36 protein-coding genes are annotated in these 41,550 nt (G+C 64.0%); 15 read left to right on the top strand and 21 right to left on the bottom strand.

The annotated features are described in order from the left end of the window. Both BV95_RS18580 and BV95_RS18575 read right to left on the bottom strand, forming a co-directional pair. Nucleotides 1-1,415: AMP-binding protein (locus tag BV95_RS18580; protein ID WP_234703244.1), on the bottom strand; the 1,415-nt coding region annotated here is incomplete at its 3' end. A 67-nt stretch (nucleotides 1,416-1,482) separates the two neighbouring features. Continuing rightward, nucleotides 1,483-2,382, bottom strand: coding sequence for a crotonase/enoyl-CoA hydratase family protein (locus BV95_RS18575; RefSeq protein ID WP_037455596.1), 900 nt, complete (start codon nucleotides 2,380-2,382; stop codon nucleotides 1,483-1,485). Nucleotides 2,383-2,513: 131 nt separating this feature from the next. Between BV95_RS18575 and BV95_RS18570 the strand changes: the two genes are divergently transcribed. From BV95_RS18570 to BV95_RS18555, 4 genes are all read left to right on the top strand, one after another. Continuing rightward, on the top strand, nucleotides 2,514-3,425 hold the full coding sequence (locus BV95_RS18570; protein WP_081873451.1) for an SDR family NAD(P)-dependent oxidoreductase: 912 nt from the start codon (nucleotides 2,514-2,516) through the stop codon (nucleotides 3,423-3,425). 81 nt (nucleotides 3,426-3,506) lie between these two features. Continuing rightward, nucleotides 3,507-4,262: an SDR family NAD(P)-dependent oxidoreductase gene (locus BV95_RS18565; protein WP_037455593.1), complete on the top strand. Its 756-nt coding sequence runs from the start codon at nucleotides 3,507-3,509 to the stop codon at nucleotides 4,260-4,262. Nucleotides 4,263-4,275: 13 nt separating this feature from the next. Then, the gene (locus BV95_RS18560; protein WP_037455590.1) at nucleotides 4,276-5,439 is read left to right on the top strand and encodes an acyl-CoA dehydrogenase family protein; all 1,164 of its coding nucleotides are present in this window, start codon (nucleotides 4,276-4,278) and stop codon (nucleotides 5,437-5,439) included. Next, complete coding sequence (locus BV95_RS18555; protein WP_037455587.1) at nucleotides 5,436-6,497, top strand: phosphotransferase; 1,062 nt, start codon at nucleotides 5,436-5,438, stop codon at nucleotides 6,495-6,497. Before BV95_RS18560 ends, BV95_RS18555 begins: the two co-directional genes overlap by 4 nt. 5 nt (nucleotides 6,498-6,502) lie before the next feature. Here the strand turns inward: BV95_RS18555 and BV95_RS22815 are convergent, their stop codons facing one another. Beyond that, nucleotides 6,503-7,087: a TetR/AcrR family transcriptional regulator gene (locus tag BV95_RS22815; protein ID WP_051749884.1), complete on the bottom strand. Its 585-nt coding sequence runs from the start codon at nucleotides 7,085-7,087 to the stop codon at nucleotides 6,503-6,505. Between the two features lie 71 nt (nucleotides 7,088-7,158). On the opposite strand from BV95_RS22815, the gene BV95_RS22810 reads away from it, so the two are divergent. Next, nucleotides 7,159-8,301, top strand: a complete 1,143-nt coding sequence (locus BV95_RS22810; protein WP_051749883.1) for an oxygenase MpaB family protein — start codon at nucleotides 7,159-7,161, stop codon at nucleotides 8,299-8,301. Between the two features lie 161 nt (nucleotides 8,302-8,462). On the opposite strand, the gene BV95_RS18540 is transcribed toward BV95_RS22810, so the two are convergent. The 3 genes from BV95_RS18540 to BV95_RS22805 all read right to left on the bottom strand — a co-directional run bounded on the left by BV95_RS18540 (nucleotide 8,463) and on the right by BV95_RS22805 (nucleotide 11,848). Further along, the gene (locus tag BV95_RS18540; RefSeq protein WP_037455584.1) at nucleotides 8,463-10,601 is read right to left on the bottom strand and encodes a TonB-dependent siderophore receptor; all 2,139 of its coding nucleotides are present in this window, start codon (nucleotides 10,599-10,601) and stop codon (nucleotides 8,463-8,465) included. 101 nt (nucleotides 10,602-10,702) lie between these two features. Beyond that, the gene (locus tag BV95_RS18535; RefSeq protein ID WP_234703243.1) at nucleotides 10,703-11,101 is read right to left on the bottom strand and encodes a hypothetical protein; all 399 of its coding nucleotides are present in this window, start codon (nucleotides 11,099-11,101) and stop codon (nucleotides 10,703-10,705) included. 57 nt (nucleotides 11,102-11,158) lie between these two features. Then, nucleotides 11,159-11,848 carry a TetR/AcrR family transcriptional regulator gene (locus BV95_RS22805; RefSeq protein ID WP_214442616.1) on the bottom strand — a complete coding sequence of 230 codons (690 nt, stop codon included), beginning with the start codon at nucleotides 11,846-11,848 and terminating at the stop codon, nucleotides 11,159-11,161. On the opposite strand from BV95_RS22805, the gene BV95_RS18525 reads away from it, so the two are divergent. After that, complete coding sequence (locus tag BV95_RS18525; RefSeq protein WP_037455582.1) at nucleotides 11,832-14,021, top strand: TonB-dependent receptor; 2,190 nt, start codon at nucleotides 11,832-11,834, stop codon at nucleotides 14,019-14,021. The two genes, BV95_RS22805 and BV95_RS18525, sit on opposite strands and share 17 nt — an antisense overlap. A gap of 24 nt (nucleotides 14,022-14,045) precedes the next feature. After that, nucleotides 14,046-15,329 carry a metallophosphoesterase family protein gene (locus tag BV95_RS18520; protein ID WP_037455579.1) on the top strand — a complete coding sequence of 428 codons (1,284 nt, stop codon included), beginning with the start codon at nucleotides 14,046-14,048 and terminating at the stop codon, nucleotides 15,327-15,329. Nucleotides 15,330-15,480: 151 nt separating this feature from the next. On the opposite strand, the gene BV95_RS18515 is transcribed toward BV95_RS18520, so the two are convergent. Further along, nucleotides 15,481-16,311, bottom strand: a complete 831-nt coding sequence (locus tag BV95_RS18515) for a LytTR family DNA-binding domain-containing protein (RefSeq protein ID WP_037455576.1) — start codon at nucleotides 16,309-16,311, stop codon at nucleotides 15,481-15,483. 143 nt (nucleotides 16,312-16,454) lie between these two features. On the opposite strand from BV95_RS18515, the gene BV95_RS18510 reads away from it, so the two are divergent. From BV95_RS18510 to BV95_RS18485, 6 genes are all read left to right on the top strand, one after another. Further along, entirely contained in the window at nucleotides 16,455-17,267 is an 813-nt protein-coding gene (locus tag BV95_RS18510) for a MipA/OmpV family protein (RefSeq protein WP_037455573.1), read from the top strand. A gap of 106 nt (nucleotides 17,268-17,373) precedes the next feature. Then, entirely contained in the window at nucleotides 17,374-18,378 is a 1,005-nt protein-coding gene (locus BV95_RS18505; RefSeq protein WP_234703242.1) for an efflux RND transporter periplasmic adaptor subunit, read from the top strand. A 3-nt stretch (nucleotides 18,379-18,381) separates the two neighbouring features. After that, nucleotides 18,382-21,432 carry an efflux RND transporter permease subunit gene (locus BV95_RS18500; protein ID WP_037455567.1) on the top strand — a complete coding sequence of 1,017 codons (3,051 nt, stop codon included), beginning with the start codon at nucleotides 18,382-18,384 and terminating at the stop codon, nucleotides 21,430-21,432. Then, entirely contained in the window at nucleotides 21,429-22,817 is a 1,389-nt protein-coding gene (locus BV95_RS18495; protein ID WP_234703241.1) for an efflux transporter outer membrane subunit, read from the top strand. The genes BV95_RS18500 and BV95_RS18495 overlap by 4 nt, the downstream gene beginning before the upstream one ends. Before the next feature lie 119 nt (nucleotides 22,818-22,936). After that, nucleotides 22,937-24,133 (top strand): cation:proton antiporter, encoded by a 1,197-nt coding sequence (locus BV95_RS18490; RefSeq protein WP_037455557.1) that lies wholly within the window; start codon nucleotides 22,937-22,939, stop codon nucleotides 24,131-24,133. Nucleotides 24,134-24,251: 118 nt separating this feature from the next. Next, nucleotides 24,252-24,944: an EthD domain-containing protein gene (locus tag BV95_RS18485; RefSeq protein ID WP_037455553.1), complete on the top strand. Its 693-nt coding sequence runs from the start codon at nucleotides 24,252-24,254 to the stop codon at nucleotides 24,942-24,944. 3 nt (nucleotides 24,945-24,947) lie between these two features. Here the strand turns inward: BV95_RS18485 and BV95_RS18480 are convergent, their stop codons facing one another. From BV95_RS18480 to BV95_RS18420, 13 genes are all read right to left on the bottom strand, one after another. After that, nucleotides 24,948-25,577: a TetR/AcrR family transcriptional regulator gene (locus tag BV95_RS18480; RefSeq protein WP_013849614.1), complete on the bottom strand. Its 630-nt coding sequence runs from the start codon at nucleotides 25,575-25,577 to the stop codon at nucleotides 24,948-24,950. Nucleotides 25,578-25,582: 5 nt separating this feature from the next. After that, a complete protein-coding gene (locus BV95_RS18475; protein ID WP_037455548.1) occupies nucleotides 25,583-26,575 on the bottom strand; it encodes an NAD(P)H-dependent flavin oxidoreductase in 993 nt (330 codons plus the stop codon). 273 nt (nucleotides 26,576-26,848) lie between these two features. After that, the gene (locus tag BV95_RS18470; protein ID WP_037455541.1) at nucleotides 26,849-29,143 is read right to left on the bottom strand and encodes a TonB-dependent receptor; all 2,295 of its coding nucleotides are present in this window, start codon (nucleotides 29,141-29,143) and stop codon (nucleotides 26,849-26,851) included. Between the two features lie 82 nt (nucleotides 29,144-29,225). Next, nucleotides 29,226-30,389, bottom strand: coding sequence for a thiolase C-terminal domain-containing protein (locus BV95_RS18465; protein ID WP_037455536.1), 1,164 nt, complete (start codon nucleotides 30,387-30,389; stop codon nucleotides 29,226-29,228). Between the two features lie 2 nt (nucleotides 30,390-30,391). Then, nucleotides 30,392-30,802, bottom strand: coding sequence for a Zn-ribbon domain-containing OB-fold protein (locus BV95_RS18460; RefSeq protein WP_174544495.1), 411 nt, complete (start codon nucleotides 30,800-30,802; stop codon nucleotides 30,392-30,394). Between the two features lie 25 nt (nucleotides 30,803-30,827). Continuing rightward, nucleotides 30,828-31,742, bottom strand: coding sequence for an SDR family NAD(P)-dependent oxidoreductase (locus BV95_RS18455; RefSeq protein WP_037455531.1), 915 nt, complete (start codon nucleotides 31,740-31,742; stop codon nucleotides 30,828-30,830). A 45-nt stretch (nucleotides 31,743-31,787) separates the two neighbouring features. Beyond that, nucleotides 31,788-33,209, bottom strand: a complete 1,422-nt coding sequence (locus BV95_RS18450; protein ID WP_037455528.1) for an aldehyde dehydrogenase family protein — start codon at nucleotides 33,207-33,209, stop codon at nucleotides 31,788-31,790. 33 nt (nucleotides 33,210-33,242) lie between these two features. Then, on the bottom strand, nucleotides 33,243-35,549 hold the full coding sequence (locus BV95_RS18445; RefSeq protein ID WP_037455526.1) for a CaiB/BaiF CoA-transferase family protein: 2,307 nt from the start codon (nucleotides 35,547-35,549) through the stop codon (nucleotides 33,243-33,245). A gap of 44 nt (nucleotides 35,550-35,593) precedes the next feature. Then, entirely contained in the window at nucleotides 35,594-36,022 is a 429-nt protein-coding gene (locus BV95_RS18440; RefSeq protein WP_037455523.1) for a hotdog family protein, read from the bottom strand. Nucleotides 36,023-36,032: 10 nt separating this feature from the next. Further along, nucleotides 36,033-36,539, bottom strand: a complete 507-nt coding sequence (locus tag BV95_RS18435) for an FAS1-like dehydratase domain-containing protein (RefSeq protein WP_037455520.1) — start codon at nucleotides 36,537-36,539, stop codon at nucleotides 36,033-36,035. Nucleotides 36,540-36,560: 21 nt separating this feature from the next. Continuing rightward, the gene (locus BV95_RS18430) at nucleotides 36,561-37,793 is read right to left on the bottom strand and encodes a cytochrome P450 (RefSeq protein ID WP_037455517.1); all 1,233 of its coding nucleotides are present in this window, start codon (nucleotides 37,791-37,793) and stop codon (nucleotides 36,561-36,563) included. A 43-nt stretch (nucleotides 37,794-37,836) separates the two neighbouring features. Next, nucleotides 37,837-38,937, bottom strand: coding sequence for an NAD(P)-dependent alcohol dehydrogenase (locus BV95_RS18425; protein WP_037455513.1), 1,101 nt, complete (start codon nucleotides 38,935-38,937; stop codon nucleotides 37,837-37,839). A gap of 42 nt (nucleotides 38,938-38,979) precedes the next feature. Then, on the bottom strand, nucleotides 38,980-39,204 hold the full coding sequence (locus BV95_RS18420) for a ferredoxin (RefSeq protein ID WP_037455509.1): 225 nt from the start codon (nucleotides 39,202-39,204) through the stop codon (nucleotides 38,980-38,982). Nucleotides 39,205-39,611: 407 nt separating this feature from the next. Here BV95_RS18420 and BV95_RS18415 point away from each other — a divergent pair, with 407 nt between their 5' ends. After that, a complete protein-coding gene (locus BV95_RS18415) occupies nucleotides 39,612-40,292 on the top strand; it encodes a TetR/AcrR family transcriptional regulator (protein ID WP_174544496.1) in 681 nt (226 codons plus the stop codon). A gap of 343 nt (nucleotides 40,293-40,635) precedes the next feature. Next, the gene (locus BV95_RS18410) at nucleotides 40,636-41,124 is read left to right on the top strand and encodes a MarR family winged helix-turn-helix transcriptional regulator (RefSeq protein ID WP_037455599.1); all 489 of its coding nucleotides are present in this window, start codon (nucleotides 40,636-40,638) and stop codon (nucleotides 41,122-41,124) included. A gap of 84 nt (nucleotides 41,125-41,208) precedes the next feature. On the opposite strand, the gene BV95_RS18405 is transcribed toward BV95_RS18410, so the two are convergent. Further along, the coding region (locus tag BV95_RS18405) for a nuclear transport factor 2 family protein (protein WP_037455506.1) at nucleotides 41,209-41,550 on the bottom strand (342 nt) is incomplete at its 5' end.

Raw genomic sequence — 41,550 nt, 5'->3', positions numbered from 1 at the left:
AAGATTTTGCCGCTATCGTCGCGCGGGAGGGCGTCGACGGCGATGATGCTGCGGGGCACCTTATAGCCAGCGATGGACTGGCGCAGGAAGGTCTGGATGTCGGCTTCGGGCAGGCTGTCCTTCAGGGTCGGGGCCTGGATGACGGCGACGACCTCCTCCCCGAACTCCGCGTTGGGCAGGCCGATGACCGCGCAATCCTCTATGCCCGGAAAGCCGATCAGCGCCGCCTCTATCTCCGCCGGGTAGATGTTGACGCCGCCCGAAATGATCATGTCGGTGCGCCGGTCGCAGATGAACAGGCGGCCTGCCTCGTCCAGATAGCCCATGTCGCCCGTGACCAGCCCGTGACCGGTCGCCAGCGCCTGCCGCTTGGCGTCGTCGCCATGATAGGTGAAGTCGGGCTGGCCGCTCTCCACCAATATGACGTCGCCCGGAACGCCGGTGGGGCAGGGCTGCCCCGCCTCGTCGCGTATCTCGATCGTGACGCCGGGCAGCGGCTTGCCGACGCTGCCGGGATTTTCCAGCCACTCCTGCGCGGTGCAGAAGGTCAGCGGACCCATCTCCGTCGATCCGTAATATTCGGATATGACAGGGCCCCACCAGTCGATCATCGCCTTCTTGACGTCGGGCGGGCAGGGCGCGCCGGCATGCAGCACCCAGCGCAGGGAGGAGAGATCGTAGCGGCTGCGCACTTCGTCGGGCAGGGCGAGCAGGCGCACGAACATGGTCGGCACCGCATAGAGATGCGTGATGCGATGCTGCTCGATAAGCTGGAGGGTGCGTTCAGCGTCGAACCGGGTCTCCAGCACCAGCAGCCCGTCGCGGCGCGAGGTGAAGGAGGCGAAGAGGACGGGCGCTGTGTGGTAGAGGGGCGCTGTGATCAGCGTGCGCATGCCCGCCATCGGGGCGTAGAGCCGGTCCCTGATCCGGGCGACGGTCTCGGCCTGTTCCGGCGTGGCGGGGGCGCGGCGGACGCCCTTGGGCCGACCCGACGTGCCGGAGGTGTAGATCATGCTCGCGACCACCGGATGCGGGTCGCCGGGCATCGGTTCGCTTGCCGTGACTGAGTTGTCCCAATCTGGCTGAGGCGTTGCCTGTCCCACCGTGAAGACCGCCATGCCCTCCGGCAGCGGATCGGTCAGCTTCTCCAGCAGGTCGGCATGGGTGACCAGCACGCGGGCGCCGCAATCCTGGAGGACATAGGCGATCTCCTGGGCGGTGAAGTGCCAGTTCACCGGGACCGGATAGGCGCCGATATGCTGGGCGGCCAGCGTCGCCTCGATCGCGGTCACGCTGTTGCGCAGCAGCAGGGCCACCGTGTCTCCCGGCTGTACGCCGGACGCGGTCAGCAACCCAGCCGCACGACGCACACGCACCCCCAGCGAACCATGGTCCAGATAGGCACCTTCACTCAATATTCCGCTCTGCATTCGCACCCTCGATTTCGCATTGTCTCTGGTGGCCGGACGATCCGCGTGGGGATCAACTATAGCTTCGCTCGTCCCACCACGGGAAAAAGTCCGGCATGTCGCTGGAGACCCGGTCGGAAAAAGCCGCCGGCCGTTTCTCCAGAAAGGCGGTGACGCCTTCCTTCGTGTCCTGCATGCGTCCACGCGCATAGACGCCGCGGCTGTCGATGCGGTGCGCGTCCATCGGTTCGGCCATGGTCAGCCCGCGCCAAAGCATCTGGCGCGTCAATGTGACTGACACCGGCGCCGCCTTCGCGATATCCGCGGCGAGCGCCCTGGCCGCTGGCAGCAAATCCTCCGGCGCGTGAATCGACCGCAACAGGCCCGCCTCCAGCGCTTCGTCGGCGGTCAGTATCTTGCCGGTCATGCACCATTCCAGCGCCGTGCCGATCCCCACGATGCGGGGCAGGAACCAGGAGGAAGCCGCTTCGGGAACGATGCCGCGCAGCGTGAAGGGAAAGCCTATCTTCGCGTTGGTCGACGCCAGGCGCATGTCCATGGGAAGCGCCATGGTGATGCCGATCCCGACCGCCGACCCGTTGATGGCGGCGATCACCGGCTTCAGGCAGTTGAAGACGCGCAGCGACACCTTGCCCCCATTGTCCCGGACCGCGGCGTGGCTGTAGTCGATGGAGCCATCCTCCCGCACGGGCGATCCCAGCGCGGTCTTGTCCGCCCGCTTGTCGAAGTTGAAAGTCTCCGAACCGCCGGAAATGTCCGCGCCCGCGCAAAAGGCGCGACCCGCGCCCGTCACGATCACCACCTTCACATCGTCGTCGGCATCGGCCGCGTCGAACGCCTGGATCAGTTCCGTCATCATCAGGTGATTATAGGCGTTGAGCTTTTCCGGACGGTTCAGCGTCACGGTCAGAACGCCGTCCGCCTTCTCGTAGAGGATCGTGCTGAAATTCATATCCGGACCTCTCCATTCCCATCTGAGAATCATGTGGCATCATTCTATATGATGAATGATTTTCTTCTCTATATTGAATATTCGCGCCATCGGCAATATTCAGGAGGAAATTTGACGGGAGTTTCGATTCGATGGGCATGCTGGAAGGAAAAGTGGTCGCCGTGACCGGAGCGGGACGCGGGATCGGGCGTGAAATCGCCTTGCTGGCGGCGGCTGAGGGCGCGTCGGTCGTGGTCAACGATCTGGGCGCATCCGAAAGCGGCGAAGGCGCCGATGCCGGGCCTGCTGGCGAGGTCGTCGAAATCATCAAGTCGAAGGGCGGCAAGGCCATCGTGAACGGCGCGGATATCTCCGATCCGCTCGGCGCGGAATCGATCATCGAGGATGCCCTTCGCGCCTTCGGGAAGATCGACAGCGTCGTCAACAATGCGGGCGTGCTGCGCGACCGCATCTTCCACAAGATGAGCCGGTCGGATTGGGAAGACAGCATCCGCGTCAACCTCAACGGCTATTATTATGTGTCGAAGGCGGCAGCGCTGGTGTTCAAGGAACAGGGCCATGGCAATTTCGTCCACTTCACGTCGACGTCCGGCCTGATCGGCAATTTCGGCCAGGCGAACTATTCCGCCGCGAAGATGGGCGTCGTGGGCCTGTCCAACTCCATCGCTCTGGACATGCAGCGTTTCGGCGTGACGTCGAACTGCATCGCGCCCTTCGCCTGGAGCCGCCTGACCGCATCCATCCCGGCCCAGACCGAAGCCGAGATCGAGCGGGTGGAAAGGCTGAAAACCATGTCGGCGGACAAGATCGCGCCGCTGGCGGTTTTCCTGGCCTCCGACCGGTCAAAGGAAGTCAGCGGCCAGATCTTCTGCGTCAGGAAGAATGAGATATTCCTCTTCTCCGTACCGCGCCCCGTCCGGTCGATGCACCGCGCCGAGGGATGGACGCCGGATTCCATCGCCGACGAATTGCTGCCCGCCTTCAAGCCGAGCTTCCACGATCTGGCCCGGTCAAGCGACATCTTTGCCTGGGATCCGATTTGACGCTAGGGAAATAACGGGTTTTCAAACCAGGCGCGCTGAAGGACGGCATGATCCGGGCGGCCTCGATCGTGGGAGAGAATATTGGCTGATCTGTTCAACCTGGCGGGCAAGACCGCCTTCGTGACCGGCGCTTCCGGGGGACTGGGCGCGCATTTCGCCGAAACATTGGCGGGCGCGGGGGCGAAGGTGATCGTCGCGGCCCGCCGCGTCGACGCGCTGGCCGGTGTGGCGGAACGGATTCGGGCCAGCGGCGGAACGTGCGAGACCGTCGCGCTCGACGTCTCCAGCGCCGCCAGCATCGCTTCGGTCGAGCCGCTGCTGGCGGAGGTCGACATCCTCGTCAACAATGCCGGGGTCGCGGCGGACAAACCCTTCCTCGACCAGAGCGAGGAGGATTGGGACCGGGTGCTCGACACCAACGCCAAGGGCATGTTCCTGCTCAGCCAGTCGGCGGCGCGGGCGATGAGGGCGCATGGCCGGGGCGGGTCGATCATCAATATCGCTTCGATCCTGGGTTTGCGCCAGGGTTCCCGCGTGTCGACCTATGCCGTGTCCAAGGCGGCGACCATCCAATTGACCAAGGTCGCCGCGCTGGAACTGGCGCGCTTCGGCGTGCGGGTGAACTGCATCTGTCCCGGCTATATCGCGACCGACATAAACCGTGACTTCTGGGAAACGGAGGCAGGCGCGGCGATGCTGCGCCGGGTGCCGCAGCGCCGTCTGGGCGAACCGCGTGAACTGGACGGGCCGTTGCTGCTGCTTGCGTCCGATGCCTCTTCCTTCATGACCGGATCGGTGATCGTCGCCGATGGCGGCCACCTTACCAGCACGCTTTGACAGGAGCCACCGCATGACCGAGCGTGCCCAAGCGATCGCCGCCAAGGTGGAGGCCTTCGTCCGCGAAACCGTGATCCCCTATGAGAAGGACGAGCGGGCGACGTCGCACGGCCCCACCGACGAACTGGTCCAGGAAATGCGGGCCAAGGCGAAGGCGGCGGGCGTGCTGACCCCGCACATCCTGCCCGACGGATCGCACCTGAACCAGCGGGAGACCGCGATCGTGCTGATCAAGTCGGGCCTGTCGCCGCTGGGGCCGCTGGCGGTCAACACCATGGCGCCCGATGAGGGCAATATGTATCTGATCGGCAAGGTGGGATCGCCCGAGCAGAAGGCCCGCTTCCTGGAGCAGCTCGTCAGCGGGGAAAGCCGGTCGGCCTTCTTCATGACCGAACCGGCGGCGGAGAATGGCGCGGGTTCCGACCCGTCGATGATGCAGACCACCTGCCGGCTGGACGGCAACCATTGGGTGATCAACGGGCGCAAGGCCTTCATCACCGGCGCGGCGGGCGCGAAGGTGGGCATCGTCATGGCGAAGTCGCAGGACGGCGCCTGCATGTTCCTGGTCGACCTGCCCGATCCGGCGATCCGCATAGAGCGGGTGCTGGACACCATCGACAGTTCCATGCCGGGCGGCCATTCCATCGTCGTCATCGACAATCTGCGCGTGCCCGCCAGCCAGATGCTGGGCGCGAGCGGAGAGGGCTTCCAATATGCGCAGGTTCGCCTCAGCCCGGCGCGGCTGTCGCACTGCATGCGCTGGCTGGGCGCGGCGATCCGCGCTCAGGAGATCGCCAGCGATTATGCCTGCCGTCGCGAGGCGTTCGGGAAGAAGCTGATTGACCATGAGGGCGTCGGCTTCATGTTGGCCGAAAATATGATCGACCTGCAACAGTGCGAACTGATGATCGACTGGTGCGCGTCCGTTCTGGACAGCGGATCGCTGGGCACGGTGGAAAGCTCCATGGCGAAGGTCGCCGTGTCGGAGGCGCTGTTCCGCATCGCCGACCGCTGCGTGCAGGTGATGGGCGGCATGGGCGTTTCGGGCGACACCATCGTGGAGCAGGTGTTCCGCGAAGTGCGCGCCTTCCGCATCTATGACGGCCCGACAGAGGTCCATAAATGGTCGCTCGCCAAGAAGATCAAGCGCGACCATGGCAAGGCGCATGCCGGATGAGCACGGGAGTCGGCCAGGGGGAAAATAGCGGCACCACCCAGGTCCGCGCCGGATTCGCCTTCGACGAGGGCGCTCTGGCGCGCTGGATGGAGGCGAACGTGTCCGGCTATGCCGGGCCGCTGTCCGTCGAGCAGTTCAAGGGCGGGCAATCCAACCCGACCTACAAGCTGGTGACGCCGGGCCGATCCTATGTGCTGCGCCGCAAGCCGCCGGGCCAGTTGCTGAAGGGCGCCCATGCGGTGGAGCGCGAGGCGAAGGTGCTGACCGGCCTGGAGAAGGCGGGCTTTCCGGTCGCCCATGTCCATGGATTGTGCACCGACGATGCGGTCATCGGCACCTGGTTCTATGTCATGGACATGGTGGAGGGGCGCATCTTCTGGGACGCGACCGTTCCGGACGTGTCGACGGACGAGCGGCCCGCCTATTTCGACGCGATGAACGCGACCATGGCCGCGCTGCACAATGTCGATTATCAGGCCGTGGGGCTGGGCGACTATGGCAAGCCCGGCAACTATTTCGAACGGCAGATCGGCCGTTGGTCCCGGCAATATCATGACGATGTAGAGGCGGGGCGCGATCCGGACATGGATCATGTGATCGACTGGCTGCAAGCGAACATCCCGGCGGGGGACGAGACCGCCATCGTCCATGGCGATTTCCGCATCGACAACATGATCTTCCACCCGACGGAACCCCGCGTGCTGGCGGTGCTGGATTGGGAATTGTCGACGCTGGGCCATCCGCTGGCCGATTTTGCCTATCATGCGATGATGTACCACATGCCGCCGCACATCGTCGCGGGTCTGGCGGGGGCCGATCTGAAGGCGCTGAACATCCCTGCGGAGGAGGATTATATCGCCGCCTATTGCGCGAGGACCGGCCGCGCCTCCATCCCCGATTATCGTTTCTACGTGGCGTTCAACTTCTTCCGGCTGGCGGCGATCTTCCATGGCATCAAGGGGCGGGTGATCCGCGGGACGGCGAGTTCGGCCCAGGCCGAGACCCGCGCCAAGCTGTTCCCCGAACTGGCCCGGATCGCCAGGGCGCAATTGGGATGAAGCGTCTATCCGGCGTGGAATTCCTCCGGATGGATCAGGCGGACGAACATCCGGCCCATTTCGGCGGGCGGCGGGGGATCGCCGGACTCCAGCCATGAAAGAAGAAGCGCGCTGATGCCGCCCGCATGGAAGCTCTGAACGAATGTCGCGTTATGGCCGTCAAGGGCGGAGGCGGGCCATCGCCGCGAAACCGCCGCCATCATATGCGCGATCTGCATGCGGAACAGCCGCAGAGCCTTGTCCCCTGCCTCTCCGCTCAGGATCAGCCGGTAGAGTTGCGGCTGCTGCCCGGCCCGTTCGAAGGCGAAGGTGGCGAGACGCTCTATCCAGCTCCACAGTTCGCCATCGGCCATGGTCGCTTCGGCGATGGCCCTCTGCTCCTCCAGATCGAGGCGCAGCTTTTCCTGGAGCATGGCATCGATGCTCTCGAAATGGCGATAGAATGTCTGCCTGCCGACGCCTGCGCGCTCCACCAGGTCCAGGATGGTGAGGTCGGAATAGCGGCGTTCGCCCAGCATCGCGTCCAGCGCGTCGAACAGCGCATTCCGCGATTTAATCTGCCGCGCATCCATTTTGTTCAGGCTGGCCACTTGACGTTCCTGTCTTGTGCGATGATATGGTACATGTGTCTCATAACTTATCAGCGATGGAGTGTCCAGCAATGTCGGGAAGCGTGACGGAGGAATGGACGGATCTGGCGGCGTTGCGGCAGGTGAGCGATGCGCTGGCCGACGCGGCCATCGCCGAAGCGACGGCTGCGGGCGCGCAGGGCAATATGCTGCTGGATCGCGCCGTGCGGCATGGCGTCGAAGCAGACACGCCCCCGGCGGCGAGGGCGTTGATCGAGGATGCCCAGCGGCTGGACTGGGCGGATCGCGAACGGTTGAAACGCGGATCGGACGCCTATCTGGCGATCGGCACGACCTGGCTTGGACTCGCGCTCGGCCCCGGTTCCCTGACCCATACCTACAGTTCCCCCTCCATCGCCCGCGTCCTGGTCGATACCGCCAACCTGACGCGCATGGCCCGCCGCCGGTTGCTGGAAACCGGTTCCTGGAACATCGCCACCGCGCTTCCCGACGGATTGCTGCCGGGCCATGACGGTTATGTGCACAATCTTCAAGTCCGTTTGCTGCATGCCCGCGTGCGCCATGGCCTATTGAAAAAGGGCTGGAATACCGAAGAACTGGGCCTTCCGATCAACCAGTTCGACATGATCCGCACCTGGCTGGACTTCACCTATGTGCCGTTCGGCGCGTTCGGCAATCTGGGCGTCGACTTCACGGAAGCGGAACTGGCCGACCTCTATCATCTCTGGCAGGTGGCGGCGCATATATTGGGCATAGATGACGCCATCGTGCGCGCCATCACCGATCAGCGGAGCGCGAAGCGGCTGCTCGACGCCATTCATGCGGAGGAAGGGCAGCCCAATGCCGATTCGCGCAGGCTGACGGCGGCCATGCTCGACGCGCTGAGCGATCTGCTGGCGCCGGGCCTTGGCGTTTCGCCTGCCTTGGCGCGCAAACTGGCGGCTGCGACGCTGCGTCGCCTGCATGGCGGAGAACTTGCCGAACAATTGGGTGTGGGTTGGAACTGGACATCGCTCGTGCTCCCGTTCATCGCCGCCGCGAACAGGTTCCGCCGCTGGCGGGAGCGCCGCAACCCGGCCCTGCGCGCCGCCACCATCGCGGCCGCGATCCATACCCACCATAATCGTGAGGAGGTCTATAGCGGCCCGACGACCTATGAACGGGCCGCCTCGCAAGACGCTTCGCTCGGCCTTCCGGAAACGCAGGACGCTTAAATCCTCCCTGCGCGAAGCGTGGGGAGGGGGACCGCTCGCGAAGCGAGTGGTGGAGGGGAAATTCGGAGGTCGTGCCCCATTCCCCTCCACCACGCTTCGCGCGGTCCCCCTCCCCATCTCTCGATGGGGAGGAATAGGATGGGTCCGACCGACATCCTTCGCTAAATCTCCAGCCGGAGCGTGGCCGACAGCGTCCGCGGCTGGCCGATCTGGATCCAGTCCTGCACGAACTGATGGCTGCCGGTATAATAGCGTTTGTCGAACATATTCTTCAGGTTGATCTGCGCCGTCGCGGTCGATCCGCCCAGACGGAAGCGATAGGCGGCCATGGCGTCGACCCGGACATAGGCGGGCAGGATGAAGCTGTTGCCGATATCACCGAAGCGCGCGCCCTGATAATAGACGCCCCCGCCGATCAACCCATTGGCGATGATAGAATAGCGCGCCGAAAGGCTGGCGGCATGGGTGGGCGCATTGGCGAGGCGCAGGTCGTTGCCGACGGAGCTTTCGTCGACCTTGGCCACGGTATAGGCGTAGGCGCCGATAATCGACAATTTGGGCGTCAGGTCGCCGATCATGTCGAATTCGATGCCGCGTGACCGGGCGCGTCCGATGGTCTGGATGATCGGAAACAGCGAATAGTCGGCGCGGTTGGTCTTCACCAGATCGAAGGCGGCGAGCGTTGCGGTCAGCTTCCCGTTCGCGCTTTGATATTTATAGCCTATCTCATATTGCCGCGACTTTTCCGGAGGGAGCGGCGTGCCGTCGAAATTGCGGCCGTTATTGGCGGCGAGCGAGCGCTGGAACTGGCCGTAGAAAACATGGCCGGACGCCGCTTCCCACACGAATCCGACGCGGGGGGCAAGGAAACCGGCCTTGTTGGGCGCCGTTCCCGGTCGCGCGTAGATCGCGCTGGTCCAGTCCTGACGCAGGGCCAGGACCGCATGGAAGCCGCCGCCAAAGTCGATCTGGTCCTCGCCATAGACGCTGTACCAGCGATTATGATCCGCCCTCTCCAGGGGGATGGCCGTGGCGACATCCAGCGGCGGCGTGAGGCCCAGCACCGGATTGCGGACATCCACCGGCGCCAGCCGCTGCAAATAGGTCGTGCCGCTCTTGTCGTCGCGATAATATTCGAAACCGAAGGCGATCTTGTGGGAGAGGGGGCCGGTTTCCACTGTGCCCGTCACGTCTGCGGTGAACTGGTCGATCTTATACCGGCCGTCGGGCCGCATATAATAATAGTTGCGGCAAAGCTGCCCTCTGGTCGCCAGGCAATCCTCGCCCGTCGCGATGTCGCGCCGGTAGGGCATGACGTCCACGTCCCGCGTGTCGGCGCGCAGATGGACGCCGCGCAGCTTGATCCGCCATCCAGCGCCCAGCCGCTGGGCGACATCCAGGCGAACGGAGCGGGATTCGCTGCGGGACAGGACGGGCGCGTCATTATAGGCGGTGGAGCGCGGAACGTGCGCCGGACGGCCCCCCTCTGCGGGAATGCCGTAATCGTTGCGATAGCGGTGATCGGTATAATCGACGGTCAGGCCGACCCGCGTACCGCCGCCCGGCAACCAGGCGAAGGACGCATTGACCGATCCCAGCCGGTCCACGACATAGTCCCGGAACGATCCCGCATTCTGATAGGATGCCGAAATCCCCCCCAGTAGCTTCCCCCCGCCGTCCAGCGCTCCGCTGGCATAGCCGGAGGTGCGGAACAGATCATATTGACCGACCGTCTGTTCGAAATCGAAACTGGGCCGGGCGGTCAGCGGCCGGTAGCGGACATTGACCACGCCGCCCGGCTCGGACCGGCCGAACATGACGCTGTCCGGCCCCTTGATCACCTCGACCGCCTCGACATTGGCGAGGTTGACCGGCAGGCCCTTCACCCGCATGCCGTCCAGATAATAGGTCGACGTGCCGGTCATCGAACCGGCGGCTGTCATCGATGTCGATGGAAAGCCGCGCAAGATCAGCAGCGGTTCGGTCGACCCGTTGAACCCGAAGTCGGATGAGACGCCCGCAACGTTGCGGACCGCGTCGGTCAGGGTGATGGCGTTCTGGTCCAGCAGCACCTGCCGCGGGATGACCTGCACCGACTGCGGCGTCAGCAGGATCGGCTGGCCGGTTTTGGTCGCGCTGGATGTCGTCGGCTCCCCATAGGGTGCCGTCACCACTATGTCGGACTTTCGTTCTTTACCGGGCGCGTCATCCGCCGCCTGCGCGTAACCGGTGGCGGCGGACGGCAACAGCAGCATTGCAATGGCCTGGAGCGGCCTTTGCGCGATATAATCCGTGATCATTCTGATTTCCTTGAAGGGACGGCATGCGCCGACCCGCATCGCTCGCGCCCCGGTCGATGACCGGCGGGCCGAACGGCGTCGTTCACGTCAGTGGCGAAGGATCAGGCGGTGACGGGCGGGCCGCGCAATGGCGGCCGCAGATGATCGATGGAGGAGAGGGCGAGCGGCCGGGCAGCGCGCAGGCCCATGGCGACAAGGAACAATATCGCCCCGGCCAGTAGTGCTGGGTCGGCGCCCGACAGGAAAGGCGCCCCCAGACCGGAAAAGGCGCAGGGGCTTTCGGCCTTGCCCTTTTGCGCGTCATGCGGGGTCGGCACGCCGGGGATGGTCATCGTCACGGTCGCCGGTCCCGTGCCGTTGCAGATCTGAACGACGATATGCTTGCCGGTCGTCACCGGCATGAAGCCGGACGGAATGACGACCCTGGCGAACAGGACGCAGGCGACCAGCATGAATGCCAGCCACCTATGTTCCCGTACAAGATCGCGCGCGAACGTCATCGCGAAGCGGCTAGTCCAAACGCCATCCAAAGTCATGCGAAAAGACTATATCCCTTTTCAGGCCGCGTCCGTCAGTCCTGCGCCCGAATAGAATAATTGCCACAGCAAAGCCTTCGTCTCTTCATGGGTGCCCACCGTGAAGACGCGATAGAGACAGACGAGACGGATGGTATGATGGGCGAGTATGTCGGGCGTGGTGAGCGGCGTAATGGTTCCATCCTTCTGCGCCCGCGCGATGATCAGGCTTCCATGATGATGCATGGTGCCGATGCCGATGCCCGGCGCCATGTTGCCGCCAAAGGTCTGGCGGAAATCGTCCATCATCGGGGCGGCGATCTCCGGCGTCACCATATTGTCGAAGACGAAGTCGATGAAGTGCCGCAGCAGCTCTACCGCCGGAATGTCGCCGAGCGTGTTTGCATGGATTTCCCACGCCTCTCCCATTTGCAGGCTGGCTTCGCCGACCAGGGCCGCCTTTTCGGAGAAATGGATGAAAAATGTTGCGCGCGATACCGATGCTTCGGCGCAGATGTCGCCGACCGTCGTCGCCACATAACCTTTGTGCCCAAAGAGTTTGAGCGCGCAGTCATAGATATGGCGCCGGGTTCGCTCGCGCTTTCCAATTGTCGCTACCGCTTCTCGCACTACATGCTCTTCCTTGTCACACGGGCGTAACAACCCATTTTTAGACACCGGTCCAATTCGAATCGGATCAGGGAGTTCTATAGCCATGAAAAGCTTATTCAAGGTCGGGAGCGCGATAGCGCTTCTGGCGCCGGGGATTGCTGTCGCACAGGTTCGCGATGGGGGCGGCAGCGAAATCATCGTCACCGCGCAGAAACGCGAGACGCGCCTGGCGGACATTCCCGCCGCGATCAACGTCGTGACCGGCGCCCAGATCGCCGACAATGGCGTGTCCAATTTCGAAGACCTGACGTCGCAGGTCGCGGGCATGAGCATCACCTCCAACTTCGGCGGCGTCGCGTCCACCACCGTCAGCATTCGCGGCGTCGGCGGGCAGGACGATTACCGGCCCAACGGCAGCCCCTCCGTCGCCTTCCATGTCGACAATATCTATCAAAGCTCCAACGTCTTCCTTTCCGTGCCCTTCTTCGACATCGAACGGGTAGAGGTTTTGAAGGGGCCGCAGGGCACGCTGTACGGCCGCAACAGCACGGCGGGCGTCGTCAACCTGATCACGCGCGGTCCGGACGGCAAGTTCGACGGCTATGTGCAGGCGGACTATGCCAGCTACAATCGTTTCCGGGCCGAAGGCGCCGTCAGCGCGCCGCTCAGCGACCGGATCGGCCTTCGTCTGGCCGTGCTGACGGACCAGGGCGGCGGCTTCATGGACGGCAAGGGCGCCGGTCCCGCCGCGGGTACGCAGATGCGGCCGCAGGTGCCCGCGCTGCCCGATCCGGGCGTTCGCGACAATTATGGCGACCGCAACCTGTGGGCGGGCCGCGCCACCCTGCGGGCGGAGACCGATGGGGGCGACCTGACGCTGAAATTGTGGGGCAGCCGCGACCGTTCGGAAAGCCAGCCGCAGGATTCCGTCGCGGGCGTCAGCAATGGCGGCTGGCTGGAACCCGACAATGATCCCTTCACCTTCTATGCCAACCGCTATCCGCGCCGGAAAACCGACCTGTTCGGCATCAGCGGCACGCTGACCAAGAAGCTGGGCGACGCGCTCCGGCTCGATCTGGTGGCGGGACATGAGGAATCCGACCGCACGCTGGACGGCGCGCCGGGCGCCCCCTTGCGCATCAACCAGTTCATCTTCACCGATCAGGTCAAGCAGACCTCGCTGGAAGCGCGCCTGTCCAACGCCAAGGATGGCCGTTTCAATTGGGTGGTCGGCGCCTATTATCTGAAGGACAAGACCGATTTCGGCACGACGCTCTTCTACGAAGACAGCCGGTTCACGCAGATCGAGACGGACTATCATCAGAAGCGCGACAGTTTCGCGATATTCGGCCAGATCGACTGGCGCTTGTTCGACCGGCTGACGCTGACCGGCGGCCTGCGCTATACTACGGAATCGTCCAATTATTTCGGATCGACCATCGACGCCAATCCCTATGGCATCTCGCTGGGCGTCGGCCTGCCGCTGCCCGTCTTCTTCGACAATGATTTCGACGACGACAATCTGTCGGGCCGCGCATCGGCCAAGTTCGACCTGACCCGGTCGCTGTCGATCTACGGCGCTTATGGCCGTGGCTACAAGGCGGGCGGCTTCGACGGGACGAGCATCTTTTCCGCCCCCGAAGCTTTGTCCTTCAAGTCGGAAACGGTGGATTCCTTCGAAGGCGGCATCAAATGGTTCCCGGCATCGAACCTGTTCAACCTGTCGATCGACGGCTTCCATTATTCCTTCAAGAATCTGCAATCGAGCACTTCGACGCCGAACGGCAACGTCCGCACCAACATCGCGGCGGCCAAGCTGAAGGGCGTGGATGTCACCGGGACGCTCAATCTGGTGCGGACGGAAACGCAGCAACTGACGTTCGATGCCGGCGCGACCTTCCTCGACAGCGAGATCACCAAGTTCGAATCCAGCAACCCGGTTCTGGTGACGCTGAACCTCGGCAATAATCTGCCCGCCGCACCGAAGGCGTCGGGCCATGTGCGTCTTGCCCACAGTTTTTCCATGACGCCCGACTGGCGCTTGCGGTCGAGCGTGGACGTCACCTACAAGGGCAGCGAATATAAGCGCCTCGACAATTCCCTGTCGGCGAAAGCGGCGGCTTACACGCTTCTGAACCTGCGTCTGGAACTGCAAAATGCCGCCAGCGGGATTTCGGTCTATGCCTATGCCAGAAACGTCACGGACAAGCGCTATTATGTCGATATCGCCGGTCCTTCGCGGCTGGTGGGCGCTCCGCGCACATTCGGCGCAGGTGCGCGCTTCGCCTGGTAACCATTATCATTTCGAGGTTTGTATATGAAACCGAACCATCTCCTCCTTGCCACCGCGGCCTCGCTTCTTGCGATGGCCGCGCCCGGCATGGCGAAGGGCTCCGATCAAAGCTTCACCATTGCGGTCATTCCCGACACGCAAAATTATCTGGACTATAGCCATCAGAGCGAGGCGGGTTTCCCCATCGACGCCAGGGAAATTTTCATCGACCAGATGGAATTTATTGCCCGCAACGCTCGTTCAGCCGGCGGCGACATCGCATTCGCGACCTCCGTCGGGGACGTGTGGCAGCATGGCAGCCGGTCGATGGACGCCGAACATGTGGCGAAGGGGCTGAAGGCGATCCCCAACCCGGTCTTCGGCAATTATCTGAAGCCCGAACCGCGCACCCTGACCGTGGAGATGCCGACGGCGCGTGCGGGCTACAGCATATTGGCCGGAAAGCTGCCCTTCTCGGTCGTGCCGGGCAATCACGACTATGACGCCGTATGGTCGGATTCGCGCTGGCCCGCGACGATGAAGGGCGACGATCCGATGCGATACGGCATGCTCCATTATGGCGGGCTGGACAATTTCCGTTCCGTCTTCGGCAGCGATTCCTCCTTCTTCAAGGGCAAGCCCTGGTATGTTGCCTCCTTCAACGGAGGCGCCAACAGCGCCCAGATTTTCGAGGCGAGCGGCTATCGCTTCCTGCATATCGGGCTGGAAATGGCGCCGGAAGATGACGTGATCCAATGGGCGCAGGGCGTGCTGAAGGCGCATCCGGGCCTGCCGACGATCATTTCCATCCACGATCACCTCAACATTGCGGGAGAGCGCAAGCCGATCCCGGCCGTGGATTTCCATGCCGTCCACAAGGAGCATAATTCGCCGCAGCTATTGTGGGAAAAGTTCATCGCCCAAAACGATCAGATCTTCATGGTCCTGAGCGGTCATCAGCATGGACAATCGCACGCCGTCGACAAGAACGCCTTTGGCCATGAAGTCTACCAGATATTGGCGGACTATCAGGATCGCGGCCAGATCTTGCCGATGATTGCGCCGAATGCTCCGAAAGCGGCGCTGGGCGATGGATGGTTACGGCTGATGAAGTTCGATTTCTCCGGTGCGGTGCCGACAGTGGGCGTATCGACCTACTCCACCTATTTCCACACCTCGTCGGACCGTATGCCGAGCTATCCCGCTTTGTATAAGGAGCATGAGAAACCCGCCGACACCGACGCGGCATTCGGGGCGGAGGATGTTTTCACCCTGACGCTCCCGGATTTCAAGGAACGCTTCGCGCGCGCTACCGTCAAGGCGAAATAATCGGGCCTATCGGGCCAAGTTATCGCCCCATATCCACCGTCATGCTGAACTTGTTTCAGCATCCATCGTGCCTCTAAGCACCTTCCGCTCATGGGGAGAGATGGATGCTGAAACAAGTTCAGCATGACGTTTCATAAAGGCCATACGCGGCTTACGCTACGGCAATCCCTTCAATCGCACCCCAAAGGCTCTTCGCCTGGTCGAGATAGGGGCGCGATACAGGCACGCTCAGGCCGTTGCGCAATTCCAGCCGGGCCGTTCGTCCAGACCGTTCCAGCCGGACCACGGCGCTGCGCGACACCCACCAAGAGCGATGGACCCGCTGTCCATCGATAGCCGAGACCCCGCCCAAAGCGTCGGCAAAACGCATGAGGATCAGCGTGTTGCCGACCGCTGTGTGCACGCGGACATAATGATCCTCATTCCCCAGGCAAATAATCTCTCGCCCCAGTTCCGGCGGCAATCTGTTCAGCAGCAGGCCCTGGATCGGCGCGCTATCGACTTGGGGCTGCTCCATCGCGCGGAAGGATTCCGCCGTGCCCGGCCTGATCGGCGCAGGATATGGCCTGGAAGACAGCTTTTCCCAAAGGAACAGATAGGCGCCGCCGATGATCCAGATCGCGACGATCAGTTGGAATATCTCGCTGGGAACCGGCGTCCATGTTCCCACCGACATGGATGCGGCGGCGGTGACGAAGAACATCGGGACGGACGTGATCGCCGCGCCTATCGCGACGCGCTGTCCCATGGTGCGCGCGCTCAACAGGGGCCAGACCCGCAGCAGCGGCATGGTGACGACGGCTAGCGCATATTGCGCCATGAAGATGACGGTCCAGTAGCCGATACGCGCGAACGGTTCGAATTCGCTGGAACCGAAAGCGCCCAGCCATGCCAGCGTCACCGCGAACAGCAGCGCGATTCCCGCCAACAGGCCCTGCCGCCGCACCCATTCATCGCCATGCCATTTCGCGAATTCGCGCATCGTGAGTCGTCCATAGTGATGCGTACAGTGTAAATTTACGCGGCAAATTGTGCAACCGCGAAAAACGCTTTGCGGCGAGCGGACGCCCTCTTTTAGCCCGATGTCCAACCGGCGGAAAACCACCGTCGCCCAGGAGATCACGCATGAAACAATCATTGATCCGGCCCCTGCTGGCTCTGCTGACCGTCACCGCCACGCCCGCCGCCGCGCAGGAGGCGCTGGACGGCGAGGGAGGCGAGGGCGTTTCGGGCTTCATCGCGCTCGGCCCCGGCGTCACGCCCGCCTATGACGGCGCGAAAAGCTATCAGCTCATCCCGTTCGGCATCGCCGACGTGCGCTGGAAGGGGATGGAATTCGAACTTCGCGGCCTGCGCGCCCGCCTCGACCTGCTGGGCGACAGCCCGCTCCAGGTCGGCCCGGCCATCAACCTTCGCTTCAAGCGGAACAGTTCGGCTGACGGCGACGACCGGGTGAAGCTGCTGGACGATGTGGGACAGGCGATCGAGGTCGGCGGCTTCGTCGGCTATCGCTTCGGCGGCGATGAAAAGGGCCAGGGCGAAGTGACCGTCGACCTGACGGTGCTGAAGGACGTCAACAACGGCCATGACGGCGTGGTCGCGACCGGGCAAATTTCCTACGCCGCCTATCGCAGCCGCCGCGTCTTCGTGAATGTCGATGCGCAGACCAACTATGGCGACGGCAAATATATGCGCAGCTATTTCGGCGTCACCGCCGATGAATCGCTGCGGTCGGGGCTTCCCGCCTACCGGCCCGGCGGCGGCATCCGCGATGTCGGCGCGGGCGCAACCGTGGGATATCAGTTCAGTCCGCGCTGGGGCCTGATCGCGCGCGCCGGGGCGAACTATTATGTCGGCGACGCGAAGGACAGCCCCATCGTCGACGAGGGTTCGAAACTTCAGGCCATCGCCGGTCTCGCCCTCTCTTTCCGTTTCTAAGCTGCCTTCCCCCTATTGAAGTGGCTCGATGACCTTTTCCCCCCCCTTTGGTCCATTGGCCTTCAATCTGCGTGTCCGTTGGCTCGTGCCTCTGGCGATTTGCCTCATGGCCCTGCCGCTGTGGGGCTGCGGCGGCGCGCAGGGTGACGACACGGAACCGGCCGCCACGCCGGTCCGTGTCGTCGCCGCCTTACCTGCCTCCAAGCCGCAGAGCATCGGCGGCTCCGGCACGGTCGCATATGAGCGGCAATCCACCCTGTCGTTCCGCGTCGGCGGCGTCCTTTCCCGCCTGACGGTCGACGTCGGCAGCCGCGTCGGCACGGGTCAGCCGCTGGCGCAGATCGCCGGGATCGACCTGCGGGAACAGCTTGCCTCGCGCAATGCGGAACTGGCGCGCACGACGCGCACGCTGGAACGGCTTGAGGCGCTGTCCGAAACCGGGTCCGTCGCGTCGGCGGCGGTTCAGGACCAGCGCGACACGGTCGAACAGGCGAGGGCAGCAGTGGCGGCTGCACGCTACGACCAGCGGTCGACTACGCTCGCTTCGCCCTTTTCCGGCGTGGTGCTGGAACGCCTGTCGCAGGTGGGGGAGACGGTCAGCGCCGGTCAGGCAATCCTGCGGGTCGCGGATCAGGACAGCCCGCTCATCGTCCGGGTGCCGCTCCCCGCGCAGGATGCGGACCGGATCGCAATGGGCGCTCCGGCGGAGGTCCGTTTCGAAGGGCGCCCGCCGCTTTCCGGACGCGTGGCGCGCAGCCAGCCGCTCGTCAGCGGCGCGACGGGCACCCGCACGGTAGAGGTGCAATTGCCGCCCCACGCCGCCGCGCAGAGCGGCGCCATCGCCGCCGTCCGTTTCCTGCCCACCGGCACGCCTGCCCAGTCGGCCCTGACCGCCGTCCCCGCCGAGGCTTTCGTGCCCCGTTCAGGCGATACGGGCGGGGTCTTCACCATCGCGGCGGGCAGGCGGGCCAAATTTCTCCCTGCCCGGCTGGTCCGGTTCGAAGCCGACAATGCCATAGTCGCCGGACTTTCCCCCGGCGCGCGCGTGGTGACGGCGGGCGCGGGCTATCTGAAGGATGGCGACCCCGTGCTGGTGGCGAGCGGGAACTGAACCATGGGCTTCAACCCGGCCGCATTCCTCATCCGCCGAAGCCGACTGACCCTGGTTCTGGTCGGCTTCGCCCTTGCCATCGGCATCGCATCCTGGTTCAGCGTGGCGCGGTCGGAAGACCCGCAATTTCCGGTTCCGGGCATGAGCATCCGCATCGCCATGCCGGGCGCCACGCCCGCCGACCTCGAACAACTGGTGATCAAGCCGGTCGAGGACATGCTCTACGGCATAGACGACCTGAAGGACGTCAAGGCGAACGCGACCGACGGCGCGGCGACGATTCAGGTCGAATTCGACTGGTCCAGCAATGCCGAGCGCAAATATGACGAGGTCGTGCGGGAAGTCACGGCCCTGCGGCCCAGGCTGCCCAACGGCGTCACCCGGCTGGACGTGATCCGCGCCCGGACCAGCGAGACGGTGATCTTTCAGGCCGCTTTGGTCAGCGACCGGCTGCCGATGCGCAGGCTGGAGAAATTCGCCGACGACATAAGGGAGGATATTGCCCGCATCCCCGGCGTCCGGCGGGCGGAATATTGGGGAGCGCCGTCAAGCGAAGTGCGCGTGTCGCTCGATCTGGGGCGTCTGGCGGAATTGCGCCTGCCTGCCTCGCTGGTGGTCGACGCGCTTGGCCGGGCGAGCGACGAAGCGCCGGTCGGATCGGTCAATGCGGGGCAGCGCCGCCTGATCGTCCGGACCGGCGGCGCCTTTCATTCGCTGGATGACGTGCGGCGGGTTCCTGTCCTTTCCCGCGATGGAACCGTCGCCCGCGTCGGCGACCTCGCGCAGGTCGAATGGGCGAGCCGGGAAGCGGAGCATGTCACCCGCTTCGACGGCAGGCGCGCCCTTCTGCTGACCGCGACGGCCAAGGACGGCGTCGATGTCGGCCTGCTGACGCAGGCGATCCAGACGAAGCTGGCGCGTTTCGAACGCATGGTGCCCGGCGGCGTGAAGCTGGAATATGGCTTTTTCCAGGCACAGAATGTGGAGCGGCGGCTGAACGGGCTTTTCCAGGATTTCCTGCTGGCGCTGGCCATCGTCGCCATCACCTTGCTTCCCCTTGGCCTGCGCGCCGCCGGGGTGGTGATGTTCGCCATCCCGCTTTCGTTGCTCACGGGCCTTGCCATCCTTCAGGCGCTGGGATTTGGGCTGGACCAGCTTTCGATCAGCGGCTTCGTGCTTTCGCTGGGGCTGCTGGTGGACGACAGCGTCGTGGTCGTCGAGAATATCACCCGCCGCCAGCGATCCGGCGAGGATCGCGTCACCGCCGCCATAGAGGGCAGCAGGCAGATATTGCTGGCCGTCGCGGGCTGCACGGCCTGCCTGCTTCTGGCTTTCCTGCCCCTGCTGGCCCTGCCGGAAGCGTCGGGCGCGTTCATCCGCTCCCTTCCGGTCAGCGTGATCGCCACGGTCGCCGCATCCTTCGTCATCGCGCTCACCATCATTCCCTTCGTCGCCAGCCGCGTGCTGCCCGTCCATGAGGATAAGGAGGGCAACCGCATCCTCCGGATGATCGAGGGCGGCATCCATCGCTTCTACGCGCCGCTGCTGCACCGCGCGCTCGACCGGCCCGGCCGGGCTATCGCCATATTGGGGGCGCTCTGCCTGCTCATCGCGCCGCTGATGGCGGCCATCGGCACCAGCTTGTTCCCGCCCGCCGACACGCCGCAATTCCTGATCCGCGTCGAACTGCCGAGGGGGGCTTCCCTGCCCGCGACGGAGAAGGTGCTCGGCCATGTCGAACGGCGGCTCGCCAAGGCGCCGGAGGTCGACTGGTTCGCCGCCAATCTGGGGCGCGGCAATCCGCAAATCTATTATAATATCCCCCAGCATGATCCCGACCCGGCCTTTGCCGAAGTCGCCGTGTCGTTGCGCGACGGGCAATCGGCCCACTCCGCCCCGCTTCTTTCGGACCTTCGGCGCGAATTCGCCGCCTTTCCGGGGGCGCGCATCACCGTCCTCGGCTTCGTTCAGGGCCCCCCGGTCACCGCCCCGATAGAGATACGCATCGCGGGCGAGGATCTGACCACCCTGAGCAGTCTGGCGAAGCAGGCGGAGGCCGCCATGGCCAAAACGCCGGGCATTCGCGACATCGACAATCCGCTCCGCCAGGACCGCGCCGACCTGACCTTGGGAATAGACGATGCGAAGGCGGCCGTGCTGGGCGTCCAGGCGGGCGCGGCCCGGCAGGCCGTGCGCCTTGCGCTGGACGGCGAAGTGTCGGGCAATCTCCGCGATGCGGACGGCGACGATTATCCGGTGCGCGTTCGCCTGCCCATGGCGGACCGCAACGCGGTCGAGGTGCTCGACCATATCTATGTGCCCTCGATCGGGGGCCAGGCGGTGCCGCTCCGCGCCCTTGCCAACCCCAGTCTGGAAACGGGACCGGCGCGCATCGAACGCTATGACCGGGAACGGTCCGTCACCCTGACCGCCTATGTCAAGGCCGGCCACCTGACGGGAACGGTGACACAGGCCGCGCTGGACCGGGTGCGTCAGGCCGTGAGCCTGCCCGCAGGCTACAGCATTGGGCTTGGCGGCGAAGCGGAGGAGCAGGCCAGCGGCAATGCGGGCATGATGACGGCGGCGATCGTCGCCTTCCTTGGCATATTGGCCGTGCTGGTCATGGAATTCGGCCGCTTCAGGCTGGTCGCGGTGGTGGCCAGCATCATCCCGCTCGGCCTGCTCGGCGCGGTCGCCGCGCTGTGGCTGACGGGCCATTCGCTCAGCTTCACGGCCATGATCGGACTGATCGCGCTGATCGGCATAGAGATCAAGAATTCGATCCTGCTGGTGGATTTCACCGAACAGTTGCGCGGGGAGGGGATCGGCATGCGTGAGGCGATAGAGCGGGCGGGCGAGATGCGCTTCCTGCCCGTGCTGCTGACGTCGGTGACGGCCATTGGCGGACTTCTGCCGCTGGCGCTCGGCGGATCGGGACTATACGGCCCGATGGCGATAGCGATCATCGGCGGGTTGATCGCGTCCACGCTGCTTTCGCGGGTGGCGACGCCGGTCGTCTACCTCCTGCTGGCCCGCAGCGGAGAGAATCTGTGAGAGCGCAACTCGGCATCATGGGCTTGCTGCTCCTCGGCGGATGCACGGTGGGCACGGAGTATAAGCGGCCTGCCGCGCCGCTGCCCGCATCCTTTCACAATGCTCCAGAAGCTGCCCGACCGAGCGGCAGGCCGTGGTGGCAGGATTTCGGCGACCCGTTGCTGGACGATCTGGTCGCTCGCGGTCTTCAGGGCAGCTTCGACGTGGAGGCGGCGCTGGCCAGGGTCGACCAGGCGCGTGCCGCCGCCGGAGGAGCGCGGGCGGCGCAGATGCCGTCAGGCTCGCTGAACGGCTCGGCGGTCCGCACGCGCCAGTCGCTGCGGTCCGGACTGGGGCAGATCGGCAATTATATCCCCGACTTCGACCGCACGCAGGACAGTTTCGAACTGACCGGCGGCGCGAGCTGGGAACTCGATCTCGCCGGGGGCCTGAAACGCGGGCGCGAGGCGGCGGTCGCGGGGCTGGAAGCGGCGGTAGCCGATAGCCAGGCCGCCCGCGTCACCGTCGCCGCTGAAATCAGCGACGCCTATATCCTCCTCCGGTCCGCCCAGAAAAGGCGCGCCATCGCCATGGATCAGGCGGCGGCGGCCGAAAGCCTCGAAAATATCGCCCGCGATCGCTTCTCCCATGGCGCCGTTCCGCGCTTCGAACTGGATCAGGCGCGCGCCTCCACGGCCGCGATCCGCGCCGTCATTCCCGAATGGGATCAGGCCGTGCAGGCGCAACTGGCGCGCCTTGCCGTGCTTGTCGGCGGCATGCCGGAAAGTATCGCCGGAAGGCTCGCGGTTCCCGCCCCGGTGCCCGTTTCCGGCTTCGCGGCCATGGGCCTTCCCGCCGATCTGCTCCGGCGCAGGCCGGACCTGATCGCCGCCGAGCGGCGCGTCGCGGCCAGCCATGCGCAACTGGGCGTCGCGCTGGCGGAATATTATCCGAAATTCACCCTGTCCGGCCTGCTGGGCTTTCAGGGCAATGACGCGGGCAAGCTGTTCACCGGACCGGCCAGCGTCCTGCAGGGCGGGCTGGGCCTGCGCTGGCGGCTCTTCGACTTCGGCAGGGTGGACGCCGAAATAGGCCATGCGAGAGGGGCGGAGAGGGAGGCGATAGCCCAATTCCGCAACGCCGCGCTTCGCGCCGCCGAGGATGTCGAACGCGCAGTGGTCGGCTGGCGAACCGCGAAGGAGCGCGAAGCCCTTCACGCCGACGAACTCCGGCTTGCGACCGCAGCCAGCGATGCGGTCGGCCGCGCCTATCGGGCGGGGCATGTCTCGCTGGCCGAAGTGGTCGAAGCGCAACGCCGCCTTCTTCAGGCGGCCGACGCCCTCGCGCTTGCCCAGGGCGACGCTTCGCGCGCGGCGGTCGCCGGATGGCGAGCCTTTGGCGGCTGACCCGGTCGCCCGGACCTTCCTGTTCCGGCCATTTCCACTGCTTTCCAGTGAATTTTCGCAGGACATCGGAAGAAACAATTGCGAATTCGCGGCGCCACGATCCGCATATAGAGGTTTGAGTGATAGTTTCCCTTTTGGCGCTGGCATGCGCCGGCAGCGCTTTCGCAGCCCTTTTCGCCCGATGGATGCCCAGGGCGTTGCTGCCCGCGCTGGTGCTGGAAATTGCCTTCGGGATCGTCATCGGCCCCAACTTCATGGGGTTGTTGACGCCCGGCCATTCCATGGAACTGCTGGCCAAGGCGGGTTTCGCGATATTGATGATGATCGCGGGGCTGGAGATCGATCTTGCCATGCTGCTCGCGCGCGGGCGGCAGGGGGAACGGGCAAGTCCGCTGATGCTGGCCATCGCCATGTCGCTGCTGATGGTCGTCATGGCCGCGCTGGGCGCCTGGCTGCTGCTGGACCCGGCGACGCCGCCTCTTCATCTGGCGATCTATGCGGTCATCCTGTCGACCACTTCGGTCGGCATCGTCGTGCCGACCATCCAGGAACGGCGGCTGGCCGACAGCGCCTATGGCCAGACGATCCTTTCCACCGCGCTGCTGGCGGATTTCTTCACGATGATCGCCATTTCCGCTCTGGCGGGGATCGTCGTCAGCGGCCATGCCGGGGGCGCGTTGGGCAGTTTTGCGCTGGTCGCTATCGCCGTTCCCGCGATCTGGCTGCTGCCCAAGCTGTTGAAACGGGTGCCGGTGGCGCGTCTGGACAGCCGGACCAGCCTGCCGCTGATCCGCCTCAGCCTTGCGCTGCTGTTCCTGACGGCATGGCTTGCGGAGATGCTGGAGTCCGAACTGGTGCTGGCGGCTTTCCTTGCCGGACTGCTGCTTGGACAGGTCATTCCCCGCGACAGCCACAGGCGGGAGACGCTGGAGGCCATCGGCTACGGCTTCATCGTGCCCTTCTTCTTCATCAATGTCGGCCTGAAATTCGATATTCCCGCGCTTTTGGCATCGCCCAAAGCCCTGATGCTGGTGCCGGGTTTCGTCATGGTCGCCTTCGCCAACAAGATCATCCCTTCGCTGTTGCTGCTTCCGATCCACGGGGGGCGAAAGGCGTTGGCGGCGGGCATATTGCTGAGCGCTCGCCTCAGCCTGATCGTCGCGGCGTCGGACATCGCCACGCGGATCGGGGTGCTGGATACCGCCACCAACGCGGCGATGGTGCTGGTCGCGATCATCAGCGCGGCGCTCGCCCCGCTGCTGTTCAATATATTGGCGGGACAGAACAGGACTGCCTCGGTCAAGGCCATCGCCTGACGCTTCGGTCCCGTCTGCATGGGACTGGTCCGGCTGGCCGGTCCGCTATGCTGCCCGGCGGACCCGGCCGATTGGCCGGGCCGTATGGATTGCTGAGCCGGATCGCTGGGATGATGCCATGATGAAGTTTTTCGTGTTCGGCCGTAACAAGCCCGATTGGACGACCGAGGATTATCATCGGACGTTGCTGTTCGACCATGCGGAGCTGGTCAAAGGCTGCGACGGGTTCGTGCGCCACTGCGCGGGCTATGTGCAGAACCATGTCCAGTCGCTGCATGCCGTCGGCTTCGGCGATGGTCCCGTTCCATTCCCCGATTTCCGGAACTGTTCCGAATTCTGGTTCGAAGACCAGTCGGCGCTGGCCAACGCCTATGATAATGACGACTATATGCGCATGCTCCGGCCGGACGAGCAGCGTTTCGGCAATGCGGCCGAGCGGGTCGCCTATGGCGGACGGGGGGAGGCGGTCCGGCAGCGGGTATCCATCGCAACAGGCGGCGCGAAGCTGATGGTCCTGCACGACGCGCCCAATGACGAAGCCGGGATTCCGGCAGACGCGACGCGAAACGCCCTGCGCCATTCGGCCCATCGCCTGACGCAGGCGATGGACTTCGTGCGGCTCGTCTTCGTGGAGGACCGCCCGCTGCCCTTCCGGCGCTGCGACGAATATTGGTATGCCGACGCCGCGACGCTGCTGGAGGCGATGTCCGCCATGCAGCGCGACGGCGGACCGGCGACGCCCATGATCATGGCCCATGTGGTGGAGCATTGGGTGCTGCCGCCGGACGAATATCGCCGCCGGCCGGTTTGAGGATCAGCTCAAGCCGTTCGCCGACAGGAAAAGTTCTATCGTCCTGTCATACAGGTCGCTGCAATTCGTCGTCTCGCCAAGCAGATTCCTCAGTTCCAGGCTGACCACGCCGTGCATCGTCGCCCAGAGCATCTGGGAGATTTGCCTCGATTCATCCCGCCGCTCTTCGGGGAGGCAGGCCGCGACCGTTTCGCGTATGGCCTGGAAAGTCGACCATGCCTGCCGACGGCTGTCGAGCGGCGCTTCATAGGCGCGCCCCAGATCGCCGAACATGACATTGTAGAATGCCGGTTCCGCCTGCGCATAGGCGCGATAGGCCCTGCACATCGCCTTCAGCCGATCGATCGGCACCGGTTCCACCCGGCAATTCCCGAATTCGCGGCCAAGCCCGTCGAAACTATGGATGTAAAGCGCGTCCAGAAGCCCCGCCTTGCCGGAAAAGCAGGTGTAGATCATCTTGGTCGAGGCGTTGACCACCTCTGCGACGCGCCTGACAGTAAGCGCCTCCGGCCCTTCCTCGCTCAATATCCGCGCGGCGGCGGCGAGGATGGCGGACCGTGTTTCATCCCGGTAGGTGGCGCGGACCTGTTGCAGGTCGACGCCACCGTCCCGACGGGCCGTGCCGGAGGGCATGTCGCTTACGCTGCTTCCAGCGCACCGCTCATGGAGCGGCTGAGGCGCTTGGAGATGATCTCATCGGCTTCGCTCATGATGCGGTCGACCAGTTCCTTCACGGTCGGCACGTCGTGGATCAACCCGACGACCAGACCGCAGCTCCATGCGCCGGCTTCGACCTGGCCTTCGACCATGACCTTGGGATAGACGCCCGCGACCTGCTCGAAAATATCGTCGATCTTGATCGACGCGCCCTTTTCCTGCTCGATCTGGCGGATTTTCTCCACGCCCGTATTGTTGAGCACGCGCTCCGTATTGCGGAGCGGCCGCATCACCAGCCGCGTATCCAGTTCGGTCGCGTCGACCAGCGCCTGCTTTACATTTTCATGGACCGGCGCGTCCTTGGTCGCGACGAAGCGGGTGCCCATGTTGACGCCCTCCGCGCCCAGCGCCAGCGCGGCCACCAGACCGCGACCGTCGCCGATGCCGCCCGACGCCACGAAGGGCACGGTCAGCGCCTCGGCCGCCAGCGGCAGCAGGATCATGTTGGGGATGTCGTCCTCGCCCGGATGACCGCCGCATTCGAAGCCGTCGACGCTGACCGCGTCGCAGCCGATCCGCTCAGCCTTCAGCGCGTGACGTACGGAGGTGCATTTGTGGATGACCTTGATGCCGGCCTGCTTGAAGAGCGGCATATATTCTTCGGGGCTGCGTCCCGCGGTTTCCACGATGCTCACGCCGTTTTCGGCAATCGCCTGGATATATTCGGGGTAGGGGGGGGCGCTGAACGTCGGGAGGAAGGTCAGGTTCACGCCGATCGGCTTGTCGGTCAGTTCCCGCGCCTTCGCGATTTCCTTCGCCAGCAGTTCCGGCGTGCGCTGCGTCAGGCCCGTGATGAAGCCGAGGCCACCCGCTTCCGAAACGGCGGCAGCCAGGCTGGCGAAGCCGACATAGTGCATCCCGCCCTGCAAGATGGGGTGTTCGATGCCGAAAAGATCAGTGATCCGCGTCCGCATTTCCATTCTCCTCACAACGTCCAAATTCCGTGGAAACATTGTTACCAATGAAAACATTGTTGTTCAAGGGGAGACGATGGAAAATTAAATGCCCTGAAAACAGCATATTATGTAAATGCGCGCCGGACCGACGCCGATGCCGGCCTGCGAAGAGGATGTTTTCGCGATTCGCCGGGAGGGGCGCTCACGGCCAAAAAGGGGAAGCGCGCCGCATCGAAATCCGACGCGGCGCGCTTCCCCTTTCGCATGGGCTGTCGCTGAAAAGCGGCGCCCTTAAAATTTCGCGTCGAAACTGACCCCATAGGTACGAGGATCGGCGAGATGGGTGTAATCGAATCCATTGCCGGACAGGTCCAGCGAATAACGCGCATAATATTTATTGAATATATTCTTGCCCCACAGGCTGATGCCATAACGATCGTCGGCAAATCGATAGGTAAGCTGGCTGTTGACCAGCGCATATCTCTTCTGCGCGGTGCGTTCCGTGTTGAACAGGTCGAAATATTGTTTCGATGTGAAACTGCTGTTCACACCCCAGCTCAGCTTTCCGCTGCCGGTCTCCACTATATCCCAATCGAAACCCGCCGATGCGCTGAGCTTCGGCGCGTTGGGCAACTGGTTCGCCCGCAGGGACGTGCCGTTGAGCGTTCCTTCCTTGATCTTCGTGTCCAATATGCCGACGCCGACATTGATCCGAAGCGCCTGGACCGGGTGCACCGTCAGTTCGAATTCCGCGCCCATGATGCGGGACTTGGGAATATTGATCAGCGTCTGGATATGCGTGACGGAATTGACGCTGATCGCCTGCTGATCGCGATAATCATAATAGAATGCCGCTCCGTTGAAGGTCACGGCGCGGTCCAGGAACTGGCTCTTGAAGCCCAATTCATAGGCGTTGACGGTTTCCGGCTTGGCCACGTTCAATTCGTCCGGCGAAAAATAGGCCTGCGCGTTGAAGGCGTTGGCGCGATAGCCGCGACTGAAGCTGGCGTAGATCAGGTCATTGTCGGCGGTCTTGAAATCGACGCCGACCTTGCCGGTGACCGTGCCTTTCTTGAAACGAGCGCTGGTCGACGCATCGAAATTGAACGGATCGTCCCCAGGGATCGTGTTGACGATCGGAACGCGGTCCGGTCCTTCGATCTGGGCGCGATAGCCGACCACCTTGCCGCGGTCCTGCGTATAGCGGATGCCGCCGCGCAGGATGAGGTGATCCGACAATTTATAATTCATGTCGGTATAGACGGCGGCGCTTTTCCTGACCTGCTTATATTGATTGCGATAGATGCAGGAAACCGCGAAGCCGCTGTCGACGCAATCTTCCGCAGTCAGCGCGCCGTCGCCGTTCACGTCGATATCGCTATAGAATCCCGCCGACGTTTCGTTCCACAGATTTTCGACATTATAATAGGCGCCGAAGATGAAGTTGAACGGCCCATCAAAGTCCGAAGACAGGCGGAGATCCTGCGAAAACTGCTTGCCGCGTCCCTTGAGGTCGGCCTCCAGCACCCGCAGCGGCGTGCCGTCCGCCTCGTCGACCACGCGCAGCCGTCCATAGTCGTAGGACGTCACCGACGTGACGGTCATCGCGTCCGTGACATGCCAGTTTCCAGTCAGGGACGCGCCATAGGTGCGGTGCCGATGCCGGCCGATATTGTCCGCCTCCATCTCCCGCCGTCCAAGGCCGGTCCTGAAATAGCTGGACGCGCCGAACGTCTCATAGACCCCGTTCCCTATGCCCAAAGACCCGACCGGTTCGCCCAGCACGCCATATTCGATCGGATTTTGCAGGCTGGTCGTCAGCCGCAGGATGAAATCCAGCTTGTCGTTCGGTTCGAACAGCAGGGATGCGCGGATGCCATATTGGCGCACAGCGCTGCCGTCGGGCTTGCCCGGCATCAGATTCTTGAACCAGCCATCGGCGCGGGAGAATGTGAAGGCGATGCGCGCCGCCAGCTTGTCGCCCAGGCCCGCCTGCACCGCCCCGTCGGCGTCATAGCGATTATAATTGCCATAGCCCAGTTTCAGATAGGCTTCGGAATCATGCCCCGGCTTCTTGCTGATGAAGTTGATCGCGCCGCCGGTCGTATTCTTTCCGTACAGGGTTCCCTGCGGTCCCCGCAAGACTTCGACGCGTTCCAGATCGAACATGCCCAGTCCCAGCAGAGGGAAACTGCCCTTATAGACTTCATCGAAATAGGTCGCGACCGGCCCCTGCTGATTGAAGCTGAAGTCCGACATCGAAACGCCGCGCAGCGAGAAGATCGGAAGTCCGTCCCCGGCGACCGTCGACGCCTGAAGATTGGGGACGGATCCGGCAAGATCGCTGACCTGCTGGAGACGCTGCTGCGACAGCGCCCCGCTGCCCAGCGCCGTCACCGACACCGGCACGTCCTGCAACCTTTCCGACCGGCGGAGAGCGGTCACGACGATGTCGCTGTTGCTGACCGATCCCGACGCGCTTCTTTCCGGCGTGGCCTGATCCGGACCGCTATCCTGCGCCAGGGCGGGTTGGGCCAATGCGAAGGCGCAAACGCCGTATAGTAGCTGGTACCCCAATCTGTTCATTTTCTCTCTCCTTGATTTGCCGTAGAGGAGTTTGCCTCCTTCTTGGCAGCGCTTTTGATGGATCGAAGCCTTCATTCCCTCCCTAGGGCGCCTGGTTGGACAGGATGAGGGAGGCCGCCGACCAGAAGAGCCCGCCGACCCCCTGGACGAAGCTGAGTTTCATGTCGGGCACCTGCACCACGGCTTCGCCGCGCAACTGGCGCACCGCTTCCTGGATGGCGTACATCCCGTACATGCCGGAATGGGTGTAGGACATGCCGCCGCCATTTGTGTTGATGGGCAGGCGACCGCCCGGACGCGTGTGCCCTTCGGCATGGAAGGCGCCGGATTCGCCGAAGCCCACGAAGCCGGTATCCTCCAGCATGTAGAGGGGCAGGTGCGCGAACGCATCGTAGAACATGGCATGGTCGATGTCGTCATGGGTGACGCCGGCCGTTTCGAACGCCTCCGCGCTGGCCCGGCGGAAGGAACCGAAGGAGGTCAGGTCGTCCATCTGCGACACCAGCACGCTCTCGCAAGATTCGCCGGAACCCATCAGATAGACGGCGCGGTTCGCGCTCGGCAGGTCGCGTGCCCGCTCCGCGCTGACCAGGACGAGCGCACCGCCGCCGTCGGTGACGACGCAGCACATGTCGCGGGTAAAGGGATAGGCGACGCGCGGCCCCGTCAGAACCTCATCGACCGTCACTGGCGTCCGGCGCTGGGCGCGTTCGTTGGGGATCGCCCATTCGCGCTGCGCCACCACCACTTCGGCCAGGTCGCGCTGCCCCATGCCCCGCGCCTCCAGGAAAGCCAGCGCGGGGAGGGTGAACAGGGAATAGGGGGCGATGGCGCCAAAGGGCTGTTCGAACTGTCCGTCCGGACCCCTGGGGTTCATCGAATAGTTGGGCATGCCCACCCATGACCGGCCGGATTCGCCATGGGTGATCAGCACGACGCTGGCCTGCCCAGTGGCGATCGCGGCGGCGGCGTGGCGGACATGGGCCATGAAGCTGCACCCGCCGATGGTCGTGCCGTCCATCCAGCGCGGGCGGATCCCCAGCATGGCGGCCACTTCGATGACCTGCGTCTCCGCCGTGGCGATGCCGTCCACGTCGGCGGGCGTCAGCCCGGCATCCTTCAGCGCCCGCCGGGCGGCGTCGGCATGCAACTGGATCATCGACATATCGGGAACGACGCCGACACGTTCCGTCTCCGAAGCGCCGACGATGGCGATATTGCCTCCATTGGGGGAAATTAAGGGCATGCTCATATCCTGACGGGCTTGAAGACGGGCAGGAACTGGTCGCCGCGCGGTTCGAACGCGACCTGGAGTTCCATCCCCAGCCGAAGATTATCCGGTTCCGGTTCGACCCCGACGATATTGGTGCAGAGGCGCGGGCCTTCCTCCAGCGTCACCAGAGCGATGATCTGCGGATCCTTGCTTTCGAATTCCGGCGATGGACGATAGTTGATGATGTAGGATGACAGCCGCGCCCGCCCCGACACTCGTTTCCATTCGACCTCGTCCGAATTGCATTTCGGGCAGAAGGGACGCGGATAGAAATAGAAGCTCTCGCAACGGATGCAGCGTTGAATGCGCAACTCTCCTTCCGCCGCGCCCTGCCAGAAGGGCGCGGTTTCCGGAGTAGGTTCGGGGATAGGCCCGATCGACATCATGAATCTCCGTAAGTCATGGCCCGGTTCACATCTGGGAATCGAAGTAGACGCTGGGCGCCAGCCCGTCCGCGAGCGGGCGGAATTCCTTTTCCACCATGGCGGCGAAGGTCGCGGCGTCGAGATCGGCCATGCCCTCCACCGTCTTGATCATCTCCGGAATATTGTAGAGCATCAGCTCTCCTCCCGCCGCGCCGATGGTCCGCCCGGACATCCAGCCCGATTCCTTTGAACCCAGGAAAACGGCGATGGGGGCGACGCGGTCGGGCGTATAGGGGTCGTCGGCCCGCGCCGGGCCGTCCACATTCTTGTCTTCGGGCGCGGTTTCGGTGAGCCGCGTCGTCGCGCCCGGTGCGATGGCGTTGACCGTAACGCCATAGCGGGCAAGCCCGTTCGCCAGCGACATGGTCAGGCCGACGACGCCCATCTTGGCGGCGGCGTAATTGGGCTGGCCGGGCGACCCGTGCAGGCCCGAAGCGGAGGTGAAGTTGATGATCCGGAAATCGCCGTGCGGATTGCGCAGCGAACGCCAATAGGCGGCGGCAGGCTTGATGGTCGAATAATGGCCCTTCAGGTGGACGCGGATGACCGCATCCCAGTCCTTCTCGTCCAGATTGAAGATCATCCGGTCGCGCAATATGCCCGCCACATTGACCACGATGTCCAGCCCGCCGAACTTCTCGATGGCCAGGCTGACGAGCCGTTCGCCGGTCGCGACGTCGGCGATGTCGCCGCCGTCGGCAATGGCCTGGCCCCCGGCGGCGATGATTTCGCTGGCGACCGCTGCCGCCGGTCCCACATCGCTGCCTTCGCCCGTCGTATCGCCGCCCAGATCGTTGATGACGACCTTCGCGCCCTCCGCCGCGTAGCGCCGCGCTATCGCCGCTCCGATGCCGCGTCCGGCCCCGGTGATGATCGCGACCCGTCCTTCCAATGCACCCATGACATATCCTCAACTTGTTGCTTGTGGTTTCGTTGTTCCGTCGCCCTAGGCCGCCGCCCGCCTTGGGGGCGCGTAGAGAAGCTGGATGTCGGTGAAGCCGTGCAGGCCCCATGGTCCGTTTTCGACGCCGATGCCGCTCGACTTCAGCCCGCCGAAGGGGAGGTGGGGTTGCAGCCCCATGGCATGGCCGTTGACCTGCACCTGCCCGGCTTCGATCCCCAGCCCGACATTGGCGGCGCGGATCGGGTCGGATGACCAGACCGACGCGGTCAGGCCGAACGGACCCGCATTGGCGCGGGCGACCGCATCGTCGACATTGCTGTAGGACAGGATCGGCAGCGCCGGTCCGAACTGCTCCTCGCTCACGATCCGCGCTCTTTCGTCCAGATCGGCAAGGATCGTCGGCTGGAAGAAGAAGCCGGGCCGATCCATCGGCGCGCCGCCCGCCGCGACCCGCGCTCCCATGCCGATGGCTTCCGCGACCAACTCCTTCACGCGCTCGAACTGCGGCCTGTTGCAGAGCGGCCCCAGCAGCGCGCCTTCCTCGTCCCAGGCGCCGACCGCCACGGAACGGGCGCGCTCCGCCAGCGCCTCGACCAGTTCGTCATGGCGGCTTTCATGGACATAGATGCGCTTGATGGCGACGCACACCTGCCCATTATTGGCGAAGGCGCCCCAGAACAGCTCGTCCGCGATGGCGGATATATCGGCATCGTCCAATATCACCGCCGGATCGTTGCCGCCCAGTTCCAGCGTCACGCGCTTCAGGTCGTTGGCCCCTGACGCCATCACCTTCCTGCCGGTCGCGGTCGACCCGGTGAAGGTCAGCTTGCGCGGCGTGGCATGGGCGGTCATCGCCGCGCCCAGCGGGTCCGGGCCGGAAATGACGTTCAGCACGCCGGGCGGCAGGATCGATTGCAGCGCCTGCCCGACCGCCAGCGTCGAAAGCGGCGTATAGGGCGACGGCTTCAGCACCAGCGTGTTGCCGGCGCGCAGGGCGGGCGCGATCTTCCAGAAGGCGAGGGCGATGGGATAATTCCACGGCGTGATGCCCGCCACCACGCCCAGCGGCCTGCGGACGATTTCCGCATAGGCCGTCGCATCGTCCTGCACGATCTCTCGCGGCAGTTCGAGATCGGCATAATAGTTCAGCCATTCCGCCGACGCCTCAAACTCTATGCCCGTGTCCGCCAGCGGCTTGCCCTGTTCCTGGGCCAGTATCGGTCCCATTTCGGCGGCAATCTCCATCACCAGACCGGCGGCTTCCTTCAACGCCCTGCGGCGCAGTCCTTCGTCGCGGCTCCATGAACCGAAGGCGTCCTGCGCGGTCGCCATCGCCTCCTCCAACTGTTCGGGGCTGGCGGCGGGGGCCTCGGCAAAGGCTTCGCCCGTCGATGGATCGATCACGGAGAAGGTGGCCCCCGTCTCCACGGATCGACCATTTATGGTCATTGCGATGGCGTTCACGGCTGCTTTTTCCTTATGCTTGCGATCCGAGGCTCAACGATAGGCATGGGGCAATATCTGCGGCATGGGTCCGCCGACCGCGACGGCGCGGCGTTCGATCAACTGGTCGATGGTCGCGGGATCGATCCCCGCATCCTCCAATATCCGGACGCTATGCTCGCCGATCCCCGGCGGCTTCAGCACGCCCCGCCATTCGGTCCTGCTGAAGGAAGCGATGCGCCCCGGCGTGGCGATGAAACCGCCATTGTCGGAAGGATAGACATGGGCGAAGCCCGCCTCGCAAAGCCGGGGATCGCGCAGCACCTCCGTCACCTTCCTGACGGATGCAGACGGCACGCCTGCCCGGTTGAGGCGACGGGTCGCTTCCTCGCGGTTGAGATTGGCGATGGCGGCTCCGATGGCGGCGATGGCTCCGTCCTTGTCCGCCAGCCGTTCTTCCGGAATTTCCAGGGAGCTGGCGATTTTCGCCGGGGCGTCGGGCGCGGCGATCCGGACCCAGCCGTCCGCCGCCCGGTACATGCGGTCGAACGCGCCGTCCCCCTGAAAGTCCACGCCGCCGACGATGGCGGGCGGGCGGCCTTCGAACCGGATGATCTCCGCCGACTGGAGGTAGGTTGCGGTGCCCAGCAGCGTGTCCCACGTCCGCTGGCCTTCCCCGGTCCGCAGCCTGTGGAACAGGGCAAGCGCGATGGTGAGGGAGGACATGGAGGCCGTGCTGATGTCGCAGACGGATATGGTGTTGACGATGGGTTCGCCGTCGCCGCCCTCCGCCGACATCATCCCGGCCATGCCCTGCAACACCATGTCCACGCCGCCGCGCCCGCCCAGCGGGCCGGTCTGGCCGAAGGCGGAAAGGGACATGGTGACGATGCCGGGGTTGATCGCCTTCAACGAGTCATAGTCGATGCCCAGGCTCTTCGTCACGCCGGGGCGCAGGCCGTCGATGAAGACGTCCGCGCCCTCGATGATCTTGTGGAAAGCCCGGATGCTGTCGGGATGCTTCAGGTCGATGGCGATGCTGCGCATGCCCCGGTTCGCGCCATAAGCGGGTTTGCGGAAGGGGTCGCCCTCTCGCGGTTCCACCTTGATCACGTCCGCGCCCAGCGCGGACAGCAGGCATCCGGCATAGGGGCTGGCCAGGAACGGCCCGCTGTTGACGACCCTGATGCCCGACAATGGGCCGGAACGCATGAGCGGGCGCGCCTCGGCAGCCGGACGGGGCTGGGCGGGCCATGGCGCGACCTTGCTGCTATGCTCGCCAAGGGCAGGGGCAGGGCCGCGAACGGTTCCGGGCGTCGCGGTCAGGTTGATCGGGACGCCCGGCATGACGACAGTGCCGCGATCGGGATCGTCGACCTCGACCCGCATGCCCATGGCGGCGACCTGCGGATGGTCCAGCCATCCGTCGCGCTCGTCTATCGGCCCTGAGGGGATGCCGACGGCGTCCAGCCGGTCCAGCCAATATTGACGCGGCTGCTTCAATACCGCTTCCTCGACGGCCTTCTGCACCCAGCCGATATTCTCCGGCGCGACCATGTTCGCCAGGCTGCCGCCCAGCCGTTCATCCTCGACAATCGAGCCAAGCCCGATCACCTCCATGAACATGGCTTCGAACCGGGGGCCGAGAGCGCCGCTGGTGAACCATTTGCCGTCGCCCGCGATCATCCGGGAATAGGTGGGATGCCGCCCCGCGCCCCCCACGGCCGTGCTGGGGTCAGGTGCGTTCGGATCGACCACCAGCGATATCATGGTAAGCTGCTGAAGCGCGTTGATCCCGGACACGGTGACGCGCTGCCCGAAGCCCGAACCCTCCCGCTCTATCAAGGCCGCCACCGCGCAGACCGACGCCCACAGGCCATGCGCATAGAGCAATGTCTGATAGACGGACTCGACCGGCTCCCCCGATACGGAGGACTGGCGGGCGAACTGGCCGCCATAGGCCCCCAGCAGCGCGGCGGATTCGACGCCGCCCGCCCAGGGGACATGGCCGGGAAGATAGACGGGCATTTCCAGCAGGATCAGGCGGGGATGCTCGGCCAGCAATGCCATGGCGTCCAGCCCGAAAGCCGCCAGTTCGTCGTCGCCCCTGACGATCAGCATGTCCGCGCCGCCGATCTGCTTCCGCAGCCAGGCGCGACCGTCGGCCGTTCCGGGATCGATCACGACGCTGCGCTTGCCCCGGTTCCACATCGGAAAACCGGGACGGTCGCGTTCCGGATCGCCGTCCGGCGTCTCCACCTTCACGACGTCGGCGCCGAAGTCGGCACAGAACATGCCGACAATGGGGCCGGCGACGCCGGTCGCCAGTTCGATCACGCGAATATCGCCAAGCGCATCCATCTTCAGTCAAAGCTCCCGAAAAATGATCGTTCTTGCGGCAAGGTTCATGCGCGGGACGGAACCGCCACGATGGCGCGCCCCGGCGAAGTGCCCTTGCCGTCCTGATTTTCCACGTCGATCTGCAGGTGGATGAGGTTGGACCCGTCATCCGCGACCGATTTGTCCACGACCGTGGCCTTGGCCGACAATATGTCGTCCTTCTGGTTGATGGCGCGGAACTGCATGGCCAGTTCCTTGATCTCGCTCTCGTCGCCCGCCCAGTCGCGCAGGGCGTTCAGCATGTACGCCCAGCGCAGATTGCCCATGCCGAACGCGCCCGGCTGGCCCGCCGCCCGTCCCGCCTCATCGTCCATATGGACATAGACGAACTCCTCGTTCACCGCGGCGAAGCGGCTCCATTCCATCATGGTCGTCTTGCGGGTGAAGGCCGGAATCTGGTCGCCCACGGCGATGTCTTCGAAGAAAATGGACAAGGCGAAGCTCCTAATAATGAATGAGGGTCATGACGCGGGACTTCACCCATTCACCGCGCTGGTTCGTCCATTCGGTCTCGTTATAGGTGTAGAGCGTCAGGCCGTTGCGGCCCTCCCGCTCCTCCCATCCGGTGAGGCGGGAACGGCTGGAGATCACGTCGCCCGGACGCATGCGCGCGCCGAAACTGTCGACCTGACCGCCGTTCAGGATATTGTCGCCCTTCTTCGTTTCCTGACCGGGGATCGCGCCCTGAAGCCGCAATTCCTCCTCCGTCAGTTCGCGGGGAAGCTGCCAGGCGAAGGGATTGAAATCCTCCGGCGCGACGATGCCGCCCCACCGCGTCGTTTTGGCATAATCCTCGTCCCAGAAGAGACGCGGCGGCATCTCTCCCCAATAGGTCGCTATCGCCCAGCGGCGTATGTCGGTGGCCGTGATCGGAAAGCTCGTCTCGAACGAATGCCAGACGCCTTTCGATGCCACCATCTGCGGGGTGACGAGAGTCGTCGCCTCTTCCATGCCATGTCCCTCCATCGGTTTTTAGAGCGCCACCGGCAGCCGGGCGATGCCGTTGATGCTCGCATGGCTTTTGAAGCTGATGTCGGCCGGATCGGTCGCCAGCCGCAGGTTCGGAATCCGCCGCAGCAGCGTTTCGAAGACGATCTGCAATTCGATGCGCGCCAGCGCCTGACCGATGCACTGATGCATGCCATAGCCGAAGGCGACATGGTCCCGCGCGCCCCGGCGAATGTCGAACTTCGCCGCATCGGGGAAATGCCCGTCGTCGCGGTTCGCCGCGAAATTGAGCGGGATGATCCCTTCGCCCGCAGGGATCGTCACTCCGCCAATCTCTATATCCTCCGTCGCGATGCGCAGGATGATGAGATGCACGACCGTCAGATAGCGCAGCAGTTCCTCGATGGCGTCGTGGATCAGGGCCGGGTTCGCCTGAAGCTCCGCCAGTTGATCCGGATGCTCCAGCAGCGTCAGCATGCCCATGCCGATCATGTTCGCCGTCGTGTCATGGCCCGCGACCAGCAGCAGCCACGCGGTGTTCAGCACGTCCCGCCGCTCGATCTGGCCTTCGTTGCTTGCCCGCACCAGATCGCCCAATATATCGGTGCCCGGATCGTCCAGCTTCTCGCGTTCGGCGATCAGCCGGTCGACATAGTCGTTGATGTTCGCAAAGGCTTCGGTGGCGCGCTCGATCGCTTCTTCCGTTCCCAGGCTGGCGGCCAGCAGCGCCTCCGTCTCCCGGTTGAAGAAGGGGTGATCCGACGGCGGCACGCCCAGCAGCCAGGCGATCACCGTGGACGGGACGGGCAGGGCGATTTCCTCCACGAAATCGAACGGCTCCGACCGGTCGATGATATGGTCGATCCGCTCGTCGACCAGCGCCTGGATGCGCGGGCGCATGACCTCCAGCTTCTTCACGATGAAATGCTTGGAGATGAGGCGCCGGAACAGCGTGTGGCGCGGCGCGTCCATGTTGAGGAAGGTTGTTTCCTCCTCGCTGGGGCGGGGGACCAGTTCGATCTGGGGAAAGCCCGGCAGATTCTGGTTCGAACTGACCCTGGGATCGGCCAATATGCGCCGCACGTCGTCATAGCGGGTGACGAGCCAGGCCGGTGTGCCGTCGTGCAGAACGACGCGCCGGACTGGCTCGTTCTCGCGCAGCCAGGCATAGGCTGGCGGAGGATCGTAGGCACCGCGTTCCCAGGGGAAGGTGGTTTCGGGGACGGGCTTTTCCTGGATTTGGGTTTCTGTCGTCACTGGCTTGTGCCTTCTTTAAGGTTGGTGTCAGCGGTTCACCGCGTCATCGGCCGGGCAGCAGGACCGGCTTGATGACCGATCCGGACGCAAGATCGCGCTCCGCATCGTTGATCTTTTCCAGCGGATATCGGGTGATCAGCCGGTCGAAGGGGAACAGCCCCTCCGACCAGAGTTCGATCAGTTGCGGGATCAGCAGTTGCGGAACCGAATTGCCTTCGATGATGAAGGACAGTTGCTGGCCCTTCATCAATGCTTCCTGGGGCAGGTCCAGCGGCGCGCCGCCGCCGCCCACCAGCCCCAGCTTCCCGCGTGCGCGCAGGGACGCCAGGGCGGCGGTGATGACGGCGGGCGCGGCGGTCGTGTCCAGCGCATGGGTCGTGCCGCCCCCCGTGATGGACATGATCTGATCGACCAGTTCCGGATCGCGCCCGGAGATGCGATGCGTCGCCCCCAGTTCCTGGGCAAGCTGAAGACGGTTTTCATGAAGGTCGACCGCGATGACCTTCCGCGCCCCAGCGATGCGCGCCGCCATGATCGCGGCCATGCCGACCGCGCCCGTCCCGAATATGACGACGCTGCTGTCGAAACGGACCTGCAGGGCGTTCAGGATAGCGCCCGCGCCGGTCTGGATGCCGCAGCCAAGCGGCCCCAGCAGTTCGATGGGCAGGTCCGGCGACACCTTGATCACATTGCGTTCGGTCGCCAGCGAATGGGTGGCGAAGGACGACTGGCCGAACCAGCGCGTCTGCAATTCGACCCCGTCCGAATCCCGGCCCGACCGATGCGATCCGGGCCGCAGCCCCAGTTCGTTCCGCTCGCTGAATTCGGAGCAGAAGGAGGGCGTGCCGCTATGGCAATTCTCGCACCATCCGCATGAATCATAGGTCAGGACCACATGGTCCCCGACGGCAAATCGCGTGACGGAGGGGCCGACCGCCTCGACGATGCCGGACCCTTCATGGCCCAGCACGGCGGGCAGGGGCGCCCATTCGGCGGGCAGGTGCCGCACCACCAGATCGGTGTGGCACATGCCGACTCCGGCGACGCGGACGAGAATCTCGTTCCCGCTGGGTTCGGGCAGGTCCAATGGCTCTATGGCGAAAGGCGCTTGCGCATGGCGCAGGATCGCGGCGTTGGCGTGCATGTCTTCCGACACTCCTCCTGGAAGTGGGAACCGGCCTGAAAGTCAGGCCTTCTGGTTCGCCGAGAGTTGGGCCGAGAGCCGGATCGCGGCGGCGGGGCAGACATTGGCGGCAGATTTGACCGCGGCGGCGGTGGCTTCGTCGCCATCATCGACCGTGTCCCGCAACAGCAGGACCACGCCATCGTCATCCTGATCGAAAACCCCAGGCGCCAGCATCACGCATTGGCCTGATGAAACGCACCTCTCCGGCAAGGTTTTTACCTGCATCGTTCATGCCTTGTTTTTGTGTTGTGTGAACTTGAACAGAATCGACAATTGCCAAGTTAAATGTTCGTTTTTTTAAATAAAGAATAATATTTATCATCCTGAGTTACAGAGGTTTGGATGAATTGATAAAGTTGTTCTGTCTGACGCTGGTTACGCATCATGGCCATGGTTATGACCCATAACTTTCGCGATGCCCGGTTGCCGGGGGGCGGGCCGTTTACCCTAAAATACGCGGCGACATCGACATTGCCGGGGCCGTCTGCTATATGGTTGAAACCGTGTTCTGGTATTGGCTTGGGCGCGCTTGAAACTGTTTATAAACGCCTCATTGTCGTTGAATGCCAAGTAAAGCCCGAACACTAAAAAGAATATCGGGAGAGGAGATGATAAAAATACGAGCTTTCCCCATGAGCGAGTCTCATGTCGTTCCGTTGCGCGAACGCCGCAGGCAGGAAACCATCAATGAGATTCTCGATCTGTCGATCGAGGTCATACGGCAACAAGGCGTTGCCGGACTTAATCTGACGACGGTGGCGCGGCTGTTGGGCGTGCAGCCTACGGCGCTTTACAAATATTTTCCCTCTTTGATGGCCGTCTACGACGCGCTTTACCGCCGCGCCGAAAATGAAGTGTTGCACGAGGTCGAAAGCGCCGTCGCGAACGCGGAGCCGGGCATGGCGGCGATCCGGGACGCGATGCTGGCCGTGGACCGGTGGGCGACGGCGAACCCGGAAATGGCCCAGCTTCTGATCGGCCGGCCCATTCCCGGCTATATCCCCGCGCCGGACGCGCTGGACCCCAGCATCAGGATATTGGAGATTTTCCGCTTCACGCTGGATCAGGCGGTCGTGCGGAAGCAGTTGGATCCGGGCGCGTCAGGGACGCGGCATGTGCTGATGCTGGCGGCGTTGATGACGGGCGCATCGACGCTGCGGATGCTGCATGCGGATGAGCCGCCCTGTCAGGCGGATATAGAAGGCCTGATCCCCGATCTGGTCAGCATGTTCTTCAGGGCATTTTCGCCCAAAGACGCGGAATCAAGCAATCCCGACAAGGCCGAACATAATCCCTGTCCGAATGCATCGTAGTGGCTGTATTCCGCCATCCCTCTCCCGCAAGGAGGGGGGTGCGCTTCCGGTACCCGGAATTCGTAACCCAAAGGCAACAGCCGCCGCAAAAAACATCCTATCGATGCAGCAGGCGCTCATTTCAGCCTGTCCTATTCCGCGCCTGCCACTCTATCTCGCATCCCTCTTTGAAACGTTCGATGAAATCCCGCTTCGCATACGCGCGCCCAGGCACGCGCGCGCATACACTGTGAACTTCAACGCAAAACTGCCATTTTTCGGCATTCCAGATGGCCTATGCCGTCTCGGCCAACGCTTTGTCGGAAGGGTCGACACCCATCTTCAATAGGTGTATCGCAACAGGATGAGCGCCTTTGGACCCATCGCGTTCCTGGAGGAAGTCCGGAACACCCCTCATATCTGCCTTGCGGAAGGGCTGCGAGCGGCCAACCGGGCGATCATGAAACATTATGTCGACGGCATGGCCGGGTCGCCGGTCAATCCGGTGCAGATGTCGCTCCTGATGCGCGTATATTATCTGCGCAACGCGACGATGCAGACGCTGGCGCGGCATATGGAAACCGACCGGACCACCACGACGCGCAATGTCGAGATTCTGGTCAGGGACGGCTTTCTCGATGTCAGCGAAGGGGCCGACAAGCGCCAGCGGCTGGTGCGCCTGACGAAGCGCGGCCATGAAGCGCTTGAAGAAGCGATTCCCAAATGGCGCAAGGCTCAGGAATCGCTGAAAGAATCGCTGGGCGACGAATTGTGGGATAATATTCTCCGCGACACCCGGCTGCTGATCGAACTGGGCGGTATCGCATGCGACCGCAACGCCGTGGCGGCGTAGAAGCGGACAGCTAAAAGCAAGGCGGTCAAAAGGAACGGAAGCGTGCAGGCCGCACGCGTTCCGCCCTCATGATGTTGATCGGCCCTAAATCTCGCAAGTTCGTGATGTGAACTTCCATGTGCCGTCGTTGCATATGAACTGATCGGAGTATTTTCCAACGACCTTGAGCTGCGGCGGTTGGCCAAAGGGCGTTGCATAGACGCGCATATAGCTTTGCGCCGAAGCGGTGGTTGGCGAGTGGAGGGTGACGAGTGGCTGGCTGACCACATGGAACTGGATGGCGGGGTTTCCCTTGGGGAGGGAGAAGTGGTGGAGTTTTTGCCGTCCCCTGAACACCAGCCTGTCGCCCTGAAGTTCGGCGCCTGCGCTCAGGCCCTGTTCCTTCCAGGGGATACCTGCGTCGACATCGGTTCGGTCGGCATAGAG

Origin of the sequence: Sphingobium chlorophenolicum, assembly GCF_000722875.1 — a bacterium.
In the GTDB taxonomy this organism is placed as follows: Bacteria; Pseudomonadota; Alphaproteobacteria; order Sphingomonadales; family Sphingomonadaceae; genus Sphingobium; species Sphingobium chlorophenolicum.
This window is presented reverse-complemented; position numbering and strand designations above follow the sequence as displayed.

Excerpts from the sequence above, each read along its gene's own strand:
- BV95_RS18575 (WP_037455596.1), bottom strand. The coding sequence starts at position 2,382 with ATGAATTTCAGCACGATCCTCTACGAGAAGGCGGACGGCGTTCTGACC.
- BV95_RS18435 (WP_037455520.1), bottom strand. The coding sequence starts at position 36,539 with ATGGAAGAGGCGACGACTCTCGTCACCCCGCAGATGGTGGCATCGAAA.
- BV95_RS18445 (WP_037455526.1), bottom strand. The coding sequence starts at position 35,549 with ATGGATGCGCTTGGCGATATTCGCGTGATCGAACTGGCGACCGGCGTC.
- BV95_RS18525 (WP_037455582.1), top strand. The coding sequence starts at position 11,832 with ATGAAAAGCTTATTCAAGGTCGGGAGCGCGATAGCGCTTCTGGCGCCG.
- BV95_RS22810 (WP_051749883.1), top strand. The coding sequence starts at position 7,159 with ATGTCGGGAAGCGTGACGGAGGAATGGACGGATCTGGCGGCGTTGCGG.
- BV95_RS18470 (WP_037455541.1), bottom strand. The coding sequence starts at position 29,143 with ATGAACAGATTGGGGTACCAGCTACTATACGGCGTTTGCGCCTTCGCA.
- BV95_RS18515 (WP_037455576.1), bottom strand. The coding sequence starts at position 16,311 with ATGCGCGAATTCGCGAAATGGCATGGCGATGAATGGGTGCGGCGGCAG.
- BV95_RS18510 (WP_037455573.1), top strand. The coding sequence starts at position 16,455 with ATGAAACAATCATTGATCCGGCCCCTGCTGGCTCTGCTGACCGTCACC.
- BV95_RS18465 (WP_037455536.1), bottom strand. The coding sequence starts at position 30,389 with ATGCCCTTAATTTCCCCCAATGGAGGCAATATCGCCATCGTCGGCGCT.
- BV95_RS18460 (WP_174544495.1), bottom strand. The coding sequence starts at position 30,802 with ATGATGTCGATCGGGCCTATCCCCGAACCTACTCCGGAAACCGCGCCC.
- BV95_RS18455 (WP_037455531.1), bottom strand. The coding sequence starts at position 31,742 with ATGGGTGCATTGGAAGGACGGGTCGCGATCATCACCGGGGCCGGACGC.
- BV95_RS18570 (WP_081873451.1), top strand. The coding sequence starts at position 2,514 with ATGGGCATGCTGGAAGGAAAAGTGGTCGCCGTGACCGGAGCGGGACGC.
- BV95_RS18535 (WP_234703243.1), bottom strand. The coding sequence starts at position 11,101 with ATGACGTTCGCGCGCGATCTTGTACGGGAACATAGGTGGCTGGCATTC.
- BV95_RS18480 (WP_013849614.1), bottom strand. The coding sequence starts at position 25,577 with ATGCCCTCCGGCACGGCCCGTCGGGACGGTGGCGTCGACCTGCAACAG.
- BV95_RS18420 (WP_037455509.1), bottom strand. The coding sequence starts at position 39,204 with ATGCAGGTAAAAACCTTGCCGGAGAGGTGCGTTTCATCAGGCCAATGC.
- BV95_RS18560 (WP_037455590.1), top strand. The coding sequence starts at position 4,276 with ATGACCGAGCGTGCCCAAGCGATCGCCGCCAAGGTGGAGGCCTTCGTC.
- BV95_RS18415 (WP_174544496.1), top strand. The coding sequence starts at position 39,612 with ATGAGCGAGTCTCATGTCGTTCCGTTGCGCGAACGCCGCAGGCAGGAA.
- BV95_RS18485 (WP_037455553.1), top strand. The coding sequence starts at position 24,252 with ATGATGAAGTTTTTCGTGTTCGGCCGTAACAAGCCCGATTGGACGACC.
- BV95_RS18475 (WP_037455548.1), bottom strand. The coding sequence starts at position 26,575 with ATGCGGACGCGGATCACTGATCTTTTCGGCATCGAACACCCCATCTTG.
- BV95_RS18500 (WP_037455567.1), top strand. The coding sequence starts at position 18,382 with ATGGGCTTCAACCCGGCCGCATTCCTCATCCGCCGAAGCCGACTGACC.
- BV95_RS18520 (WP_037455579.1), top strand. The coding sequence starts at position 14,046 with ATGAAACCGAACCATCTCCTCCTTGCCACCGCGGCCTCGCTTCTTGCG.
- BV95_RS18425 (WP_037455513.1), bottom strand. The coding sequence starts at position 38,937 with ATGCACGCCAACGCCGCGATCCTGCGCCATGCGCAAGCGCCTTTCGCC.
- BV95_RS18555 (WP_037455587.1), top strand. The coding sequence starts at position 5,436 with ATGAGCACGGGAGTCGGCCAGGGGGAAAATAGCGGCACCACCCAGGTC.
- BV95_RS18410 (WP_037455599.1), top strand. The coding sequence starts at position 40,636 with ATGAGCGCCTTTGGACCCATCGCGTTCCTGGAGGAAGTCCGGAACACC.
- BV95_RS18505 (WP_234703242.1), top strand. The coding sequence starts at position 17,374 with ATGGCCCTGCCGCTGTGGGGCTGCGGCGGCGCGCAGGGTGACGACACG.
- BV95_RS18540 (WP_037455584.1), bottom strand. The coding sequence starts at position 10,601 with ATGATCACGGATTATATCGCGCAAAGGCCGCTCCAGGCCATTGCAATG.